Source organism: Nocardia heshunensis (assembly GCF_054782115.1).
The window spans coordinates 1-57,671 of sequence record NZ_BAAGTC010000008.1; the positions used below are offsets into that span (position 1 = coordinate 1).

General features: G+C 67.9%; 36 protein-coding genes (1 of these 36 running past the window's edge). 15 read left to right on the forward strand and 21 right to left on the reverse strand.

All coding sequences use genetic code 11. The annotated features are described in order from the left end of the window. The 5 genes from ACYVN4_RS26305 to ACYVN4_RS26325 form a co-directional block, all read right to left on the reverse strand. On the reverse strand, positions 1-13,870 hold a 13,870-nt coding region (locus ACYVN4_RS26305; RefSeq protein WP_460724689.1), incomplete at its 3' end, for an amino acid adenylation domain-containing protein. 299 nt (positions 13,871-14,169) lie between these two features. Then, on the reverse strand, positions 14,170-14,928 hold the full coding sequence (gene cobM, locus ACYVN4_RS26310; RefSeq protein WP_460724690.1) for a precorrin-4 C(11)-methyltransferase: 759 nt from the start codon (positions 14,926-14,928) through the stop codon (positions 14,170-14,172). A gap of 19 nt (positions 14,929-14,947) precedes the next feature. After that, positions 14,948-15,373 carry a PPOX class F420-dependent oxidoreductase gene (locus ACYVN4_RS26315; protein WP_460724691.1) on the reverse strand — a complete coding sequence of 142 codons (426 nt, stop codon included), beginning with the start codon at positions 15,371-15,373 and terminating at the stop codon, positions 14,948-14,950. A gap of 18 nt (positions 15,374-15,391) precedes the next feature. Beyond that, complete coding sequence (locus tag ACYVN4_RS26320) at positions 15,392-16,027, reverse strand: LuxR C-terminal-related transcriptional regulator (protein WP_460724692.1); 636 nt, start codon at positions 16,025-16,027, stop codon at positions 15,392-15,394. Beyond that, positions 16,024-17,178 carry a sensor histidine kinase gene (locus ACYVN4_RS26325; protein ID WP_460724693.1) on the reverse strand — a complete coding sequence of 385 codons (1,155 nt, stop codon included), beginning with the start codon at positions 17,176-17,178 and terminating at the stop codon, positions 16,024-16,026. Before ACYVN4_RS26325 ends, ACYVN4_RS26320 begins: the two co-directional genes overlap by 4 nt. A 130-nt stretch (positions 17,179-17,308) precedes the next feature. Here ACYVN4_RS26325 and ACYVN4_RS26330 point away from each other — a divergent pair, with 130 nt between their 5' ends. Both ACYVN4_RS26330 and ACYVN4_RS26335 read left to right on the forward strand, forming a co-directional pair. Next, positions 17,309-18,358, forward strand: a complete 1,050-nt coding sequence (locus ACYVN4_RS26330) for an ABC transporter permease (protein ID WP_460724694.1) — start codon at positions 17,309-17,311, stop codon at positions 18,356-18,358. Between the two features lie 35 nt (positions 18,359-18,393). Next, the gene (locus ACYVN4_RS26335; RefSeq protein WP_460724695.1) at positions 18,394-19,119 is read left to right on the forward strand and encodes an ABC transporter ATP-binding protein; all 726 of its coding nucleotides are present in this window, start codon (positions 18,394-18,396) and stop codon (positions 19,117-19,119) included. Here the strand turns inward: ACYVN4_RS26335 and ACYVN4_RS26340 are convergent. Then, entirely contained in the window at positions 19,088-20,071 is a 984-nt protein-coding gene (locus ACYVN4_RS26340) for a helix-turn-helix transcriptional regulator (RefSeq protein ID WP_460724696.1), read from the reverse strand. The two genes, ACYVN4_RS26335 and ACYVN4_RS26340, sit on opposite strands and share 32 nt — an antisense overlap. Positions 20,072-20,133: 62 nt before the next feature. Between ACYVN4_RS26340 and ACYVN4_RS26345 the strand changes: the two genes are divergently transcribed. From ACYVN4_RS26345 to ACYVN4_RS26360, 4 genes are all read left to right on the forward strand, one after another. After that, positions 20,134-21,243 (forward strand): epoxide hydrolase family protein, encoded by a 1,110-nt coding sequence (locus tag ACYVN4_RS26345; RefSeq protein ID WP_460724697.1) that lies wholly within the window; start codon positions 20,134-20,136, stop codon positions 21,241-21,243. A 43-nt stretch (positions 21,244-21,286) separates the two neighbouring features. Further along, positions 21,287-21,868 (forward strand): TetR/AcrR family transcriptional regulator, encoded by a 582-nt coding sequence (locus ACYVN4_RS26350; RefSeq protein ID WP_460724698.1) that lies wholly within the window; start codon positions 21,287-21,289, stop codon positions 21,866-21,868. A gap of 102 nt (positions 21,869-21,970) precedes the next feature. Next, entirely contained in the window at positions 21,971-22,732 is a 762-nt protein-coding gene (locus ACYVN4_RS26355; RefSeq protein WP_460724699.1) for an SDR family NAD(P)-dependent oxidoreductase, read from the forward strand. Positions 22,733-22,873: 141 nt separating this feature from the next. Continuing rightward, a complete protein-coding gene (locus ACYVN4_RS26360; protein WP_460724700.1) occupies positions 22,874-23,299 on the forward strand; it encodes a DUF4254 domain-containing protein in 426 nt (141 codons plus the stop codon). On the opposite strand, the gene ACYVN4_RS26365 is transcribed toward ACYVN4_RS26360, so the two are convergent. Further along, positions 23,282-24,337, reverse strand: coding sequence for an isopenicillin N synthase family dioxygenase (locus tag ACYVN4_RS26365; protein WP_460724701.1), 1,056 nt, complete (start codon positions 24,335-24,337; stop codon positions 23,282-23,284). The genes ACYVN4_RS26360 and ACYVN4_RS26365 overlap by 18 nt on opposite strands. A 75-nt stretch (positions 24,338-24,412) precedes the next feature. On the opposite strand from ACYVN4_RS26365, the gene ACYVN4_RS26370 reads away from it, so the two are divergent. Beyond that, a complete protein-coding gene (locus ACYVN4_RS26370) occupies positions 24,413-24,982 on the forward strand; it encodes a helix-turn-helix domain-containing protein (RefSeq protein ID WP_460724702.1) in 570 nt (189 codons plus the stop codon). A gap of 1 nt (position 24,983) precedes the next feature. Here ACYVN4_RS26370 and ACYVN4_RS26375 read toward each other — a convergent pair whose 3' ends face one another. From ACYVN4_RS26375 to ACYVN4_RS26400, 6 genes are read right to left on the reverse strand one after another with little or no spacing between them, the layout of a single operon-like run. Beyond that, entirely contained in the window at positions 24,984-26,915 is a 1,932-nt protein-coding gene (locus tag ACYVN4_RS26375) for an acetoacetate--CoA ligase (protein WP_460724703.1), read from the reverse strand. A gap of 12 nt (positions 26,916-26,927) precedes the next feature. After that, on the reverse strand, positions 26,928-27,761 hold the full coding sequence (locus tag ACYVN4_RS26380; RefSeq protein ID WP_460724704.1) for an HpcH/HpaI aldolase/citrate lyase family protein: 834 nt from the start codon (positions 27,759-27,761) through the stop codon (positions 26,928-26,930). After that, positions 27,758-28,240 (reverse strand): MaoC family dehydratase, encoded by a 483-nt coding sequence (locus ACYVN4_RS26385; RefSeq protein WP_379360124.1) that lies wholly within the window; start codon positions 28,238-28,240, stop codon positions 27,758-27,760. Before ACYVN4_RS26385 ends, ACYVN4_RS26380 begins: the two co-directional genes overlap by 4 nt. Continuing rightward, on the reverse strand, positions 28,237-29,397 hold the full coding sequence (locus tag ACYVN4_RS26390; protein ID WP_460724705.1) for an acyl-CoA dehydrogenase family protein: 1,161 nt from the start codon (positions 29,395-29,397) through the stop codon (positions 28,237-28,239). Before ACYVN4_RS26390 ends, ACYVN4_RS26385 begins: the two co-directional genes overlap by 4 nt. Continuing rightward, on the reverse strand, positions 29,394-31,400 hold the full coding sequence (locus ACYVN4_RS26395; RefSeq protein WP_460724706.1) for an acetyl/propionyl/methylcrotonyl-CoA carboxylase subunit alpha: 2,007 nt from the start codon (positions 31,398-31,400) through the stop codon (positions 29,394-29,396). Before ACYVN4_RS26395 ends, ACYVN4_RS26390 begins: the two co-directional genes overlap by 4 nt. Before the next feature lie 5 nt (positions 31,401-31,405). Further along, the gene (locus tag ACYVN4_RS26400; RefSeq protein WP_460724707.1) at positions 31,406-32,968 is read right to left on the reverse strand and encodes a carboxyl transferase domain-containing protein; all 1,563 of its coding nucleotides are present in this window, start codon (positions 32,966-32,968) and stop codon (positions 31,406-31,408) included. A 108-nt stretch (positions 32,969-33,076) separates the two neighbouring features. Between ACYVN4_RS26400 and ACYVN4_RS26405 the strand changes: the two genes are divergently transcribed. The 3 genes from ACYVN4_RS26405 to ACYVN4_RS26415 all read left to right on the forward strand — a co-directional run bounded on the left by ACYVN4_RS26405 (position 33,077) and on the right by ACYVN4_RS26415 (position 35,112). Continuing rightward, positions 33,077-33,670: an SACE_7040 family transcriptional regulator gene (locus tag ACYVN4_RS26405; RefSeq protein WP_460724708.1), complete on the forward strand. Its 594-nt coding sequence runs from the start codon at positions 33,077-33,079 to the stop codon at positions 33,668-33,670. A gap of 123 nt (positions 33,671-33,793) precedes the next feature. Beyond that, positions 33,794-34,519, forward strand: a complete 726-nt coding sequence (locus ACYVN4_RS26410; protein ID WP_460724709.1) for a hypothetical protein — start codon at positions 33,794-33,796, stop codon at positions 34,517-34,519. Further along, complete coding sequence (locus tag ACYVN4_RS26415) at positions 34,516-35,112, forward strand: hypothetical protein (RefSeq protein ID WP_460724710.1); 597 nt, start codon at positions 34,516-34,518, stop codon at positions 35,110-35,112. Before ACYVN4_RS26410 ends, ACYVN4_RS26415 begins: the two co-directional genes overlap by 4 nt. On the opposite strand, the gene ACYVN4_RS26420 is transcribed toward ACYVN4_RS26415, so the two are convergent. Both ACYVN4_RS26420 and ACYVN4_RS26425 read right to left on the reverse strand, forming a co-directional pair. After that, positions 35,109-35,870 carry an enoyl-CoA hydratase gene (locus ACYVN4_RS26420; RefSeq protein WP_460724711.1) on the reverse strand — a complete coding sequence of 254 codons (762 nt, stop codon included), beginning with the start codon at positions 35,868-35,870 and terminating at the stop codon, positions 35,109-35,111. The two genes, ACYVN4_RS26415 and ACYVN4_RS26420, sit on opposite strands and share 4 nt — an antisense overlap. A 21-nt stretch (positions 35,871-35,891) precedes the next feature. Further along, positions 35,892-36,335, reverse strand: coding sequence for an SRPBCC family protein (locus ACYVN4_RS26425; protein WP_460724712.1), 444 nt, complete (start codon positions 36,333-36,335; stop codon positions 35,892-35,894). A 102-nt stretch (positions 36,336-36,437) separates the two neighbouring features. On the opposite strand from ACYVN4_RS26425, the gene ACYVN4_RS26430 reads away from it, so the two are divergent. After that, positions 36,438-37,655: a TetR/AcrR family transcriptional regulator gene (locus tag ACYVN4_RS26430; RefSeq protein WP_460724713.1), complete on the forward strand. Its 1,218-nt coding sequence runs from the start codon at positions 36,438-36,440 to the stop codon at positions 37,653-37,655. Here ACYVN4_RS26430 and ACYVN4_RS26435 read toward each other — a convergent pair. Then, positions 37,624-37,938: a hypothetical protein gene (locus ACYVN4_RS26435; protein WP_460724714.1), complete on the reverse strand. Its 315-nt coding sequence runs from the start codon at positions 37,936-37,938 to the stop codon at positions 37,624-37,626. The genes ACYVN4_RS26430 and ACYVN4_RS26435 overlap by 32 nt on opposite strands. A gap of 290 nt (positions 37,939-38,228) precedes the next feature. Here ACYVN4_RS26435 and ACYVN4_RS26440 point away from each other — a divergent pair, with 290 nt between their 5' ends. From ACYVN4_RS26440 to ACYVN4_RS26450, 3 genes are all read left to right on the forward strand, one after another. Further along, positions 38,229-41,471, forward strand: coding sequence for a BTAD domain-containing putative transcriptional regulator (locus ACYVN4_RS26440; protein ID WP_460724715.1), 3,243 nt, complete (start codon positions 38,229-38,231; stop codon positions 41,469-41,471). 106 nt (positions 41,472-41,577) lie between these two features. Further along, positions 41,578-42,447, forward strand: coding sequence for an esterase/lipase family protein (locus tag ACYVN4_RS26445; RefSeq protein ID WP_460724716.1), 870 nt, complete (start codon positions 41,578-41,580; stop codon positions 42,445-42,447). 117 nt (positions 42,448-42,564) lie between these two features. Next, positions 42,565-44,337, forward strand: a complete 1,773-nt coding sequence (locus ACYVN4_RS26450; RefSeq protein ID WP_460724717.1) for a hydroxysqualene dehydroxylase — start codon at positions 42,565-42,567, stop codon at positions 44,335-44,337. Between the two features lie 221 nt (positions 44,338-44,558). Here the strand turns inward: ACYVN4_RS26450 and ACYVN4_RS26455 are convergent, their stop codons facing one another. Together ACYVN4_RS26455 and ACYVN4_RS26460 are read right to left on the reverse strand one after the other, a co-directional pair. Then, positions 44,559-45,974 (reverse strand): HNH endonuclease signature motif containing protein, encoded by a 1,416-nt coding sequence (locus tag ACYVN4_RS26455; protein WP_460724718.1) that lies wholly within the window; start codon positions 45,972-45,974, stop codon positions 44,559-44,561. 92 nt (positions 45,975-46,066) lie between these two features. Continuing rightward, positions 46,067-46,708 carry a TetR/AcrR family transcriptional regulator C-terminal domain-containing protein gene (locus ACYVN4_RS26460; RefSeq protein ID WP_460724719.1) on the reverse strand — a complete coding sequence of 214 codons (642 nt, stop codon included), beginning with the start codon at positions 46,706-46,708 and terminating at the stop codon, positions 46,067-46,069. Positions 46,709-46,810: 102 nt separating this feature from the next. On the opposite strand from ACYVN4_RS26460, the gene ACYVN4_RS26465 reads away from it, so the two are divergent. Further along, on the forward strand, positions 46,811-47,269 hold the full coding sequence (locus tag ACYVN4_RS26465; RefSeq protein WP_460724720.1) for an ester cyclase: 459 nt from the start codon (positions 46,811-46,813) through the stop codon (positions 47,267-47,269). A 307-nt stretch (positions 47,270-47,576) separates the two neighbouring features. Here the strand turns inward: ACYVN4_RS26465 and ACYVN4_RS26470 are convergent, their stop codons facing one another. The 3 genes from ACYVN4_RS26470 to ACYVN4_RS26480 all read right to left on the reverse strand — a co-directional run. Next, positions 47,577-47,723 carry a hypothetical protein gene (locus ACYVN4_RS26470; protein ID WP_460724721.1) on the reverse strand — a complete coding sequence of 49 codons (147 nt, stop codon included), beginning with the start codon at positions 47,721-47,723 and terminating at the stop codon, positions 47,577-47,579. Between the two features lie 120 nt (positions 47,724-47,843). Beyond that, the gene (locus ACYVN4_RS26475; protein ID WP_460724722.1) at positions 47,844-48,062 is read right to left on the reverse strand and encodes an MbtH family protein; all 219 of its coding nucleotides are present in this window, start codon (positions 48,060-48,062) and stop codon (positions 47,844-47,846) included. Between the two features lie 17 nt (positions 48,063-48,079). Then, a protein-coding gene (locus ACYVN4_RS26480; RefSeq protein ID WP_460724723.1) for a non-ribosomal peptide synthase/polyketide synthase crosses the window boundary here: on the reverse strand, positions 48,080-57,671 show its 3' portion. 9,308 nt of this gene lie beyond the right edge of the window; only the last 9,592 of its 18,900 coding nucleotides appear in the window; its start codon lies off the right edge, out of view; the stop codon is at positions 48,080-48,082.

The following is a 57,671-nucleotide window of genomic DNA, read 5'->3' on the forward strand; positions in this document are numbered from 1 at the left end:
GCACATCCACGAGCCGCTCGAACGGCACGTCGGCGTGCGCGAAAGCGGCCAGGTCGGTGCGCCGCACCTGCGCGAGCAGGTCGCGGAATGCGGTGTCCGGCATGACCTCGCTGCGCAGCACCAGGGTGTTGACGAACATGCCGACCAGGTCGTCCACCGCACGCTCGCCACGACCCGCGATCGGGGTGCCGATGGCGATATCGGTGGCACGCGACAGACGCGAAGCCCAGGTCGCCAGTGCCGCGTGCACCAGCATGAACAGGGTGACGTCGTGCTCGCGGGCCACGCCGGTCAGGGCGCGGTGCAGCTCGGCATCGATCGAGAAGTCATGCGTGCCACCGGCATTGGTGGCGATCTCCGGACGCGTCCGATCGGCGGGCAGCTCGATCTGCTCGGGCAGATCCGCCAGCTGGGTGCTCCAGTAGGCGATCTGCTCGGCGGCGATCGACTCGGAATCGGTTTCCGCACCGAGGATCTCGCGCTGCCACAGCGTGTAGTCGGCGTACTGCACCGGCAGCGGCGACCAGGCCGGAGCCTCGCCCTCGGCGCGGGACAGGTAGGCGGCCACCACATCCCGCAGCAGCGGGCGCAGCGATGCACCGTCGGCGGAGATGTGGTGCAGCACCAGCACGACCACGTGCTCGGTGTCGCTCAGGCTGAGGACCGTCGCACGGAAGGGCAGTTCGCGGGTGACGTCGAAGTGGACGCTCGCGAGCTGCACGATGCGGGCGGTGAGCCCGCCCGCGGTGACCGGCTCGGCACCGACCTCGAAGTCCACCTCGGACACCGGCAGAATCCGCTGGTAGCCGTCGCCCTCGACCTCGGGGTAGACCGTCCGCAGCGACTCGTGCCGCGCCAGCACATCGCCGATGGCGGCGCGGAAGGCGTCGAGATCGACGGTGCCGGTGAGCTTCAAAGCCACCGGAATGTTGTTGACCGCGGTGCGGCTGTCGAAGCGGTTGAGGAACCACATCCGCTGCTGCGCCAGCGACAGCGGCACCAGCTCCGGCCGCTCCTGCGCGACCAGCGCCGCACGCGCACCGGTACCGACACGCGACTCCAGCTGCGCGGCAAGCGAAACCACCGTGGTCGCTTCGAACAGCGTGCGCAGCGGAATGTCGGCGTCGAGCGCGGCCGACAGGCGCGCGATCACCTGGGTGGCGATCAGCGAGTTGCCGCCGAGCTCGAAGAAGTCGTCGTCCAGGCCGACCAGCTCCAGGCCGAGGACGTCGGCGATGGTGCCCGCGACCGTCTGCTGCACCGGCGTTTCCGGGGCACGGTACGTGCGAGCCGCGAAGGTCGGCGCGGGCAGCTGCTTACGATCCAGCTTGCCCGAGGCATTGAGCGGGAAGGCGTCCAGCACCATGAACGCGGCCGGAACCATGTAGGCCGGAAGCTGTTCGGAGACAGTCTCCTTCACGGCATCGACATCGATCTGGCCGTCGGCGGCGACGAGGTAGGCGACCAGCTGATCGCCGGTGCGCTCGTCGTGACGGACCACGACCACCGACTGCGCGACCGACGGCAGCGCGGTCAGCGCCGACTCGATCTCACCCAGCTCGATGCGCAGACCACGCAGCTTCACCTGGAAGTCGGTGCGGCCCAGGTACTCCAGCTCGCCATGACCGGTCCAGGTGACGAGGTCACCGGTGCGGTACATGCGCGCACCGTCGCCGAACGGGTTGGCCACGAAGCGATCCGCGGTCAGATCCGGACGCGCCACGTACCCGGTGGCGAGCTGATCGCCCGCCAGGTACAGCTCACCCGCGACACCCACCGGAACCGGCTTCAACCGCGAATCCAGCGCGTACACCTGGGTGTTGAAGACCGGCGCACCGATCGGCACCGACGCCAGGTCGGCATCGGTGACCTCGTGATAGGTCACGTCGACGGCGGCCTCGGTCGGGCCGTACAGGTTGTGCAGGCGCGCACCGGTCAGCTGCCGCAGCTTCTGCGCGGTCGGCGCGGGCAGACCCTCACCGGAGGCGAAGACATTGGTCAGGCTGACGCATTCGGCCGCGGCGGGTTCGGCCACGAAGACCGCCAGCATGGACGGCACGAAGTGGGTGACCGTCACGCCCTCGCGGACGATGATCTCGGCCAGGTAGGCGGGATCGCGGTGGCCGTCCGGCTTCGCGACCACCAGGCGGGCACCGACCTGCAAGGGCCAGAAGAACTCCCACACCGACACGTCGAACGTCGACGGGGTCTTCTGCAGCACCACGTCGTAGGCGGCCAGCCCGTACTGGGCGTGCATCCAGACGAGACGGTTCACGATCGCGGCGTGCGAGACCGCGACACCCTTCGGGCGACCGGTGGAACCGGACGTGAAGATCACGTACGCGGTATTGCCCGGCCGCAACGGCGACAGCCGCTCGGCATCGGTGACCGGGACATCGTCGAAGCCGGACAGATCCAGCTCGTCGATCCGAACCTGGCGTGCGTCGACACCTTCCAGGTCATCACCGGAAGTCAGCACGCAGACCGGCTGCGCGGTCTCGAGGATGTACTGGGTGCGCTCGGCCGGGTGATCCGGATCCAGCGGCACGTACGCGCCACCGGCGACGGTGACCGCGTACATGCCCGCGACGAGGTCGATGGAGCGGCGCATACCCAGCGCCACAAACGATTCCGGTCCGACGCCCTCGGCGATCAGCCAGCGCGCGAGCTTGCGGACCCGCGCCGCGAACTCGGCATAGGACAGACTCGTCCCCTCGTACGTGACCGCGGTCGCGTCGGGAGTGAGTGCCACCTGCGCCTCGAACAGCGAAACCAGTGTTGCCGCAGCGCCTTCGGTGACCTCGGGCAGCGCGGCGTCCAGCTCGAAGGCCGTCTCGTTCCAGCCGACCAGCAGCTTGCGCCGCTCGCAGTCGCTGAGCAGCTCGACCTCGCCGACCAGCTGGGTCGGGTCGGCGGCCACCGCGGTGAGCATGCCGACGAAGCGCTGTGCGAAGACATCCGCGTACTGCGCGTCGAAAAGATCCGTCGCGTAGACGAGTTCGGCGTCCATGGTCGAGTCGCCGTCGACAACCTCGCTCAGCGTGAGCTGCAGGTCGAACTTGGCCGACTGCTGATCCACCGCCAGCTCGGACACGCTCAGCCCCGGAAGTTCCAGCGAAGTACGGCCGAGGTTCTGGAACGACAGCATGACCTGGAACAACGGGTGACGCGCCTGCGAGCGGGCCGGGTTGAGCACCTCGACGAGTCGCTCGAAGGGCACGTCGGCGTGCGCGAACGCCTGCAGATCGCGCTCGCGCACGGTCTTCAGCAGTTCGGTGAGGCTCGCGCCGGTGTCCACCGGCGAACGCAGCACCAGGGTGTTGACGAACATGCCGACGAGATCGTCGAGCGCCTGCTCGCCACGACCCGCCACCGGAATACCGACGGCGATGTCATCGGTGCCGCTCAACCGCGCCAGCAGGGCGGCGAAGGCGCTGTGCACCACCATGAACAGGGTGGTGGCATTGCTCTGCGCGACCCGGTTCAGTCCGGCGATGAGCTCGCCCGGCACCTGGAAGCGGTGGGTGCCCGCGTCGTAGGAGGCGACGGCCGGGCGCGGCTTGGCCGACAGGCGCAGCTCGTCCGGCAGGCCCGCCAGCGTCGAGGACCAGTAGTCCAGCTGCTCGGTGATGAGCGACCGCGGATCCTCTTCCGAGCCCAGCGTTTCGCGCTGCCACAGCGCGTAATCCGCGTACTGCACCGGCAATTCGGTCCAGCCGGGGGTCTCGCCCTGGCTGCGCGCGATGTAGGCGGTCATGAGGTCGCGCACCAGCGGGTTCATCGAGAAACCGTCGGCGGCGATGTGGTGGGCCACCAAGACCAGGACGTGATCGTCGGCCGAGAGCCGGTAGGCCCGCAGGCGAACCGCGGTCTCGGTGGTGACGTCGAAGCCCTGGGCGGCGAAAGCGTAGACGGCGGCGAACAATTCGCCGTCGGTGACGTCGAGGACCTCGAGCTCCGGCACGGCACGGCCGGTCGGCAGCACCTTCTGGTAGGCGACGCCCTCGTGCGACGGGTAGATCGTGCGCAGCGATTCGTGACGGGCGATCACGTCCGTGATCGCGCCGCGCATGGCGTCGAGATCCAGTGCGCCCGTGAGCCTCACGGCGGCCGGGATGTTGTTCGCGGCCGACTCCGGATCGAACCGGTTGAGGAACCACATGCGCTGCTGGGCCAGCGACAGCGGCGGGTACTCCGGCCGCGTCTGCACGGTGAGCGCCTGGCGCACACCGGTTCCCGCGTGCGACTCCACCCGCGCGGCCAGCGAGGCCACGGTCGGCGCCTCGAACAGCGCACGCACGCCGATCTCGGCGCTCAACGCGGCCGAGAGCCGCGCCACGACCTGGGTGGCGACCAGCGAGTTGCCGCCCAGCTCGAAGAAGTCGTCGTCCACGCCGACCCGCTCGACGCCGAGCAGATCGGCGAAGATCTGCGCGATGATCTCCTCGATCGGGGTCGCGGGGGCGCGGAAGCGCTTGGCCTCGAACACCGGAGCGGGCAGCGCCTTGCGATCCAGCTTGCCGGAGGCGTTCACCGGGAACGCGTCCAGCACCACGATCGCGGCCGGCACCATGTAGCCCGGCAGCGACGAGCCCACGGCGATCTTGACGGCGTCGAGGTCGACGACCGACTCCGGCTCGCGGACCACGTAACCGACGAGCTGGTCACCGGCGTGCGCGTCGGTGCGGACCACCACGACGGACTGCGCGATGTTCGGCTGCGCCAGCAGCGCCGCCTCGATCTCGCCCAGCTCGATGCGCAGACCGCGCAGCTTGACCTGGAAGTCGGTGCGGCCCAGGTAGTTCAGTTCACCCTCGGCGGTCCAGGTGACCAGGTCACCCGTGCGGTACATGCGGTCGCCGCCGACGAACGGGTTGGCGACGAACCGGTCCGCGGACAGGTCCGGGCGGCCGAGGTAGCCGCGGGCCAGCTGGTCGCCCGCGAGATAGAGCTCACCCGCGACACCCGGCGCGACCGGGTGCAAGCGCGCGTCGAGCACGTAGGTCTCGGTGTTCCAGACCGGGCGGCCGATCGGCACGAACACGGTGTCGGTGTCGACTACCTCGTGGTAGGTGACATCGACCGCGGCCTCGGTAGGGCCGTACAGGTTGTGCAGCCGGGCCCCGGTCAGCTCGCGCAGCTTCTGCGCGGTCGGCGCGGGCAGCGCCTCACCGGAGGCGAAGACCTGCCGCAAACGCGGTGCGGGCAGCGAGGAGTCGCCGTTCTCGTTACCGAGGGTGGCGACGAAGACCGACAGCATCGACGGCACGAAGTGCGCGGTGGTGATGCCGGTCTCCGCGATGACCTGCGCCAGGTACACCGGGTCGCGGTGGCCGTCCGGCTTGGCGACGACCAGGCGCGCACCGGTCTGCAAGGGCCAGAAGAACTCCCACACCGACACGTCGAAGGTGGCCGGGGTCTTCTGCAGCACAGCGTCGTTCGCGTCGATCGGGTACTCGTGCTGCATCCACAGCAGACGGTTCACGATCGCCGCGTGCTCGACGGCCACACCCTTGGGGCGGCCGGTCGAACCGGAGGTGAAGATGACGTAGGCGGTGTGCTCGGGCCGGATCGCCGCGCCCCGTTCGGCATCCGTGATCGGCGCGTCGGAGTAGGCGTCCAGGTTGAGCGAATCCACCTCGAGCACCGGCACATTGCGGCCGGTGACGAAGTCGTCGCGGCCCGTGGTCAGGATCGCGACCGGGCGCGCGGTGTCGAGCACGTAGTCGATGCGCTCACCCGGCTGATCCGGATCCAGCGGCACGTACGCGCCACCGGCCTCCAGCACGGCATACATGGCCACGACCAGATCCAGCGAACGCCGGATGGCCAGCGCCACATGCGATTCCGCGCCCACACCCTGCGCGATGAGCTTGCGGGCCAGCTTGTGCACCCGCGCCGAGAACTCGGCGTAGGACAGACTTGTCCCCTCGAATTCGACGGCAGGCGCATCAGGGCTGGTCAGCGCCTGTGCCTCGAAGAGCGAAACCAGGGTCGCGGCTTCGCCTTCCGGCAGCGCGGGCAGCACCGAGGCGAGGTTGAACGAGGTGTCGTTCCACTCGTCGAGGACCTGCTCGCGCTCGTCGGCGACCAGCAGATCGATATCGCCGAGCGGCAGCTCCGGGTTCTCGACCACGGCGGCCAGGATCAGATCCAGCCGGTGCGCGAAGGCGGCGACGGTCGACTCGTCGAAAAGGTCCAGCGCGTAGGAGATCTCGGCGGACATGCCCGCGTTCTCCCCGCGGTCGTCCTGCGCCTCCTGCAACGTCAGCTGCAGGTCGAACTTCGCCAGTCGCGCGTCGTAGTCGATGCCGTTGACCGACAGCCCGGGCAGTTCCAGGCTGGCCTGGCGGGTGTTCTGGAAGGTCAGCATGACCTGGAACAGCGGGTGTCGCGACTGCGAACGCGACGGGTTGAGCACCTCGACGAGCCGCTCGAACGGCACGTCCGCGTGCGCGAAGGCATGCAGGTCGGCGTCGCGGGAGCGGGCCAGCAGATCGGCGAAGGTCTCGGAACCGTCCACCTCGGTGCGCAGCACCAGGGTGTTGACGAACATGCCGATCAGGTCGTCGAGCGCGGCCTCACCACGACCGTGCACCGGGGTGCCGATCGCGATATCGGAGGTACCCGAGAGCCGCGCCAGCAGCACCGCCAAAGCGGAGTGCATGACCATGAACAGCGAGGCGTTGTGGCGACGGCCCAAATCCACCAGCGCCTGCTGGGTTTCGGCCGAGATGGCGAACGGGTAGGTGCCACCCTGGTAGCTGGCCACCGCCGGACGGGGCCGGTCGGCGGGCAACACCAGCTCGTCGGGCAGATCGGCCAGGGCGTCGGCCCAGTAACGGATCTGCTTGGCGATCAACGACTCCGGATCTTCCTCGGAGCCGAGCACCTCGCGCTGCCACAGCGCATAGTCGGCGTACTGCACCGGCAGTTCCGCCCACGCCGGAGCCTCCCACGAGGTGCGCGCGGCGTAGGCGACCATGACATCGCGGGCCAGCGGGCCCATCGACCAGCCGTCGGCGCTGATGTGGTGGACCACCATGCCCAGGATGTACTCGGTCTCGCTGAGCTCGAAAAGCGCCGCGTGCAAGGGCACTTCGTCGGTTACGTCGAAGGCCATGGTGGCGAGCTCGACCAGGTGATCGATGAGGTTGGCGTCGGTGACCGGCACCGGCGTCAGGTCCGGCACGATCTGCGCGGCGTCCAACACCCGCTGTACCGGGCCGTGCACGGTCTCCGGGAAGACGGTGCGCAGCGACTCGTGCCGGTCGATGACGTCGATGACCGCGACCTGCAGGGCCGCGATATCCAGCTCACCCGACAGGCGGATGGCCACCGGGATGTTGTTGACGGCCGAGGCGGTGTCGAAGCGGTTGAGGAACCACATGCGCTGCTGCGCAAGGGAAAGCGGTACCTCGCTGGGCCGCTCGCGGGCGACCAGGGCCTTGCGGCCACCGTCGCCGACATGCGATTCCACGCGCGCCGCAAGCGCTTCCACGGTCGCGGCCTCGAACAGCATGCGCACCGGGACACGGGTATCGAGCGCGGTACCCAGTCGCGTCGCCACCTGGGTGGCGATCAGCGAGTTGCCACCCAGCTCGAAGAAGTCGTCGTCCACGCCGACCCGCGCGATGCCGAGCACCTCGCCGAAGATCTGGGCGACGATCTCCTCGATCGGCGTTGTCGGAGCACGGAATTCGCGCACCTCGAAGCGCGGCGCGGGCAGCGCGCGGCGATCCAGCTTGCCCGACGCGTTCACCGGGAACGCGTCCAGCACCATGATCGAACCCGGCACCATGTACGCGGGCAGAGTGCGCTGCAGCGAGGTCTTGACCCCGTCCAGGTCCACCGGGCCGCGGGTCACGATGTAGGCGACCAGCTGATCACCGGCGACCGTGTCGATGACCAGCACCACGGCCTGCTGCACCTTGGGGTGATCCAGCAGCGCGGTCTCGATCTCACCGAGCTCGATGCGCTGACCGCGGAACTTCACCTGGAAGTCGGTGCGGCCGATGTAGTCGATGACGCCGGGGTTGTTGTGGTTCCAGCGCACCAGGTCACCGGTGCGGTAGAGCCGGGTACCCGGCTCGCCGTACGGGTTGGCGACGAACCGCTCGGCGGTCAGGTCCGGGCGGCCGAAGTAGCCGCGCGCCACCTGGGCACCACCGAGGTACAGCTCACCGGGGACGCCGGCGGGCACCGGGCGCAGACCCTCGTCCAGCACGTAGGTCTGCGCGTTCCACACCGGGCGGCCGATGGGCACCGAGGTGACCACGGGCGCGTCGATGGGCGCGTAGGTGGCGTGCACGGTGAACTCGGTCGGGCCGTACAGGTTGTGCACGGCCGCGGTGGAGAAGCGGCGGAAGGCCGTCACGGTGGCGGGCGGCAGCGCCTCACCGGCGACGAGAACCGCACGCAGGGACAGGCATTCGGCGGCCGAGGCGCTGGAGGCGAAGACGCTCAGCATGGACGGCACGAACGAGGTCATGGTGACCCGGTGCCGTCCGATGACCTCCGAGAGGTACATCGGATCGCGGTGACCGTCCGGCGCGGCGATGACCTGCTGCGCGCCCACGGCCAGCGAACCGAACAGCTCCCACACCGAGACGTCGAAGGTGACCGGCGTCTTCTGCAGGATCACATCGGTGTCGTCGATGTCGTATTCGCCGGTGATCCAGGCGATCTGGTTGAGCACCGCGGCGTGCGGCACGGCCACACCCTTGGGGCGGCCGGTCGAGCCGGAGGTGAACAGCACATAGGCGGCATTGGTCGGCCGCAGCGGGGCCAGCCGGTCCGCATCGGTGACCGGGGCGTCGCTGTACTCACCGAGATCCAGCGAATCCAGGTGCAGCACCGGGCAATCCGAGGTCTCCACCGCATCCAGCGCGGTGGTCAGCAGCACCACCGGCTCGGCGGTGCGCAGCACGTAGTCGGTGCGCTCGGCCGGGTGATCCGGGTCGATCGGCACGTACCCGCCACCGGCGGTGAGCGTCGCGTAGATGGCGACCAGCATGTCGATCGAGCGGCGGATACCGACCGCCACCAGCGACTCCGGGCCGACACCCTCGTCGATGAGCTTGCGGGCCAGGCGATTCACGCGACCCGAGAACTCGGCGTAGGACAGCTCTTCGGCCGGGCCGAACATGCTGCCGCTGCGCTCGCCCGGATCGAAGATCAGGGCGGTGGCCTGCGGGCGGATCCGGACCTGCTGCTCGAACAGGTCGAGAACCGTTGCCGCGGCGGGTAGCTCACGCTCGGTGTGATTCCAGGCGTGCAGCACGGTCTCACGCTCACCGGCCCCGAGCACATCGATATCGCGCACCACGGTCTGCGGTGCGGCGACGGCGGTCTCCAGCACGCGCAGGTAGCGCTGCCCGAACTCGGTGACGGTGCTGGCATCGAACAGATCGGTGGCATACGACAACACCACCGACAGCCCGGCGGGCGCACCCACCAGATCGCGCTGTTCGGTCAACGTCCACTGCAGGTCGAACTTGGCGATGTCGACCTCGAGCTCGTCCGCGGAGACGGTGAGGCCGGGCAGCTCCATGGAGCCGTGCGACATCTCCTGGAACGACAGCATGACCTGGAACAACGGATGCCGGGCCTGCGAACGGGTCGGGTTGATGACCTCGACCAGCCGCTCGAACGGGACATCGGTGTTGGCGAAGGCCGCGAGGTCGGTCTCCCGGGTGCGGGCCAGGAAATCGGTGAAGCGTTCCGCCCCATCCACTTCCGACCGCAGCACCAGGGTGTTGACGAACATGCCGATCAGGTCGTCGAGCGCCTGCTCGCCACGACCGGCGACCGGGGTGCCGATGGCGATATCGGAGGTGCCCGAGAGCCGGGCCAGCAGCACCGCGAGCGCGGAGTGCATGACCATGAACAGCGAAACACCCTGGGCGCGAGCCAGACCCGCGAGCCGGGTGTGCAGTTCCGCCGGGATCTCGAAGGTGACGCGCGAACCGTGGAAGCTCTGCACCGGCGGGCGCGGGCGATCGGCGGGCAGGTCCAGCTGATCCGGCAGACCGGCCAAACTCTCACGCCAGTGCGTGATCTGGCGCGCGGCCATGGACTCGGCGTCGGCTTCCGCGCCGAGCACCTCGCGCTGCCAGATGCTGAAGTCCTGGTACTGCACCGGCAGCGGAGCCCACGCGGGCTCCTGACCGGCCACGCGCGCCAGGTAGGCGGCGGTCATGTCGCGCGAGAGCGGACCGAACGAGAAGCCGTCCGCCGCAATGTGATGCACGACGAAGGCGACCGCGAGATCTACATCGCCCGGCTCGTTCGCGAGTCGAAAGACCCGCACCCGAATCGGCAGCTCGGTCGACACGTCGAACCCGGTGGAGGCGAATTCCGCCAGCGCGGCGGGCAATTCGGCCTCGGCGAGATCGGCGACCTCGATACCCAGTTCCACCTCGGACATGGGCAGTACGCGCTGGAAACCGCCGTCCCCGGACTCGGGGAAGATGGTGCGCAGCGATTCCTGGCGCGCGACCACATCGCTCAACGCCAGCTGCAACGCGTCGACATCGACCTCGCCGCGCAACCGGACCACGAACGGCAGGTTGTAGGTCGGCACGTTCGGGTCGAACTGGTTGAGGAACCACATGCGCTGCTGCGCGAGCGAGAGCGGCACCCGCTCCGGACGCTGCTGCGCGACCAGCGGCGGCCGCGCCGAAACATCCGACGGCCCTTCGGCTTCCACCCGCGCGGCCAGACCGGCGACGGTCGGGCTCTCGAACAGCGCGCGCACACCCAGCCGGGTGCTGAACGCGGCCGAAATACGGGCCACCACCTGGGTCGCGACCAGCGAGTTACCACCCAGATCGAAGAAGTTGTCGTCGACACCGACCCGCTCGTGGCCGAGAACATCGGCGAACACACCCGCCACGATCTCCTCGGCGGCGGTGCGCGGGGCCCGGTAACCGGCGGCATCGGCGCTGAACACCGGGTCCGGCAGGGCCTTGCGGTCCAGCTTGCCGGAAGTGTTGAGCGGGAACGCGTCCAGCACCATGATCGATGCTGGGACCATGTAGGTCGGCAGCTTCTCGGCGACGAAACGGGTCAGCTCGACCGGCTCCACCGACTGGCCGGGCTTGGGCACCACATAGGCGACCAACTGCTGACCGGTGGCGGTATCCATCACCAGCACGGCGGCCTGGCTGACGGCCGGATGCGCGAGCAGATCGGTCTCGATCTCGCCCAGCTCGATGCGCTGGCCACGGAACTTGACCTGGAAGTCGGTGCGGCCGATGTACTCCAGCGCGCCGGACTCATTCCAGCGCACCAGGTCACCGGTGCGGTACATACGCTCGCCGGACCCGAACGGGTTGGCCACGAACCGATCCGAGGTCAGATCCGGACGCCCCTTGTATCCGCGCGCCAGCTGACGGCCCGCAAGATAGAGCTCACCCGAGGCACCGACGGCGGCGGGCCGCAGGCGCGAATCCAGTACGTAGACTTCGACATTCCACTCGGGCAGACCGATCGGCACCGTGACGGTGTCGGCGGCCGTGTTCTCCCAGTAGGTCACCGAAACCGCGGCCTCGGTCGGCCCGTACAGGTTGTGCAGCCCCGCGTCGGTGATCTGGCGGAAGCCCGCGCCGGTCTCCGGCGGCAGCGCCTCACCGATCACGAAAACGTAGCGCAGCGAGGCACATTGGGCCCGCGTCGCGTGCGAGACGAACACCGTAAGCATGGACGGCACGAAGTCGGTGACCGTGACGCCGTGGCGCTCGATCATCTCGGCCACATACAACGGATCGCGGTGCCCGTCCGGGGTGGCCACAATCAGCTTCGCGCCCACCAGCAGGGGCATGAAGTAGCCCCACAGCGACACGTCGAAGGTGGTGGCCGTCTTCTGCAGGTACACATCGTCGGCGGTCATCGGATACTCGTCGAGCATCCAGAGTTCCTGGTTGACGATGGCGTGGTGGGTGACCGCGACGCCCTTGGGGCGACCGGTCGAACCCGAGGTGTAGATGACGTAGGCGGTGTTGTCCGGGCGCAGCGGGGCGACGCGATCCGCATCGGTCACCGGCTCGTCGGAGAACGCCGACACATCCAGCGCGTCGATCTCCAAGCGCCGCACCGACTCCGGCAGCTCCAGCTCGTCGCGCGCGGTGGTCAGCACACAGACCGGTCCCGCGGACTCCAGGATGTAGGCGGTGCGATCGGCCGGATGATCCGGGTCGATCGGCACGTACGCGCCACCGGCGCGCAGCACCGCGTGCATGCCCACGACCAGGTCCAGCGAACGCCGCATGCCCAGGGCCACCAGCGATTCCGGCCCGACACCGTCGGCGATCAGGAACCGGGCCAAGCGATTCACGCGCGCACCGAACTCGGCGTAGGTGAGCTGCTCACCCTCGAACTCGACGGCGACCCGGTCCGGCGTCAGCGGAATCTGCTTGTCCAGCAACGCCGGAAGCGTCGTGACCGGCACCTCGTGGCCCGACTCGTTCCACTCCAGCAGCGTCTGGACGCGCTCGTCCTCGGTGGTGATCGGCAGACCCCACACGGTCTGCTCGGCCCCCGCCGCCAGGAAGCGATCGAAGAACTCCAGGAACCGCGCGTGATGGCTGCGCGTCTCGCCCTCGGAGTACAGGTTGGGGTTGGTCTCGAAGTCGATGTGGTTCCGGGTGCCCTTCACCGACTGGTAGAAGTTGACGCCCAGATCCTCGATGGAACCGGTGGAAAGCACGCTGTATTCACCGGTGAGGTCGCCCAGCACGACCTCGTTGTGGAACAACATGATGTTGACCCACGGACCGAAGAACTGCGAGCCGATCTCGCCGCCGGCGAAGTCGCCCGCGCTGTCGCGGCGAATGTCCTCGGCACGGTAGCGCTGGTGGCGCAGGGCGCCGGACACCGAGACCGTCACCTGCTGCAGCAGCTCGGCCACGGTGGTGCCGTGTCCGACGTGCAAGCGCAGCGGCACGATGTTCGAGGTGGCACCGCCGGAGCGACGCATGATCGCGGTCGTACGCGCGGTCACCGGCAGGCTGAGGATGACGTCCTCGCTACCGGTCCACTGCGCGAGGTAGGAGGCGAAACCCGCGATCAGCAGTCCGGCAGGCGAGTTTTCGTGGCGGGCCACGGCCGCGTCCAGCAGCGAGGCCTGATCCTCGTCGAGCGCACCGGTGGCGATCCGGTTGACGGCAGCCGGGGGCGCGGAGCGACCGGCCAGGCTGGTCCCGTCCTCGAGCCCGGCGACCCGCTCGGCCCAGTACTCCTTGTCGGCCTTGAAGCGGCTCGACTCGCGGTAGGCGAATTCCTGCTCGACCAAGGTCGGCAGATCGGTCAGCTTGTGCGGCGCGGGCTCTTCGCCGCGGACGTAGGCGGTGTACAGCTCCGCGGTCCGGGTCAGATAGGTCACAGCGCCGAAGCCGTCCAGCACGATGTGGTGGATTCGGGCGTACCAGTAGTAATGGCCCTCGGCCAGTTTCACCATGGCCGTCTTGATCAGACGGTCCCGGGTCAGATCCAGCGGCGCACTGTAGTCCGCGCGCATCCACTCCTGGGCGGCCGCGGCCGGATCGGCCTCACCGCTCAGATCGACGTGGTAGATGGTGCGATCCAGCGAGTGGTCGACCATCTGCATGGGCTCACCGTCGCGTTCGACGATGCGCAGGAAGCCCGACCCGAACTCCTCGGAGCCCTTCACCATGGCGCGCTCGAGCAACTCGATGTCGAGTTCGCCGCGCAGCTCGATGTACTGAGCGATATTGATCGGTACCTGCGGGTCCAGGTGCTGGGAGTACCAGATACCGAGCTGCGCCGGCGACAGCGGGAAGAGATCGCCCGACCCCGGTGCGATTTCGCTTCCAGCTTCGCCGTTGCTGCCGAAATCCAGCCGGTTCAACCCAAACCTCGCTTCCGAACGCCACTACGCGCAGCGTTCCCCGCCGAAAACCCGAACAGGACGCCACAGCCGCTTCAGCGTGGCGTCCAGTGTTCGGGGCTCACTTCACCGTAAATTGAGACTCCCTGGGGTATCCCCCCAGCTGGCCGATCTTGTTACATGGGCACGACCACACCCACCGGCGGTTGCCGGGTCACAGTCGCGATTCTGGTGACGGACACTCGGTCCAATCTACCGTCAGCGCGCAACCCGTTACCAGAAAGGGCCATAGCCCTTAGCTATCATCGCATTTCGGCCATTCAGCCAGTGATCTGCGACCTATCGCGTGCAGGATCGTACAGGTGCGACTGCGCGCAGTTCACCGATTCCGCCAGGGCGCTTCCGACCAGGATCACGGCGGCTTGCCGCAGGTCGGCCGCCTCTACCCGGTCCGCGATGTCGGCCAGCGTGCCCCGCAGGACCTGCTGCTCGGGCTGCGTCGCGCGATAGACGACCGCAACCGGGCAGTCCGCGCCGTAGTCCGGAATCAGCTCCTGTGCGAGGGTGCGAATCCGGGTGATAGCCAGATGCAATGCCAGGGTCGCCCGGGTGCGGGCGAAGTTGGCCAGCGACTCCGATTCGGGCATAACGGTCGAACGCGCGTGTGTGCGAGTCAACACAACCGACTGCACCTGCTCGGGCACCGTCAGCTCCGCGCCCAACAGGGCGGCGGCCGCGGCGTAAGCCGGAACCCCGGGCGTCACGTCCCACGCAATCCCGAGCGCGTCCAGCCGTCGCTTCTGCTCGGTGAGTGCCGAATATAGGGACGGATCTCCCGAGCACAGCCGCGCGACATCCTTGCCCTCGGCGTGCGCCCGCGCGCAGTGCCCGATGATCTCGTCGAGATCCAGCTTCTGGGTATCGACGAGCTCGGCCTCGGGCGCGCAGTAGGCCAGCACCTCGGGGTCCAGGTAGGTCCCGGCGTACAGGCAGACCGGCGATCGCCGCAGCAACTCCACGGCCCGCACGGTCAGCAGATCAGCCGCCCCCGGCCCGGCCCCGATGAAGTGCACAGTCACCGGCCGAGTCTCGCACAGCTCAATCGCTGACCTTGAAGTTGGTGATCACCTTGGTGGGCTTCAGCCGCACGACCAGTTCGCCCGGCACCCCGTTGCGCTTGCCGAACTCCTCGGCACGATCGGCTCCCATATAGCGGGCCCCGATGGTGGTGGCGGTCCGCACGAGTTCGTCGAGATCCTCCGACACCGAGGCCTCGCCCTGCACCTGGACGAAGGAGTACGGCGGCTCGGCCACGTCCACGCAGAGGGTGACCCGGGGGTCGCGGGCGAGCGCCTTGCCCTTGCCCGAGGTGGAGGCGGTATTGAAGACGATCTCGTCACCCTCGAGCACGAACCAGATCGGGGTGACCAGGGGGCGGCCGTCGGCCCCGATGAACGCCAGCTTCCCGGTCCGGGTGCCTTCGCTCAGGAAATCGCGCACGCGCTGATCGGACAGTGAGGTCATGCCCGTCACGCTACGACCTCAGATGGCCCCGCGCTCGCGAGCCCGGGCCACGGCGGAGGTTCGCGACTTCACTCCGAGCTTCGAATAGATGTGGACCAGATGGGATTTGACGGTGGTCTCGGACAGGAACAGGCGCTTGCCGATCTCCCGGTTGGAGTGGCCGTCGGCGACCAGGCGCAGCACCTCGATCTCGCGGGGGCTCAGCGTGGTGTCGGGCTTGCGGACCCGGGTCATCAGGCGCGAGGCCACTGACGGCGACAGCACACTCTCACCCTCGGCGGCGGACCGGACGGCGGCCAGCAGTTCCGCGGGCGGGGTGTCCTTGAGGATGTAGCCGACCGCGCCCGCCTCGATCGCGCCGAGGATGTCGGCGTCGGTGTCATAGTTGGTGACCACCAAGACATTCGGCGGGTCGGGCAGTTCGCGCAGGGCCGCGGTGGCCTCCGCACCGGACTTGCCGGGACCGAAGCGCAGATCCATCAGAACCAGGTCGACGGGGGTCGTCGCACAGAACGCCACGGATTCTTCGGCGGTCGCGACCTCGCCCACGACTTCGATGTCGTCGGAATCGGTTTCGGCGACGCTGGAATCCAGCAGGGCATGCAGGCCAGCGCGCACGATGGCGTGATCGTCGGCGAGGAGGATTCTGATCATTGGTCCTCCAAGGGGAACAAGACGGTGACGGCGGTGTGTCCGGGTTCGGATTCGACGTCCATGGTGCCGCCCTGTTGCTCGACGCGACTGCGCATGGCATTGAGACCGAAGCTGCCGGAAGGCGATTCGGCCAGCACCGCCGGTTCGATGCCGACGCCATCGTCCACCACGTCCAGGTGCACGGCGTCGTCGGCGTAGGTGAGGGTGATGCGCATGCGCTGAGCGTGCGCGTGCCGCACCACATTCGAGACGGCACCCTGCGTGATGCGCACCAGCGCGGCCTCGATCGGCATGGGCAGCCGCTGCGGGTCGCCCTCGACGAGCACCTGGGCGTCGAGATCGGGGGCTGCGGCCCGCTCGGCGATGCGGTTCAGAGCGCCTGCGAGAGACTGCCCATCCAGCGGCGCGGGCGTGAGTTCGGCGATGAGCTGGCGGGTTTCGACCAGGCTGTCCGCCGCGGTCTCGCGAGCCAACCGAATCTTCTCCAGCGCCGGATGTTCCGGGGCGGCGCGTTCGACGGCGTGCAGCAGCAACTGAATGCTGCTGAGCCCCTGAGCGACCGTGTCGTGGATCTCCTGCGCGAGCCGCTCCCGCTCGGCCATCTTGCCCGCGGTGCGTTCCTGCTCGGCGAGAGTGTTTCTGGTGGCGAGCAATTCGTCGATGAGCCGCTGCCGCTCGGCGGCCTCCGCGAACAGCGCCTGGTAGCCGAGCCCGATGGCCACCGCCACCAGTGCGCCCAGCAGCGGGCCGATCACGCCCGCCACCGTCCAGCCGCGATGCGCGGCGAACCCGACCACCGACACCACCGTGGTCACCAGCACCGCGAGCAGGCCCCAATTGCGCGGCAGCAGATGCAGATACAGGAAGAAGAGGCCGAAGACGAGATAGACGGCCAGCGGCGCGACGATCACCAGCCCCAGCCACAACAGCGTCAGCAGGCCCAGCCAGATGCGGGCCGCGAGCAGGTTGCGGCGGAAGCGCCCGCCGGTGAAGTAGACGCCGAGGAAGACGCCCGCGAGCACGATGACCAGCGCCGGATGCGAACCGGTGAGGACCTCCTGCACGGCGACCACGACGGTGAGCGCCACCACCATGACATGCAGGCCCACCTGTAGGGCGGAGAAGACAGGGGTCAGCGGCGAGCGGTGCACGCGACCAGCTTATGCCCGGCTATTGCCACGGCATCCATCGAAAGTAGGAAACGCCGACCCTCCCTTGGCTGGGGGCACAACCGTCCTGCTCGACGATGGTTTCGGGCCGCCGCGCGGACAGAGTGGAGTCATGTTCGTTGCACTCCGAGATCTGCGGGCCGCCCGCGGCCGCTTCCTCCTCATTTCCCTGGTGGTTACGCTGGTCGCGCTGCTGGTGAGCTTTCTCAGCGGCCTGACCGCCGGACTGGCGCACCAGAACATTTCCGCCGTCCAGGCTTTGAACACCGACACCGTGGTGTTCTCCGACACCGGCTCGTCCCCGTCCTTCGACGCCTCCACCCTGAGCACCGAGCAGGTGCAGTCCTGGCAGCAGGCGGGCGGCACCGTCGACCCGATCGGCATCAGCCGCACCCGCGCCACGCTCAACGGCGCGTCGCCCACCCAGGTGGCGCTGTTCGGCGTCCAGGGCACCCCTTTCGGCAAGCGTGTGGCAACCGATCCCGGTTCGGTGATCCTGTCCAAGGCCGCCGCCAAGGACCTGAAGGCCGCGACCGGTGACACCGTCGAGCTGGGGTCCGCGTCCTACACCGTGCAGGGCGTCACCGACGACGACTGGTACGCGCACACCCCGGTGGTGTGGATGACCTTGGCGGACTGGCAGTCCCTCAATCCGCATGCGGGCGCCGCCACCATCCTCGCGGTCTCGGGCGTGAGCGATCAGAGCGCGCTGAACGCGACCGCGCACACCACCACGACCAGCACCAAGGATTCGCTGAATGCCATGGCCTCCTACAAGGCCGAGAACGGCTCGCTGACCCTCATGACGGTCATGCTGTTCGCCATCTCGGCACTGGTGATCGGCGCGTTCTTCACGGTGTGGACCGTGCAGCGCGCACCCGATATCGCCACCCTGAAAGCACTGGGCGCGACCACCGGTTCGCTGGTCCGCGATGCCCTCAGCCAGGCACTGATCGTGTTGCTGCTCGGCGTCGGCGTGGGAGTCGGAATCACCGTACTGGCAGGCGCATTCATGGGTGGCGCGGTGCCCTTCGTGCTCAGCGTGAGCACCACCCTGTTCCCCGCCCTCGCCCTGATCGTCCTCGGCCTGCTCGGCGCGACCTTCGCCCTGCGCTTCCTCGTCACCACCGATCCCCTCACCGCCCTGAACCAGGCCCGCTGATGACCACGGTTCCCTTGTCCCCCAGGAGCATCGCGATGACCAACACCCTCACCGTCTCCGATCTGACCCTCACCTTTCCCGACGGCGCGGAGCGCATCACCGCGCTGAACCACGTGAACCTGCGGGTGGCGGGCGGCGAGATCGCGGCCATCACCGGACCTTCCGGCTCGGGCAAGTCGACCCTGCTGGCCACCGTCTCCACCCTGCTGCGCCCGGAATCGGGCCGGGTGGAACTCGAAACCCCCTCGGGCACGCTGGATCTCGCGGGTCTGAGCCGCCGTGACGCGGCGACGCTGCGCCGCGATTCCATCGGCATCGTCTTCCAGCAGCCGAACCTGGTGCCCGCGCTGACGGCCCTCGAACAGCTCGAGGCCATGGTGCACCTGGGCCAGACCTGGTTCGTCTCCCCGGCCCGTCGGCGCGAAACCCGTTCCCGTGCACGTGATCTGCTGGGCGCGGTGGGACTCTCCGGCCACGAGAACAAGCGGCCCGCGCAGCTCTCCGGCGGTCAGCGGCAGCGCGTGAACATCGCCCGGGCCCTGATGAACGACCCGTCGCTGCTGGTCATCGACGAGCCGACCAGCGCTTTGGATCAGGAACGCGGCGCGGCCATCATCGAATTGATCGTCAATATCGTGCGGTCGCACGGAGCGTCGACCTTGCTGGTCACCCATGACCTTTCCCATCTGGATCAGATGGACAGCGTCTACCGCATGGTCGACGGCGTACTCACTCCGCAGCAGGCCGCGCTCGCGGCGTAACCGCCCGAGCGGCCCGGTCCCGAATCCGAAGAATTTCCCGGACCAATTCTTCGGGTTCGTGGACCGTGAACTCGACGTCCAACTCCAACAGGCGATGCGCGATCCACAGCGGCAGATCCTCCCGCCGCATATCCAGCACGCAGGCCGAATCACCGCGGGCCACAATCTCTCCCGGTCCCTCCCCCAGGCGACCGATCACCTTGTCCGCGGGCGCCTCGATATCGACCAGGAAGCGCTGCGTCGACAACCCCCAGTCGGTGCGCTGACCGACCACGTAGGCGGCGGGATCCGAGGCGGGTAGCTCACGCGCCACGAACCGCGCCCCGGTCGCCTGCACCCGCTCGATCCGATCGACGCGAAAAACTCGCCAATCGTCGCGATCCAGATCGAATCCCACGAGATACCAGCGGTGTTTGTGCGGCACCAATCCCACCGGCTCGATATTGCGGCGGGATTCGGCGCCCGTCGCCGATAGATAGGCGAAACGCACCCTCTCCCTATTGGTTATCGCGGCGGCGAGAGCGGTGAGCAACTCGGGATCGATGGGATTCGCGCCCGCGCCGGGGGTGACGGTGGCGACCCCCAGCACGCGCACGCGCCGCCGCAGTTTCGCGGGCAGCACCTGCTCCAGCTTGGCGAGCGCCCGCACCGACGCCTCCTCGATCCCGGCAATAGACGCCCCCGCTGCCGCCCGCAGCCCGACCGCGATGGCCACCGCTTCCTCGTCATCCACCAGCAGTGGCGGCATGGCAGCCCCCGCAACCAGCCGATACCCACCGGCCGCCCCCATGCTCGCCTCGACCGGATACCCCAACTCCCGCAGCCGATCGATATCGCGGCGCACAGTGCGGTCGGTAACCCCGAGCCGTTCTGCCAGCTCACTTCCGGGCCATTCACGCGGTGTCTGTAGCAGGGACAGCAGGCGCAGCAGCCGTGCCGGGGTATCGCTCATGAACTCCACCCTCCGCTTCGACTAGGACCAGATCAGTCCTAGATAGTACTTACCGTGGCCCTATGAACAACACCGCACTTCGCCCCTTCCGGATCACCGTCCCACAGTCCGATCTGGACGATCTCGAGGATCGCCTGATGCGCGCTCGCTGGTCGGCACAGTTGCCCGGCACGGAGTGGGAGCGCGGGGTGCCGGTGGCGTATCTGCGGGCCCTGGCCGAGTACTGGCGCAACGATTTCGACTGGCGCGCACAGGAAGCCGCGCTCAATGAATTCCCGCAGTTCTTGACCGAGATCGACGGCTTGGACGTGCATTTCCTGCACATCCGCTCGACGGATCCCGACGCGCTCCCGCTGATCCTCACCCACGGTTGGCCCAACAGCTTTGTCGAATTCACCAAAACCATTCCGCTGCTGCGGCAGTCGTTCCATCTGGTGATCCCGTCAGTACCCGGCTTCGGATTCTCGCAGGCACCGAAGGAAGTGGGAATGAAGCCGAAGCGAGTGGCCCGCATGTGGGTGGAGTTGATGGCCCGGCTCGGCTACGACCGCTACGGCGTGCAGGGTGGGGACCTGGGCGCCTATGTGGTGCAGGAGATGGCGATCGCCGATCCCGAGCACATTGTCGGGGTCCATATCGACGGTGGCATCGGATTGCCCACAGCGGCAGATGTTCCCAGCATGACCGCCGAGGAACGCGCCGAATGGGACCTCATGCAGAAATGGCAGTCCGGCGTGAATCATCACGTCCTGCTGCGCCAGGCCCCGCAAACCTTCGCGCACGCCTGGACCGACTCCCCCGTCGGCCTGCTGGCCTGGCTGGTCCACAAGTTCAACGAATTCTCGCCGCTGGCCGACCAGCTCGAGGATGCCGTGGACCGTGACCACCTGCTGACCACTGCGAGCATCTACTGGTTCACCAACACCGCCGCCACCTCGTCCTGGCCCATGTACGACGGTCTCAGCGACGACGGATTCGCCTGGCCCGCAGGCCAGAAGCTGGTCCCGGTGGGTGTCTACGCGGGCGGTTCCGCGCTCATGCGCCGCCTGGCCGACCGCGACAACACCATCGCGCACTGGCCCGAGGGCAATACCGGCAACCACTTCCTGGCTATGGACGTCCCCGAGGCCCACGCCGCCGATATCCGGTCGTTCTTCGACAAGGTCCACTGATCCGTTCTTGACCGATCGGTCTCGAAAGCGGTAGGTTGCCGGCATGGCAAGGAGCAAGGAGTTCGATCCCGACATCGTCTTGCGCCGCGCTCTCGAATTGTTCTGGGAGCGCGGGTACGACGCGACGTCGATGGCGGATCTGGTTGAGCACCTGGGGATTGCCAAGGCGAGCATCTACGGGACCTTCGGGGGCAAGCGGGACCTGTTTTTGAAGGCGCTGCAGCGGTATCTGGAGAGCACCGATCCGGTGATCATGACGGAGTTGTCGCAGCCGGGTCCGGTGTTGCCTGCCGTGCGGGCGCTGGTGGAGCGGTTCATTCACGAAGCCTCAAGTCCGGACTCCTATTTGGGCTGCATGGTGGTCAACAGCGCCGTGGAGCTCGCCCGCCGCGACGAGGCGGTGGCGCGGCTGGTCGAGTCCAGTTGGGCACACCTCGAGACGACCCTCACGGCGGCCCTGCTGCGGGCCCGCGCGCAGGGGGAATTGTCCGCGGATTCCGATCCCCGCGCGCTTGCCCGATTCCTCCTGGTCTTCTTCCAGGGCATCCGAGTTCTGGAGCGGGCACCGGATTCGGCTGCGCGCCTGACGGATGCGGCGAAGATCGCCGTATCCGCGCTCGGCTGAACGGCTTTCCGATTTATCCACAGCCGTCCCACCTGTCCACATTCAAGACCATTCGTTCCACAATCCGTTGAGATTCGCAAAAAGAAGGGGAGTGTGTCTCTCATGACCACACGTTTCGACGACAAGGTCGTGCTGATCACCGGCGGAGCCGGAGCCATCGCGGGCGCGACCGCACAGGCCTTTGCCGATCGCGGCGCCACCGTGGTGCTGGCCGGGCGCAATGCCGAGCAGCTCGAGCGCGCGGCCGCGCAGCTCCGCACCAATGGCGGCAAGGCCGACTGGGTGCAGGCCGATGTCACCGATGCCTTCCAGGTCGAGGAAATGGTGGCCGAGGTGGTGCGGCGGCACGGCGGGCTGCACGTGGCATTCAACAATGCCGGAATCCTGGGTACCCCCGGTCCGGTCGGCGAGCTGGACGACATCGACTGGCATCGGGTCATCGATGTCAATCTGACCGGCGTCTTCCTGTCCATGAAGCACCAGATCGCCCATATGCGTGGCAATGGCGGGGGCGCCATTGTGAATATGGCATCGAATATCGGTGCGCACGGCCGCCGCCCGGGACTGGCCGCCTATGCCGCTTCCAAGGCCGCCGTCAGTGCCTTGACGCAGACCGCCGCGCGCGACCATATCGGCGACGGCATTCGCATCAATGCGGTGAGCCCCGGCGCGACCGATACGCCGATGTCTTTCCGCCCCGGTGAAACTCGCGCCGATCGCGACGCCCGAGTGGCCGGCGCAATTCCGGTCGGTCGGGTCGGCGATCCGGCGGAGATCGCGGCGGCCGTGGTGTGGCTGGCGTCGGAGGAATCGAGTTTCGTCATCGGGCACGATCTGGTCATCGACGGCGGCGCCACCGCCTGAACCCTCACCGCCGAGTACCCGGCGCTGCGAATTCTCGATAGCAGAATGGAAGTGGGCTGTTGAACCGGCAGACATCCAACTGTCATCTGCGCTGACTAATGTGCTGGGAATTCGCAGGTCGCGGTATTAGGAGCAGTCTCGATGAGGGACACACTGCCATCCAAGAACCAAGTCCTTCAGGCGTGTCGAGGGACCGGTCAGCCCGGACATCCACTGCTGCGCGCGGCGCACGATCTGACCTCTTTACACGAGCGTCTACTGTGCGCGGAGCCGGATGAACTGGCCCAACTCGACACCGTGAGAACGCATTTGGTGGACGATATCGACCGCTGGGTGACCGGGCAATTGCCGCCCTCACACGGGGCGGCCCGGGTGCACACCGAAACCCTGGGCGCGGTCATCGACCGGCTGGCCCGGCTCACCGCCGCCGCTTATGCCGCGCTGGCCCGCGAATCCGGTCAGGAGCTCACCATCGCCTGGGAGCATCTGGCCGAATTGGCGGTCGGCTATGAGGATTTGGCGTCGGAAGTGACCACCGGACGCCGCCGCCTACCCGGCACCCATTGACGACTGCTCGGTGGCCGCCAATACCCGGGCGGCTTCCCGCGGCGCGTTCGTATTCGGTTGCAGGTAGCGCGATCCCGCCAATTTGACGCGCAAATGCTCGGCCACGGTGACGGGTTCGTACTTGCTGCCGTCGCCGAGGCACGACGGCAGCGTCTCGATGAGCGCGTCGGCATTGCCGTCACAAAAGTAGGCCGCGCTGCGCCGCCGCCGAATGGTGCCGTCCACGACCGGCGGTTTCACCCGATGCAGGGTCGACAGCCAGCGTTCATTGGTCCAACGGGCCATGAGATCACCGAGATTCACCAGCAGCGCGCCGTCCGCGGGCGCGACGTCGTGCCAGACCCCGTCGGAGCCCAGCACCTGCAATCCCGCGACCTGATCGGCCCACAGCACGGTGAGAATGCCGTAATCGGTGTGCTCGCCCATGCCGGTGAGGTCGCCGTCCAGGTCGACGGTGCCCGGCGGCAGCGCATAGTTGTTCATGCGCAGGACATCCTGCGAATGATCGATGAACGGCTCGAAGTATCCGGCAGGCAACGCGAGCGCCTGCGCGAAGGCACCCGCCAGCGTGCGGGCCACTCGTCCGGCCTCGGCGAAGTAGGCCCACACCGGCGCACGGAAGTCGGGAACCTCGGCAGGCCAGACATTTTCGGCATACTCGACCGCCGGCAGACCCAACCCCGGGTGATCCGACGCCGCGACCCCGACATTGAACGCCTCGAAGAAGTCGTTCATCCGCGACGCCTGCTCTACCCCCAGGCTCAAGCTCAGACTCTCGCTTTTGGGCGGCGAGTAGCCCCGGTTGATCGGCGGCGGCACCTGGTATTGCTTCTTCACCGCCAACTCCAGCCCGAAGAACCCGTCCAGCGCGCCCGCGAAGTCGTCCAGAACTTCCTGCGGCACACCGTGTCCCACGATCTGCATGAATCCGACAGTGCTGCAGGCCGCGTCGATCGCCTGTGCCACCGCCGCCCGGTCCGCCGCGCTACCTTCGCCGACGAACGCGCTGATATCGATGATCGGTACCTGGAAAGTCACAGCCCCGCCTTTCTCTCGCTTCGAGTAAAACACGGGTGATAAGTCACAGCAATCGGATCGGGCATACTGGATGACGTGAACGAGGAATCTGCCCTGGCCGCACTCATCGGCGGCGTCGTCCGCGAACTGCGTGAGAAGTCAGGGCTGTCGATGCGGGAGTTGGCCCGCCGCGCGGGCATCAGCCAGCCGTTCCTGAGTCAGATCGAGCGCGGGGTGAGCGCGCCCTCGATGGTCACCACCTATCGCCTGGCCACCGCGCTCGGTGTGACCCCCGGCGATCTGCTCCCGGCCCCCGATACCGACCGGGTGACCGTGGTGCGCGCGGGCGAGGGCCTGCGGCTGCCGGTCGGCGATCGTCCGGACGCCGCGGTGGGCCGCGCGCTGCACCTGCGCCCGAACAGCCCGCTCGAGGTCATCGAATACCTCGTCGAGCCGGGCCAGTTCATCGGCGGCTGGTTCGAATCCACCGGCGTGACAGGCGTTTACATCGTGTCGGGCAGCCTCGACGTGGAGTTGATCGGCGTCGGCCTAATCCGACTGGGCCCCCGCGATTTCGTGGACTTCCCCTCGACGGTCCGCGACCGCTGGCACCTGGTCGACGACCAACCGGCACATGTCCTGCTGGTCGTCGCCCGGCCCAGTTGAATCACGGCTTTTGGGTCGCGTACCAGGCCAGCAGTTCCGGAGCATCCACGGCGGTCGGCGCGACCACGGTCGACACCTCCGCTCCCTGGAACAGCTTCTTGATCGGCACTTCCAGCTTCTTGCCGGTCCGAGTGTGCGGAATGCCCGGGGCCTCGATGATGACGTCGGGTACATGCCGCGGCGACACCTCGGCCCGAATGGTCGCATTGACGCGCTGCTTCAGTTCGTCGGTGAGTTCGACGCCCGGGGCCAGCGTCACGAAAAGCGGCATCCAGTACGCACCTTTGGGCATTTCGACCCCGATGACCAGCGCCTCCGCGATCTCCGGCAATGCCTCGACGGCCTGGTAGATGTCGGCGCTACCCATCCGGATGCCCTGCCGGTTCAGGGTCGAATCCGACCGCCCGTGCACGATGATGCTCCCGTGCTCGGTAATGGTGATCCAGTCACCGTGCCGCCAGACACCCGGGAACATCTCGAAGTAGGCGTCCCGGTACCGGGCCCCGTCCGGATCGTTCCAGAAGGCCACCGGCATGGACGGCATCGGCTTGGTGATGACCAGTTCGCCGACCTCGTCGCGCACCGGATTGCCCTGCTCGTCCCAGGAGTCCAGGGCCACACCGAGATACGGTGCCGAGAGCTCACCGGGCCAGACCGGCACGGTGCGCACGCCGCCGATGAACGCCGAGACCACATCGGTGCCGCCGCTGATGGAGGCGACCGGTACCCGCTCACCGACATTGTCGCGCAACCACAGTGACGACGACGGCGGCAGCGACGACCCGGTGATCCCGATCAGCCGCAGCGCGGACAGGTCGTGGTCGGTGCGCGGCACGGACCCGGCCTTGATGCAGGCCAGCACGTACCCCGGGCTGGAACCCAGCACGGTCGCGCCGGTACGAGAGGCCAACTCCCACAGGGCATCCGGCCGCGGTGCGGCCGGGCTGCCGTCGTAGCAGACGATGGTCGCACCGACAAGCAGTCCGGCGACCTGGAAGTTCCACATCATCCAGCTGGGGCTGGTGTACCAGAAGAAGGTGTCGTCTTCCCCGATATCCGATTGCAGGGCAACGGCTTTCAAATGTTCCAGCAGCACGCCGCCGTGCCCGTGCACGATGCCCTTGGGCTTGCCGGTGGTGCCGGAGGAGTACAGCACCCAGAGCGGATGACTGAAATCGACCGGCTCGACGGGCCAGTCCACGTCCTCGTCACCGGGATCGATGCTCTGCCAGGCCAGCGAATCCGGCACGGTCACGCCGATCCGCGAAACGACGACGGTCGCGTTCACCGACGGCAACCCCGCCCGCAGGGCTGCGATATCCGCGGTCTTGTCGTGCACCTTGCCACCGAACCGGTATCCGTCGGCGGTGACCAGCACCTTCGGTTCCAGCTGCCCCAGTCGATCCAGCGCCGCCTGCGCCGAATAGTCCTGGCCGCAAGCACTCCACACGGCCCCGATCGAGGCGGTGGCGAGGAAGGCGATCACGGCTTCGGCGATATTCGGCAGGTACCCGGCAACCCGGTCTCCCGGTCCCACACCCAGCTCACGCAAGGTGTGAGCAAGGCTCGCAGCCGTGGCAATCATTGCGGCCCAAGAGATCTCGGTGACCTCCCCGGTCTCGTCCACCGACAGAATGGCGGGCCGATCATCACGAGCGTGCCGCACCACCTGATCGACATAGTTCAGCGTCGTCCCCGGAAACCACTGCGCCCCCGGCATTTCGGCCGATCCGAGTACCTCGCCGGACCGCTCACCGAGATCGAAATAGTCCCAGAGCGCACCCCAGAACCCGGGCAGATCGTCCACCGACCACTGCCACAGCGCCCGATAGTCCGGCAGGGACTCCCCGGTGCGCTTCTCGGCGAACAGCCCGAAGCTGGTCACCTGCGCCTCGGCGATATCCGTCTCGCTCGGCACCCACTGTGGTTCCACCGCACTACCTCTCTACGACGCGAATCCAGCGCTGCCGGCGGTGGCCGCCCGCTGCACGATCCGCTCGGCATGCCGGATGACCGGCATGTCCACCATGCGCCCCTCGAAGGTGAAGACACCACGATGATTCGGGGCTTCCGCCAATACCCGGCTCGCCCAGTCCACTTCCGCGGCCGCAGGCGCGTAGGCGGTGCGGATGACGGGCACCTGGCTCGGGTGAATGGCCACCTTGGCGTCGAAGCCGATGGCCACCGCATCGAGTGACTCGGTGGCCAGACCGTCCAGGTCCTTGATGTCCAGATACACCGAATCCAGCGCGAACTTCCCGTAAGCCTTGGCCGCCAGAAGGGATTGGGACCGCACATGCCGTGCCACGTCCCGATACCCGCCGTCCGCGTGCCGCGAGGAATTCCCGCCCAGCGCCGCGACCAGATCCTCCGCGCCCCACATCACGCCGATGGCATTGCGCACCATGACCGCCCGGCCCACCGCCAGCGCGCCCAGCGGCGATTCGATGAGCGCGATCACCTCGTAGTCGGCCAGCCGCGTGATCTGTTCGGCCGATTCGCATTTGGGCAGCATGATCCGCCGATACTCGGTGCGGATCAGCGCGTCCAGATCGAGCATGTGCTCGAGCGTGCCCGCGGCGTTCACCCGGATCACGGTGCGTTCGGGATCCAGCGGGGTGGCGATCAGCGCCTCGCGGGCTGCCGCCTTGTCGGCCTCGGCGACTCCGTCCTCGAGATCGATGATGACCACATCGGCCGCTGCTAGCGCCTTGCCATAGCGCTCCGGCCGGTCGGCGGGGCAGAAAAGCCAAGCGGGACCGGGCATTTCCCAGCTCATACCGGTTTCTTTCTCACTAGGGTCTTCCGGTTGGCGGTCGCCACGACGTCCCCGTGCTGATTGCGTCCGGTGTGCGCGAAGGTCACGATTCCCTCGCCCGGCCGGCTCTTGGATTCCCGCAGCTCGGTGATCACGGTCTCCGCGTACAGGGTGTCGCCGTGGAAAAGCGGTTTGGGGAAAGCGATTTCGGAGAAGCCCAGATTCGCGACGATGGTGCCCTGGGTCAACTGCGCGACCGACAGGCCGACCAGCGTGGAGAGCGTGAACATGGAGTTGACCAGCCGCTGGTTGAAGGGCGGCAACGCTTCGGAGAACGCCGCATCCAGATGCAGCGCCTGCGTATTCATTGTCAGCGTCGTGAACAGCACATTGTCGGCCTCGGTCACGGTGCGGCCGGGCCGGTGCTCGTACACCACACCGATCTCGAACTCGTCGAACCACAAGCCGCGCTGGACGACCCGCTTAGCTGTCTCGGTCACAGGCCGAGCTCCCGCCCGATCAGCATCAACTGCACCTCCGTGGTGCCCTCACCGATTTCCAGGATCTTGCTGTCGCGATAGTGCCGCGCCACAGCATATTCGTTCATGAACCCGTAGCCACCGAAGATCTGCGTGGCGTCGCGGGCATTGTCCATGGCGGCCTCGCTGGCGACCAGCTTGGCGATGGACGCCTGCTTCTTGAACGGCTTGCCCGACAGCATGAGTGCGGCCGCGTCGTAGTAGGCGGTGCGAGCCATGTGGGCGCGCGCCTCCATCCGGGCGATCTTGAACGCGATGGCCTGGTAGCTGCCGATATTCTGCCCGAACGCCTGCCGCTCCTTGGCGTAGCGCACGCTCTCGTCCACGCAACCCTGGGCCGCGCCCACCGACAGCGCGGCGATGGCGATGCGGCCCTCGTCGAGAATCCGCAGGAAGTTGGCGTAGCCGCGACCGCGCTCACCGAGCAGGTTCTCCGTCGGCACCCGGACATCGTCGAACGACAGCGGATGGGTGTCCGAGGCGTTCCAGCCCACCTTGTTGTAGGCCGGATGCGCGATGAATCCGGGAGTGCCGGTCGGCACGATGATCGTGGAGATCTCCTTCTTGCCGTCCACCCCACCGGTCACCGCGGTGACCGTCACCAGCCGGGTGATATCGGTGCCCGAGTTGGTGATGAACTGCTTGGAGCCGTTGATGATCCAGCTGTCGCCGTCCTGCACGGCGGTGGTGCGGGTGCCACCCGCGTCACTGCCCGCGCCCGGCTCGGTCAGCCCGAACGCGCCCAGCGCGCGACCGCTCGCCAGCAGCGGCAGCCATTCGGCCTTCTGCTTGTCGTTGCCGAAGCGGTAGATCGGCATGGCGCCCAGCGAAACTCCGGCCTCCAGCGTGATGGCCACGCTCTGGTCGACCTTGCCGAGCTCCTCGAGCGCCAGGCACAGCGCGAAGTAGTCGCCGCCCATGCCGCCGAACTCCTCCGGGAACGGCAGGCCGAAGAGGCCCATATCCGCCATGCCCGCCACGACTTCGTAGGGGAAACTGTGCTCGGCATCGTGCTTCGCGGCGACCGGGGCCACCACCTGATTCGCGAAATCGCGGACCGTGAGCGCGAGTTCGCGGTACTCGTCCGGCAGGGTTCCGGTGGACAGGAAATCGGTCATGACGGGGTGTTCTCCTCGGCGATGATGCGGGCCAGCGGCTGATCGAGTTTTACTTGGCTGCCCGGTACTACCAGCAGTTCGACACGACCGCCCACGGGGGCGGTGAGCGAATGTTCCATCTTCATGGCCTCCACGACCACGATCGATGTTCCGGCGGCGACGATGTCGCCCTCGGCAACGGGAATCGCGATGACGGAACCCGGCATGGGGCTCTTGATTTCGGCGTCGCCGACATGCGCGTCACCCGCCCGCGCATCGGCCTCGGCGACCTCGCGCAGCAGTACGGTGCCGGACCGATCGGCCACCCAGATCTGGTCGTCCCCGGTGGCGACCCGGAACCGGGTGCGCAGCCCGTCGAGCGCCAGGACCAGGGTGTCACCGTCGGAATCGGCGGTCAGCGTGCGCATTTCGCCGTCCTCGAGCCAGGCCGTGGCCTGCGCCGGAGTACCGGACAGATACACGTGCGCGGTCCGCTCGCCGCCGACGAGCCGAATGCCGATCGGCGCGTGCGCACCCGCCCGCCAGCCGGTGGGCTGCTGCCACGGATCCGCCGACGCGCTCTGCCACCGATCCAGCCACAGACGCGCCGCGGCCGCGATGAACTGCTCATCGGTGACCGGGGCGGCCGTGAAGTCCACCGCCCGGCGATCCAGCAGCCCCGTATCCAGCCGTCCGGCAACCACATCCGGATCCGCCAGCAGGAACCGCGCGAAGTCGGTATTGGTCCGCACCCCGAGAATCTGGGTATCGCGCAGCGCCGCATCGAGTTTGGCGATGGCGGCCGCCCGATTCTCACCGTAGGCGATCACCTTCGACAGCATCGGATCGTAATCGGACCCGACCACCGTCCCGGCCCGCAGCCCCGAATCCACCCGCACGCCCGGCCCGTCCGGCTCCGACAGCGCCAGCACGGTGCCGCCGGTGGGCAGGAAATCCCGGCTTGGATCCTCGGCGTACACCCGCGCCTCGATGGCGTGCCCGGTGAGCTTGATATCCTCCTGCGCGGCCGCCAGCTTCTGCCCGGCCGCGACGCGCACCTGGCATTCCACCAGGTCGATGCCGGTGACCAGCTCGGTCACCGGATGTTCCACCTGCAGCCGGGTATTCATCTCCATGAAGAAGAACTCGTCGGGCGAGTCGGCGGAGACGATGAACTCGACCGTGCCTGCACCCACATAGTCGACACTGCGCGCGGTATTGCACGCCGCCGCGCCGATCCGGGCCCGCGTCCGCGCGTCCAGCAGCGGCGACGGTGCTTCCTCGATCACCTTCTGATGGCGGCGCTGCAGGCTGCATTCCCGCTCGCCCAGATGCAGCACATGACCGAACTGATCGGCCACGATCTGCACCTCGATGTGCCGGGGCCGGGTGACGAACCGTTCCAGGAACAGGGTGTCGTCGCCGAACGCGGCACCCGCCTCGCGACGCGCACTGACCAGCGCCGCGGGCAGATCGGCCGGATCCTCGACCCGCCGCATGCCCTTGCCACCACCACCGGCGGAGGGCTTGACCAGCACGGGGTACCCGATTTCGACTGCGGCGGAGATCAATTCGGCATCGGTGAGCCCGAGTCGCGCAATGCCGGGAACCACCGGCACCCCGTACTCCGCCACCGCGTTCTTGGCGGTGATCTTGTCGCCCATGATCTCGATGGCCCGCGCGGACGGCCCCAGGAACGCGATCCCCGCCGCCTCGAGCGCGGCCGCGAAGGCCGAATTCTCCGACAGGAAGCCGTATCCCGGGTGCACGGCCTGCGCACCCGAGCGCACGGCGGCGGCGACCACCCTGTCGATATTCAGATACGACTCGCGCGCGGCAGCCGGACCCAGCCGGACCGCCGTATCGGCCTCCCGCACGTGGCGGGCGTCGGAATCGGCATCGCTGTACACCGCGACCGATCGAATTCCCATGTCCCGCAGCGTGCGAATCACCCGCACCGCGATCTCGCCGCGATTGGCGACCAGCACGGTATCGAACGACACGGGTTGTGCCTTGCTCATCATTGTCATCACATCCGGAAGACGCCGTAGGAAACGGGCTCGAGCGGGGCCTGCGCGCAGACCGAAAGGGCCAGGCCGACAACCGTTCTGGTGTCGGCAGGATCGATGACGCCATCGTCCCAGAGCCGGGCCGTCGAGTAGTACGGATTGCCCTGCGCCTCGTACTGCGCGCGGATCGGGGCCTTGAAGGCCTCCAGATCCGCCTCGCTCTGATCGCCGCGCACGGTCGCCAGCACCGACGCCGCCTGCTCACCGCCCATCACCGAGATGCGCGCGTTCGGCCACATCCACAGGAAGCGCGGCGAATACGCGCGCCCACACATGGAGTAGTTGCCCGCTCCATAGGAGCCGCCGATGACGACGGTCAGCTTCGGCACCCGGGCGCAGGCCACCGCGGTGACCATCTTCGCACCGTGCTTGGCGATGCCGCCCGCCTCGTAGTCGCGCCCGACCATGAAGCCGGTGATGTTCTGCAGGAACAGCAGCGGGATCTTGCGCTTGTCGCACAGCTCGATGAAATGCGCGCCCTTCATGGCGGATTCAGCAAAAAGGACACCGTTGTTGGCGACAATCCCGACGGGATGGCCGTGGATCCGCGCGAACCCCGTCACCAGCGTCTTGCCGTATTCGGCCTTGAACTCCTGGAACTCACCACCGTCGACCATGCGGGTGATGACTTCCCTGACGTCATACGGCGTCCGCAGATCCACCGGCACCACGTCGTACAGCTCGTCCTGCGGCGCGATGGGATCCACCGTCGGCGCGACATCCCACGGCGTCGGCGTCTTCGGCCCCAGCGTCGCAATGATATTGCGCACGATGCGCAGTGCGTCCTGATCGCTCTCGGCCAGATGATCGGTGACACCCGAAGTGCGCGAATGCAGGTCGCCGCCGCCCAGTTCCTCGGCGGTCACCACCTCACCGGTGGCCGCCTTCACCAGCGGCGGGCCACCCAGGAAGATGGTGCCCTGATTGCGCACGATGACGGTCTCGTCACTCATGGCGGGTACGTACGCGCCACCGGCGGTGCAGGATCCGAGCACCGCGGAGATCTGCGCGATCCCCTTGGCGCTCATGTTCGCCTGGTTGTAGAAGATGCGACCGAAGTGCTCGCGGTCGGGGAAGACCTCGTCCTGCCGCGGCAGGTAGGCGCCGCCGGAGTCGACCAGGTAGATGCACGGCAGATTGTTCTGCAGCGCCACTTCCTGTGCGCGCAGATGCTTCTTGACCGTCATCGGGTAGTAGGTGCCGCCCTTGACCGTCGCGTCGTTGGCGATGATCACGCACTCGCGCCCCGACACCCGGCCGATGCCGCCGATGACGCCCGCGCCCGGGCATTCGTCGTCGTACATGCCGTTGGCCGCCAGCGGTGACAGCTCGAGGAACGGGCTGCCGGTGTCGAGCAGCTGGTCCACCCGCTGCCGGGGCAGCAGCTTGCCGCGGGCCAGGTGCCGTTCCCGGCTCTTCTCCGATCCGCCCAGTGCGCTGACGGCCAGCCGCGCCCGCAGCTCACCGACCAACGCCTGGTGCGCGGCCCGGTGGCCGGTCCGCGTCTCCTCGCTCAGCGTCATGCGCTCCGCCTCCCCGCCCGGGCGGACCCGTTCGGTTAGTCACCAATAACTGGAAAATAAGATAATCTTCACTAACTGAGTTGTCCAGCACCGACGAGAGGAGCCCCGGTGAACAGTGCGGAAACCGTGACGCTCACGCGTCGAGAGCAGCTCAAGGCGCAGCGTCGACAGCAACTGCTGGACGCGGGCGCACGGCTCATCGCCGACCGCGGATTCCTCGGCATGCGGCTCGACGACCTCGGCGCGGCGGCGGGTATCAGCGGCCCGGCGGTGTACCGGCACTTCCCGAACAAGGAAGCGCTGCTGGTCGAGTTGCTGGTCGGAATCAGTCAGCGGCTACTCGACGGCGGCCGGGCAGTGGCCGAGGCCGCCGACTCCCCCGAGCAGGCGCTGGACGGACTGGTCGACTTCCACCTCGACTTCGCCTTCGGCGAGCCGGAACTCATCCGCATCCAGGACCGCGACCTGGACAACCTGCCCGATGCGGCCCGCCGCCAGGTGCGCCGCACCCAGCGCCAATACGTCGAGGTCTGGGTCCAGGTACTGCGCGAACTACACCCGGATCTCCCCGAACCGGCCGCCCGCGTCCAGGCCCACGCCACCTTCGGCCTGATCAACTCCACGCCGCACAGCGCCCCGGCCACCCTGGCCACCCGCGCCCGCCCGATCTTGCGACAGATGGCCCTGACCGCTCTGTCCTGAACTTGACACACGCCTGTCAACCCCGATGTACTGCGATTGAATTGCCCTACCACAAAACCGGATTTCGCAACGCGGAATTGAAAAATGCGGCAGGGCACGAAATCGAAGGTCGGGGAACAGTACGTGGCGAAACATCGCAGACAGACAAACACGCAGCGCCTGGCAGCACGCGCGGTCCTGGGCATAGTCCCGATCACCGCCATCGCCACCGGTAGCACGGTCGCGCACGCGGACCCGGTGCAATTCATCGCCCCGCAGCCGGGCGTCACCAACCCGAACCCGGCCCCCAAGCCGGACGCGACCGGCCCCCAGCCCGGCACCGCCGCACCCGCGAAGCCGGTGGAGCCGACCCAGTACGTCTCCCCCGAGGACGACGCCAAGGGCGTCGCCCCGCAGTCCGACTACGCGCCGTACCGCGAAGTGCCGCAACGCGATTACACCGCGCCGCTGGCACCGGAGAAGTTGCACGCGCCCGAGCCCACGCCGCCGGTGGCCGAAATCGTGCCGCCCGCCAGGGTTTTGCGCGCCGGTGATGTGAGCGTGGACGCTCCCGACTTCCTCAGCGCCGATCAGATCGACCAGATCAACGCCGTTCCCGCGGCCCAGGAAGCGCAGATCTCCCAGTTCGCGCGCTCGCTCGGGGTGGCCCCGAGCCGCGCCGACGTGGTTGCCTCCAGCGCGGTCGGCGGGGCGGTGACCGGCGCGCTGATCGGCTGCGCCATCGGCAGCACATTGCAGATCGTGACGGTCATCGCGTTCCCGCTCACCCCGCTCACCTGCCTGACCTGGGGTGCCACCGGCGGCATCGCAGGCGCTTTCATCGGCGCGGGCCAGGGCGGTCTGCGATGAAGCGGGCAGGACTGCGCGCGGCGCTGGTGGCCGCGCTCTCGATCGGCGTCGCCTGTGCGGCGGCTACCGCACCGGCCCAGGCGGATTCGGCGCTCCCCGCCACCCTCGTGACCTCGACACACGGAAGCCAAAGCGGCGTCGGCTATTCCGCGAGCATCACCCCGAATCGGGACGCCGTGGTCACCACCCTGGACGCCGGAACCTTCACCATGGCCGAGGACAGCCGCGCGGTCATCGTCACCGACGCGGCCGGAACTCCGGTCGGCGCGATCCCGCTCGGCTTCGCCGCCGCGGGCCGGGAGATCACGCTGACCTCCACGATCGACCGGCGCGGCACCGAGCTCACGCTGCACCCGACCGCCACGCCATTGCACGACATCGACGCGCAGGAACGCTGGAACGAGCAGGTGCAGCGCGGCGTCTTCGGCGCACTCATCGGCGGTGCGATCGGCGGGCTGATCACCCTCCCGTTCTGGATCTTCGTGCTCCCGCCGCTCCTGGGCGTCGCCATCGGCGCGGGTATCGGTTTCCTCGCCGCGGGCGGGCAGCCGATGCTCGATGCCGGGATCGCCTACTTCACCGGCCAGCCCTAGGCCGGACCGGCGATCCGGGCTTGCATCGCCGCCAGACGCGCTGCGAATTCGGGTGATTCGAGCGAGGCCAGCTGCGGCACCACCTCGGTGCTCACGGCCTCGGCGTGCGCGTCCAGCGCCCGGGTGGCGCGCATGGTGCGCTTGGTGGTGATGAGCAGCTCGCGCGGGACATCGGTGGTGGCAGAGGCGAATTCGACGGCGGCGGCCACCAGCGCGTCGTGGTCGCCGTCGACGACGCGGTGCACGAGCCCCGCCTTCGCGGCGGCGTCCGCGCCGAGCACCTCGCCGAACAGCGTCATGGCCGCGGCCTGCTGCGGTCCCACCGCGCGCTGCAGCATCCAGGTCATCCCGCCGCCCGGGTGGATGCCGAGCCGCAGGAACCGAGCGTCGAAGCGCGCCTTGGGATTCGCGAACCGCACGTCGGCCGCCAGCGCCAGGTTCAGCCCCGCGCCGACGGCCTGTCCGCCGACCGCCGCGACGGTCGGCAGCTTGCACCGCGCGACCGCGAGGAAGCCTTCGTAGATGGACCGCAGCCCGGCCTCATTGGCCTCGCCCAGTTCGGCCAGGTTGGCCCCCGCGCAGAACGCGGGCGGCGTCCCGGTGACCACCACTGCATGGACCGACTGGTCGGCTTCCGCATCGGCGACCGCGTCCGCGAGATCCGCGGACAGGTCCAGCGTCAACGCATTTCGCTTGTCCGGATCGTGCACCGTCACCAGCGCCACCGCGCCGCGGCGCTCCACCTTGATCTCCGCCATGGCCCCAGATGGTAACCCTCGTCACCCGCCGCGCAGTTCCCGCGCCGCGGTTTGCAACACCATGACGAAACCACCCCGCACCACCGGCAGGAACAGGCGCGTCCACAGCGGCGCGAACAGGGGCGCGGCGATCTCGAAGGTCGACGACCACCGCACCCGGGTGCCCGAGGCGCACGGGTCGCATCGGATGGAACCCTCCTGATGTCGTAGCGGCGGAACGGAATTCAGCAGCCGGTAGCGCATCAGCCGCGGCGGATCGTATTCGACGATCTCCTCGGTGAGCCGCAGCAACGGCGTCACCACCAGCCGTACCGCGCCCTCGCCATTGCCGTTGGTATGTCCCGGCCGCACCAGCGTGACGCGCCGAACCAGTGGAACCCGTTGGTAATTGGTGACATCGGTGAGCCAGTCGAAGACATCGGACTGCGGTGCCGCGATGGTGCGCTCAACATCAACCGTGCGCATGCCGGCTCCGTTCTGATCGACTCGGATCCTGCGGGCAGCCTAGGTGATCGCCGACGCGGCGTCGATCATCCGCGATTTTGCCTGGTGACTACCATTGCCGATATGACCGTCGAGGAGCAGCCGCAGCGCGTGATCCGCCGCCGCCCGAAGAACCGGCGCGCCCAGATCGCCGCCACCTCGGCCGCCGCGTTCGGTTCGCTCGGCTATCACGGCGTGAGCATGGAGGACATCGCGACCCGGCTCGGAATCTCCTCGGCCGCACTGTATCGGCACTATCCGAGCAAGTACGCGCTCTTCCGCGAGGAACTGTTGCGCCTGGCCAACCTGACCGCGCAGGCCGCCACCCCGCCCGACGAGTCCGAGGACCTGGACCCGCGCGAACGCCTGGGCCGGGTGCTCGACCGGATGATCGCCGACACCATCGCCAACCGGTCCACGGTCACGCTGGTGCGCTGGGAGCGCCGCTACCTCGACGACGCCGACCGGCAGACCCTCGAGGACCAGTTCACGGTCGCGCTGACGACGCTGCGCGCGCTGATCGGCGACGTCCGTCCCGAACTCGACGGTCACGATCGCGCAGTGCGGGCGGTCAGCCTGCTGAGCGTGATCTCCAGCATCGGCGACCACCATGCCGCCCTGCCGGCGAAATCGCTGACCGCACTGCTGCATTCGGCCTGCGACGCCATCATCGCGACCGACCTGCCGCCGGAGGGCACCGAAACGATCGCGGCACGCGCCGTCGAGATCCCGCAGTCCTTCAAGCACGAGCTGCTGCTCAAGAAGGCCGTCGAACTGTTCCACGCGCGCGGCTACCCGAACGTCAGCGTCGAGGACATCGCCGCCGCGGCCGACCTGTCGGCCGCCTCGGCCGTCTACCGCTACTACCGCAGCAAGGGCGATCTGCTGGCCGCGGCCTTCCGCCGGGCGGCGGATCGGGTCTCGGGCGCGATCGGTCCCGCGGTGGCGTCGTCGTCGAGTTCGGCCGAGGCACTGAGCAAACTGGTCGATCTGTACGTCGCGGGTTCCTTCGCCGAACGCGAACTGACCTTCGTCTACTACGCCGAATTCGGCCACGTCTCGGCCGACGAGCGCACCATGCTGCGCAATGTGCAGCGGCTCATCGTGGCCGAATGGGTGCGGCTACTGGTGGCCGTGCGCCCGGAACTCTCCGAGGGTGAGGCGCGCATTCTGGTGCAGGCCGCCTTCGGCCTGGTCGTGGACCTGGGCCGGGAGTTCGGCGAGCATCCGTCGATCTGCCCGCAGCCCAGGGTGATCCGGCTGATGGAAACTACGTTGTTCGGAGCGACTGCACGGGGGTGAACGGCGCGTAGTCCCGCACGCATCCGTTGTCCCATTCCCAGAGCGAGATCGGATCGACGGCGACGCCGCTCTGCAGAATGAGCCGCCAGCCCCCGTCCTCCCGCTGCCAGATATCACCGTCGCGGTCCCAGTAGAGGCCCTCGGTATGCGGCTCGACCGTGTCAGTCCGGCTCATGGCATTCCTCTCATAGCTACCCGACAGCGATTGCGCGACTTCCGGCGGCCAAGCTCCGGCGCGCATGATCTGTGCGAGCACGGCCGCGTAGTCGTCGCTCTTGCTCATTACTGTCACCATTGGCAATCCCTGAGTAGCGGTCATACCGAAAAGTATTCGCCGGGCCGCTTCCGGGACTCTTTCGTGGTGATTGGGCCTTGTCTTCTGGACAAATATATTTGCCAAACATTCGCCCGTGCAGGAAGCGGAGTGCGCGAGTCGAATTCGCTCTCCGGTTTCCCCTGAGTCCGGCCCGCGCGCGGTGGAATAATTGCTGCCTTATGGTCGAACCGCGGATTCAGGTACTCGGCCCGATCCAACTCAGCATCGAAGACCAAGCAGTTGGCTTGGGAGCCACCATGTTGCGGGCGGTCCTGGCTCGCCTGGTCGCCGCGGGCGGCCACGCCACCAGCGCCGACCGCCTCATCGACGACCTGTGGGAAGGCAATCCGCCGCCCACCGCGGTCTCGGTGCTGCAGGTGCACATTCACAATCTGCGCCGCCTGGTCGAACCGGACCGCCCGCGCCGCGCGCCCTCCCGATTCCTGGTCTCGAAATCCTCCGGCTACGCACTCGAACTCGCCCCCGAATCCGTGGACGCCTGGCATTTCGAGGCGCTGCTGCACGATTACGAACAGCGCCTGCGCGCCCCCGGCACCCCCGATCCGCTCGAACGCCGCCGCCTGCTCGATGCCGCCCTGGCGTGCTGGAACGGCACCGCCTACGAGGGACTGACCGGATTCGGCTGGGCCGCACAGGAGGCGGCCCGGCTCACCGATCTGCGGCTCACCACCGCCGAAATGCGCGCCGCGGTGGAACTCGAACTCAATCGGCCCACCGAGGTGGCCATCGAACTGCGGACGCTGTTCGACGAACATCCCGAACGCGAGGAAATCGCGCGGCTACTCGCCACCGCGCAATACCGCGCCGGACAACAGGCGCAGGCCCTGGCCACGCTGCGGCACTCGCGCGAATATCTGGGCGCCGAATACGGCATCGACCCCAGCCCCGCACTGCGCGAACTGGAAGTGGCGATCCTCAGCCACGCCGAAACCCTCGCCGGTGCGGGCGGACCGGTGGCAAGCGTTCCCGGCGTTCGGGTTCCACCCGCGCCCGGCCAGCTCGGCTACAACCGCGAACAGTCCGCCCTGCGCGAGACCGCCGCGCGAGCGAGCGGCGGCCGAAAACTGCATATCGCCTGGATCGCCGGTGAGGCCGGCGCGGGCAAGACCACGCTCGTCGAGACGGCACTGCACGATCTCGCCGCCGGTTCCTGGACCACGCTGCGCGGCGGCTGCCCCGAGGTCGACGGCGCTCCACCGGCGTGGGCCTGGGTCGAGATGCTCGCCGGGCTGGATCCCGCCATGGCCGAAAATCTCGCCACCGCGGACGCTTTCGCCATCGCGCGCACCGCGGTCACGCTCTGCACCAAACGCACCACAGACGGACCGGTCGTCTTGTTGATCGAGGACGCCCACCGCGCCGACACCGCCACGCTGCAAGTACTCCGCCAAGCGGTGAACTGGATGCGCGATCAGCCGGTACTGCTGATCATCACGCTCCGCACCTCCGAGGCCACGCCCGGCCTGCACGCCACCGCCGCCGCACTGGCCCCCCACACCGCGCAATGGCTGGAACTGACCGGACTCGATCTGGAGGCCACCCGGCAGGCTGTGCTGGACGCCGGATTGCCCGAGATCTCCCCCGAGACACTGCAATCCCTGCACCGCCGCACCGGCGGCAACCCGCTGTTCGTCCGCGAGACCGCCAAACTCATGGCGGCCCAGCGCCTCGGCGGCGACAGCGCCGAGGTCCCCGACACCATCCGAGAACTCATCCGCACCCGACTGCAGCGCCTGTCACCCGCTGTGGCCACCGTGCTCGGTCAGCTCGCCATCTGGGGTGACGGCGTCGACCTGCGAATTCTGGCCCTGTCCACCGCGATCGGCGAGGACGAGCTGATCGACCTGCTGGCCGAGGCCGAGGTGGCCGCGCTGGTGCGCAGCGACCGCACCGGCCGCATCACCTTCGACCACGCGCTCATCCACGATTCGGTGTATCAGAGCATCCCCCAGCTGCGGCGCGGCCGCATGCACTGGGCCGCACTGGAACTGCTACTCACCCATGCCGAGGACTTCCCCGGCCTGGCCCGCGACCCGGAGATGCTCGCCCACCACGCCGTCCTGGGCGCCCGGCCCGAAACCGCCGCGCGCGCCATCGAATTCGCGCGGGAGGCAACCCGCCGCAGTACCGATCGCGGCATGGCGGCCGATACCGTGCAACTGTGGCAGTCGGTCATCGACCTGCACGAGCTGGCCGGGCACCGCGGCGCCCACGCCACGCGCGCGGATCGGGTGGCGCTGCTGGAGGCACACTGCGCGCTGGTGTCCGCCATGGCCTTTCAAGCCCGCTGGATCGAAGCACGGCAGGTCCGCGACCGCGCGGTGGCGCAGGCCAGGGAGCTGGACGACCCGGCACTGCTGGTGCGTGCGCTCACCAGTTGGCGCGCACCCATGCTGTATCCCGGCATGCATCTCCCCCAGCGCGATCAACCGCTGGTCCAGGCCATCACCGCCTGCCTGGCCGCAAACCCGTCCGACGCGGATCGGGTGCGGCTGCTGGCCACCGCCGCCTACGAAACCTTCGCCGACTACCACGATCCGGGATGCAGCAACCGCTACGCGCAGGAGGCGTTGACGCTGGCACGCCGGACCGGGGACCCGGAGTCGCTGTGCACCGCGATCGCCGCGGTGGTCATCAGCCGTTTCAACAGCGCCGCCGACACCACCCTGGCGCGCGAACTGCTCGAAACCGCGGAACGCGCACAGCTGGGCCGCTTCCGAACCCAGGCGCACTACGCACTGTTCCGCTGCGCGCTGGCCGCGGTGGACCTGCGCGAGGCTTTCCGACAGGCCGAACTCGCACTCACTGGCACCACCGACGCCGAACTCCCACAACTGCTGCTGGCGATGAGCGGCTTCTCGGCGGCCCTCGCCGTGCTGGCAGGTGACCTTTCCGCCGCCGCCGAGCGCTACGCCGAACTCGACGCGAATCTGGCGCGGGTGGGCTTCGCCGAGGGTGGAGTGATTCGCACCGGCCACGTCCTGTGCCTGAGCTGGGTCCAAGGCGACCTGGCTCCGGCAATACCCCGGCTGCGCGCACTGTATTCGGCCGCACCCGAATTCGCGGGCCCCATGCTGGCGCTGGCGCTACTCGCCACCGACGACGTGGACCATGCCCGCACCCTGTACCTGGAATCGCGGGGTATCCGCCCGGAGTTCTACCCTTCCGCGGAACTGACCTGCCGCGCCTACGTCGCCCTCGGTCTCGGCTACCTCGAGGACCTACCTGATCTCTACCGCGACTTACTCCCCTACGCGGGCACCGTGGTCGGCCTGGAAACGACCGGCTTGGTCTTCGAGCCGATGGACATCCTGCTGAGCAGGGTCTGTGAAGCCCTCGGCGATACCGAACGCGCACAAGCGCACCGCACCGCCGCCGACGCCCTCACCGCCCGCCTGCACGCCGAACTGGCCCAGCTGGAATCCCTCGGCCTCAACCCGACTCGACCGCGGCCCCGCACCGCAGTCGACGCGCACTGATCGATATCCGTCCACCGTCGCGAACGCCGGTATCGTGCTGTGCGCGTGCGGTTTCACGCACGGTCGGGGCGGGTTTGATCAATAGGACCGAAAGGCGTTGTCATCCATGGGCATTACCGCAAGAATCACCGTCGCAGTGCTGGGCGCGACACTACTGTCGACCACCACCGCGCAAGCGTCTCCGGACGCGGGCGCCAATTCGCTACCCGCAGGCACCACCATCGAACCTTCGATCGATTGCGCACCGACCGCTGCGCATCCGTACCCGGTGGTCGTCCTGCCCGGCGGCGACGGCAGCCCCGAACAGACCGAAACCCAGTGGGCCACAATGACCGCCACGCTGCGCGAGGCCGGCTACTGCACGCTGGTGTTCCAGGGCGGAATCGCCAATGACAAGCGCTGGGACGGCGATATGCCCGGCGAGGCAAAGCAAGTCGGCGACTTCATCGCGAAGGTGCGCCAGACCACCGGTGCCGATCGCGTCGAGATAGTGGCGCATTCCGCCGGAACCATCGTGTCGAACTACTACCTCAAGCTCCTCGGCGGCGCCCCCACGGTGAGCCACGCCGTCTTCATCACCCCCGAAGTCCGAGGCTGTGACGGCGCAGGCGTTCTCGGCGTGAAGAACCCGCCGGTCACACCGGTGCAGTTACTCACCGCGATGCCCTTCCTCGAACCGATCCTGGCCGCGAGCTCCCCCGACCTGGCGGTAGCCATGCAGATGACGCCGACCGCCCCCGTCTACAAGTCCATCTTCGACACCCAGGTCACCCAGCCCGGCGTCACCTACTCGGTGATCGCGACCCGCAACGACCAGTTGGCCACCCCCGCTCCCGCCTGCTCCACCCTCGACGAACCGGGCGTCGTCAACGCGGTCTACGAAGACCTGTTCCCAGGCGCGGACCCGGTCGACCACTCCCTCATCCGCTCCACCACGAACACCGCAGGCTGGGTACTGCAGCAGCTGCAGCGCTGACATGTCATGAAGAATCCCCATCGACTTACAGCCGAAAGATACTGAGAAACCACGTATCCAGCGCGAGAATTGTTATTAACATAGCCGCCAGTTGCAGACCGACAGGCGGAGGCCAGCATGCGCCGGACCCGACGACAGTTCATCAAGACGACAGCACAGGCGGGCGGGCTGGCGGCAGCGCTGACCCTCGCCCCCACCGGCGGCCGGGCCTTCGCGGACCCCGGCCGCACGGTGGCGGTGTTCGGAGCCGGACCCGCAGGACTCACCGCGGCCCACGAGCTAGCCGAAAGAGGCTTCTCGGTAACAGTTTTCGAGAAGCTGGCCGATTTCGGCGGCAAGACCCGCAGCATCTACACCCCCGACGGCCTCCCCGGCGAACACGGCTTCCGCAGCTTCTTCGGCTTCTACCACAATCTCCCGGATACGTTGCGCCGCATACCTTTCCCCGGCAATCAGCACGGAGTATGGGACAACCTCACCCGCCTGAACGCGGCCATGATCGCGGGCACCGGTAGACACAACCTGACCATCCCCCTGCCGTTCCCGCTCCCGTTCAGCCAGCTTCCCGAGACCCCCAGACAGTTCGTGGATTCCATTGTGGCCGTTTTCGAGTCACTGTTCCGGCTACCGCCGCAGGAGGCCATCTTCGCCGGCGAACGCCTGGCCGTGTACGTCTCCAGCTGCGACGAACGCAAACTAGGCCAGTGGGAGAAAATGACCTGGACCGACTTCGCCAGGCTGGACAACTCCTCCCCCGAGTACAACCGCTTCCTCGGCGACGGCTTCATCCGCGAGCTGGTAGCCACCAAATCCCGCAACTGCAGCGCACATTCGATCGGCCTGGTAGGCGAGGAATACGTCTGGTCCCTGCTCAACCTGAACAATGACAGCGACGGCAAGGGCAACGACCGGGTCATGAACGGCCCCACCAGCGAAACCTGGATCAACCCCTGGATCGACTACCTCCGGTCCCTAGGAGTCACCTTCAACCAGGGCTACAAACTCACCGCCCTGGCCAACGACGGCACCCACATCACCGGCGCCACCGTCACCGACGCCACCGGCGCAAAACACAACGTCGACGCCGACTATTACGTGGCCGCAATCCCTTTGGACAAATTCCCCGACGTCCTCACCGACGACCTGACCACCGCCGACCCCACCCTGGACCGCATCCGCAACCTCCAGTCCGCCTGGATGGTCGGCATCCAATTCTTCCTCACCCGCCCCGCACCCCTGGCCAACGGCCACGTCGGCTACAACGACGCCCCCTGGGGCCTGACCTCCATCAGCGAGGCCCAATTCTGGCGCCGCCCCGTCACCAGCTACGGCAACGGCGCAGCGCAGGAAGTCCTCTCGGCCATCATCTCCGAATGGGACGAGCCCGGAACGTTCAACGGAAAACCAGCAAGACAATGCAGCCTTGACGAACTAGCCGCCGAAACCTGGTCCCAAATCAAAGCCCACGTAGACCACGACGGCGACAACCCCCTCACCGACGACATGCTCCACTCCTGGCAAATAGACCCCGCCCTCACCAACGCCGGAACCCCCGAAATCGCCTACGACGACGCCATCTTCATCCAAAACCCCGGCTCCTGGGACGACCGCCCCAACGCCTGGACAAACATCGACAACCTCTTCCTCGCAGGCGACTGGATCAAAACCCAAATGAACGTAGCCTGCATGGAAGCCGCCAACGAAGGCGGCCGCCTAGCCGCCAACGCGGTAATACACGCCTCCGGCTCCCCAAACCCCGAAGCCCCAATAACCCCCCGCTACCGAATGCCGTTATGGGAACCCCTAAAGGCAGTAGACCAGCAACTCTACAGAGCAGGCCAACCCAACGCCTTCGACGTAATAGACCGCCGCTACCCCACAATCAGGTAGCACAACCAACCCGATCTTTTGTCGTGTTTTGTCTCTGAAAGGTGATCCGTGCAGTCCGTGGGCCGGAAGGTGGGTGGCGGCTCCCAAGTCGCGTCAGCGAAAGTCCGGTAGGGCAGGCGACGTAACCACACTTCCGGTACATCCCACCGAGATGCAATCCCGTTGCAGCACAGTCACGCAAGTAGTCTTCCCCCCGAGTTACCTGGCCTCGAGCCAGCGAATCACATGTTGACCCGGGTCCGTGCGTGCTCACGGCGCTGTGCCGGTGTGGTGTAGACCTGCATCAGCTCGGTCATGATGTTGACCGCGACCCCCGGATCGAAGATCGACCCGGTCGGCTCCGCATCCGGCACCCCGGCCGCGGTGACCGGCGGGACGACGGTGGTCGGGAACAGGTATTGGCTGCCTTCGGGTTCGGTGGTGACCGATTCCCCGGTGGGCGTGCGCCATTCGACGACCCGGCCCGGGTGGTGTCGGACGGTCCATCCGTTGGCGTGGTTGTCGGCGAGTGTCTTGAGTCGGTGATGGCGACGGCAGCGTGCGCCGAGGTTGTCCTCGGTGGTGTGGCCCCCGGCCTGGGGGTTGGTGTGGTCGAAGCGGTCCTGATGGTCGAGATCGCTGGCCGCGGCAGGGATGTGGCAGCCCGGCGCACGGCAGATCCCGTCAATTGCACGTGCTTGGCGTGCAGTGCGGGCACCTGGCCGGTAACGCAATTCACTGTTGTCGCTGTTGGTTTGGGCTGCGACTGGGGTGGTGTCGGTAATGACCTCAAAACGGGCGTGGCGGGCGACCTGACGCGCCAGATCCGGGTCGATGGCACCCAGCCCCGCCAGCAAAGCCGGGTTGTCCTGCAAACCAGCCAGGGTCTCAGCCGAGACACCCACCTGAACGAGGGCCTTACGGGCGAGCGGCGTCTCACCGACGACCGCACGGGGGCAATCATCGAGACCGCATTGGCACACCAGGCGACCGGTGCCGTCAGCGAGGGCCACCAGCGCGTCGGCACGACGCTGAGCGACAGTGCGCGGATCCTTCCCGCAGCACTGCCCCGACGCCATCTCACGCAGACGCTCGTACACAGCCTGACCACCGGCTGCAGGCAGCACGGCGTCGAGCATGGCGGTGCCATCATCGTGCGCGGTGATCGACACGTAGCGATCAGCCTCGGCAGCCTTGCGGCGCGCCGCCTGACCCGCAGGATCGGCTTCGAGCAGGCGGCGACGAGCGGTGCGGCGGATGCGCTGCGGCTCCGCCTTTTCCGCGTACGCAGCAAGGCCCGGCTCCAGCTCGGTGAGCAGCTCATCGGAAGCATTGGTCAGCGACTTGGTGATCGCACGGGTCTGGGCGAGATCGATGCGGCCCGCGGCGAAGGCTTCACGGGTGGCCGTGCAACGGTTCTCCAAATCCAAGCCCAACCCGATGAGCCCATCGGCGGTGCCTTGCGAAACCTTCAGCGCGATACCGATTTCGGTCGCAGTGTCCTCACCTGCGTTGAGGTTGCTGACACCAAGGTCGAGCTGCTGTTCACGACGCAGGTGGTAGAGCGCAGTCATCAACGCGATCTCTTCGGCCTGCAAAGCAGCAATCTGCTGGTGCACGTCACGCAGCTGAGCGACGACCGCGTGCGCGGTAGCCATCTCATCTGCGATATCAGTCATACATTCGATCATAGTTTCGAATCATGCGACACAACAGCATGATTCGAGCAACACGCTCTGTAAATATTTAGCTAACAACCGAATCCACGAATCAATGCAGCAATCGCGTACTCGAACCGAGCCTCATCATCAGTTCCAGCACCAGATTTCGCCGCCTGAATGATCAGCGGAAACTCGTGCTCATCAAGCGTTTTCAAGAAGTCGACAGACCCTGGTTCACCCGCCTCGTTGACCGGCATGATGCGAACCTCCGAATTAGCGTGCGCCACCACGAAAAGAGTGAGGGAGTTCAGGGCGTCCAGAGCGGGCCCCAGCTCGAATCCAGCCCGCACCAACATGGCCAAACCGCGTTCCGCGGTATACAGAGTTTTAGGGGTGACAGCAGGACGGGTCGCAACAAGCGGCAGCACCCCCGGATGCCCCAACAGGGCTTTGCGCAGCGCCCGCGCATAGTCGGTGAGCGCGGTCGCCCATGGCCCGTCGCCGAATCCAGCATCGGCCTGCGACATCACCCGCTCGACCATGCCGTCCAGGAGCGCGTCCTTGTTCGGCAGGTAGTGATAGAGGGTCATAGCCTCCACACCCAGCTCGGCCCCCAGTTTGCGCATCGACAGCGCGGCAAGCCCGTCACGATCGGCGAAAGCCAGCGCCGCATCAAGCACTTGCTCACGCGAAATGCCTGCCCGCTCGGCTCGAGTGCGCTTGGCGGCCATCGATCTTCCTCCCAGGGTTGACAACTCTTACGTCGTAAGTGAATCGTAGTCCACAGCAACGAACTCTTACAACGTAAGAGTAATCGAGATCGGGAGAACCTCATGACCATCACAGCTGTCGCCGACAACAAGACCGTCATCACCGCGTTCATCGACGCGCTCAACCACGGTCTGGAAGGCGGCACCGACTGGGTGCAGTACCTGTCGCCCCAGGTGATCGACCACAACAAGGTCATCTTCGGCGAGGAAGACGCGCCCGGCGCGGCCATCGAAGGCTTCCGTCAGCAGCTAGCCGCCTTCAGCGCCACCGACGACGACCAGAGCGGAATCCTGCTCCAGGAGTTGATCGGCGAGAACGATCGCATCGTCGCCCGCCTGCGGGTGATCGGCCGCCACACCGGCAGCCACGCCCGCATGCCCCGGCCCACCGGCCGCACCTGCGACGTAGAACAGATCTGGATCTTCACCCTGACCGACGCGCGCATCAGCGAGATCCGCGCCGTCAGCGACCGCCTCGGCATGTTCCTGCAGCTGGGCTGGGACTGGCCCACGATGGACTGACAGGGCCGCCAGGACCGGATTGTCCTGGCGGCCTTCATGCCTCGTGACCCGCTAGTTGAAGGGCGGGAGGGTGAAGGAGCTGCCAGTGCCCAGCGCCTTCGCCAACATTTCGATCCACTGGTTTACTGCACTGCCACTCAACATGGTGGTCTCCTAAGGGGTCGTCGTCGTGCCACCCGGCTGGGTGACCGAGGTCGAGGAACCCGAGCCGATCAGGTGAACGAACGCCTGCAGCAGATCATTCATCCCACTGCCACTCAACATATTTCGATCCTTTCGAGAGATAAATCTGTAGTGCTCGTGCGAATTACTTCGCGGTGTCGCTCTTGAGCTTCGGGCCCTTGGGGTTGTAGCTGGTGGTGGAGCCGCTACCGAGGAACTTCAGCACCTGCGAGATGATGGCGCCGATGTCGACGGTGGTACCGCCACCGCTGGCGGGAGGTGTGGTGGTCATGGTGATTCCCTTTCTTTCACGACGCGGACAGACCCCCTCGATTTCTGGTTTCTTCTCGGGACCGCCGCACGGGGTCGGAGCGACCCCGGGTCTTGGATGCGGAACTGTTGTGCCGCAGGTCTATTCGGGATCGACCGCCATGGCCTGAACCAGGGAGGCCGGCCGCATATCGGTCCAGTGCGCTTCGACGTAGTCCAGGCAGCTCTGCCGGAGGGCGGGTCCGTGCGCGACGGTCCAGCCACCCGGGATGGCGGCGAACACCGGCCACAGCGAATGCTGGGCCTCCTCGTTGACGAGCACGTAGAACTGCGCCTTTTCGTCATCGAAGGGATTGCTCATGGTGGATGTACCCTTTCTCACCTGGGGTTTGTGTCCCACATCGCGTTCAGCACCTGCGCGATCCGCGCGAGGGCCGGGGGCGAAGTCAGCTGCCAATGCGTTTCCTGCACCGGGTATTCGGCGATCGCGCCGTCCACGGCCGCGGTCCAGCCCGCGACGCCGGTGGCGGCAGGTTGTTCGAGCGCGGCGGTGAAGTACACGATGTCGCCGTGGAAGAGCCGCGGCCGGTAGTCCTGCGCCAGTTCCATCGACCGAGCACTCGAATCCAGCACCCGAGTGATCCAGTCGACGCCGAAGGACGCGAGACTCCCACCGCCGGTGGCGGTTTCGGACAGTGTGACCAACCGCGCCGCCAGCTCGGACGACTGCGTGACGCCGTCGAGGTCCAGTCCCGCGGCCTGGTCGCCGAGCAGCCCGCCCAGCAATTCCGCGACCTCGGTCCGGGCATCGCCGGCCCGCCAGCCGCCCTCGGGGGCGAGGTGGCTGTCCATCATGCCCAGCAAGGCGACTTCCTCGCCCTGCTGCTGCAGGAGAGTCGCCACGGCGTGCGCCAGCACACCACCCAGCGACCAGCCGAGCAGGTGATACGGCCCCGACGGCTGCACCGACCGCATGGCCGAGACATAGACCGCGGCCCAGTCCTCGATCGAATCCGGCAGAACCCCACCGGTTTTCAGCGCGGGCGACTGCAGACCGTAGATCGGCCGATCCGAGTCCAGGTAGGCTCCGAGCCCCGCGAACGACCACGAGATGCCGCCGACCGGGTGGATGCAGAACAGCGGCTCCGCGCTGCCTTCCCGCCGCAGCGGCAGCAGCACATCGAGCGCGGCGTCGGTGTCGGCTCCGGCCGATCCCAGCTCTCGCGCCAGCTCACCGGGCGTGAACGCGGTGAACAGCAACAGCAGCGGAACCGGTTCGCCCAGCTTCTCCCCCAGCAGCGAGACCAGCCGGGTCGCCAGCAGCGAGGTACCGCCGAGCTCGAAGAAGTTGTCGTCCAGCCCGACCCGCTCCACCCCGAGGATCTCGGCGTAGGCCGCGCACACGGCGATCTCCAATTCCGTCACCGGAGCACGGAATTCACGAGCCGCGAAGCTCGGGGCGGGCAGTGCCCGCCGGTCGAGCTTGCCGGAGGGGTTGAGCGGCAGGGCATCCAGCACGACGAACGCGGACGGCACCATGTAGGACGGCAGTCGCTGGGCCAGCGCCCGACGCACCGAGTCGGAGTCCGGCTCGATGCCCGCGGCGGGCACCAGGTAGGCGACGAGATGCTCACCCGCACTGTCGATTCCGGTCCACACCACGGCCACCGCCTGCGCGATGTCCGCCAGCGCGGTCAGCGCCGTCTCGATCTCACCGAGCTCGATACGCTGGCCACGGAGCTTGACCTGGAAGTCGGTGCGCCCCAGGTACTCCAGCTCGCCGTCACCGATCCACTTGACGAGGTCACCGGTCCGGTACATCCGCGCCGAGTGCCCGAAGGGGTTGGCCACGAACCGATCCGAGGTCAGATCGGGTCGCGCCACGTACCCGGTGGCCAGCTGCTCACCGGCCAGGTACAGCTCACCCGCGACACCGGCGGGAACCGGCCGCAGTCGCGAATCCAGCACGTAGACCTGGGTATTGAACACCGGACGCCCGATCGGCACGGTGTCGATGTCGGCATCGACGACCTCGTGATAGGTCACGTCGACCGCGGCTTCGGTCGGGCCGTACAGGTTGTGCAGCCGGGCACCGGTCAGCTCGCGCAGACGTTGGGCGATGCCGCCGGGCAGCGCCTCGCCGGAAGCGAAAACCCGGCTCAGGCCGATGCATTCGCGTGCGGCAGGCTCGGCGACGAATGCCGCCAGCATGCTCGGCACGAAGTGGGCGACCGTCACGTCCTCGCGGACGATGAGTCCCGCCAGGTAGGCCGGATCCCGATGCCCCTCGGGCGCGGCGACCACCAGTCGCGCACCGGCCTGCAAGGGCCAGAAGAACTCCCACACCGACACGTCGAAGGTGGCCGGAGTCTTCTGCAACACCACATCGCCGACCGTGAGCCGGTACTCGGACTGCATCCACACCAGCCGGTTCACGATGGCCCGATGCGAGACCGCCACACCCTTGGGGCGGCCGGTCGAGCCCGAGGTGAAGATGACGTAGGCGGTATTGCCCGCGACCAGCCCGTCCAGCCGCTCGGAAGCGGAGATCGGATCGGCCGCATAGCCGTCGAGCGCGAGGGTGTCGATCCGCACCACCGGAACCAGCTCGGCCGCAGCCAGATCCGCGGCGGTCAGCACCAAAGCCGGATGCGCGGTATCGAGGATGTGGGCGATGCGCTCCTCGGGCTGAGCGGGATCGATCGGCACATACGCCGCTCCGGTCTTGATCACGGCATACATCGCCACGACCAGTTCGGCCGAGCGCGGCAGCGCCAGCGCGACCGTGTCCCGCGCTCCGACGCCACGCTCGATCAGGAAGCGCGCCAGGCGATTCACCCGGGCGTCGAGCTCGGCGTAGGTCAGGACCTGACGCTGGGCACCGTCCACGACCAGCGCGGTGGCTCCACCGTGGCGAGCCACGGCCGCGTCGAACAGCGAGACCAAGGTCGGCTCCGGCTCGACCGCGAACACGGCGGCCGTGTCGTTCCACCGTTCCAGGATCTCCGCCCGCTCGTCGGCGGCCAGGATCTCGATCTCGCCCATCCGCACCGAACTGTCGGCCACCACCGCGTCGATGACCCGCTCGAAGCGGTTCACGAAGCCCTGCACCGTGCCCGCGTCGAACAGCGAGGTGGCGTAGGTCATGGTGGCGGTCAGCCCCGCCGGTGTGCCATCGGCGTCGTAACTGTCGATGACCACCAGGTGCAGGTCGAACTGCGTGACGTCGGTGTCGAATTCGACGGCCGCGACCGTCAGCCCGTCCAGCTCGAACGCCGCCGGCTGCTGATTGTTGAACGAGAACCCGACCTGGACCAGCGGATTGCGGTCGGTGGAGCGCTCCGGCTCGAGCACCTCGACCAGCCGCTCGAAGGGCAGATCCGCATTGTCGAAGGCCGCGACATCGTGCGACCGCACCCGCCGCAGCAGATCGGTGAACCGCTCCGCCGGATCGACGGCTGTGCGCAGCACCAGGGTGTTGACGAACATGCCGACCAGGTCGTCCAGCGCCGGATCATCACGTCCGGCGACCGGGGTGCCGACGGCGATATCGGCCGAGCCGGTCAGCCGCGCCAGCAGGGCGGCGAAGACGGCGTGCACCGTCATGAACAGGGTCGCGCCCTGCCCCCGGCCCAATTCGGCCAGCGCCGCATGGGTTTCGGCGTCGATGTGGAAGTCGACCCGGCGGCCCGCCGCGTCCAGCACCTGCGGGCGGGGCCGGTCGGCGGGCAGTGCGAGCAGCGGCGGCAGTCCGGCGAGGCTCTCGCTCCAGAATCGCAGCTGACGCGAGACCAGCGAGGCCGGATCGGCTTCCGCGTCCAGCATGGTGCGCTGCCAGATCGCATAGTCGGAGTACTGCACCGGCAGCGGCATCCACTCCGGTGCGACACCGGCTTTGCGTGCGGCGTAGGCCATCATGACGTCGCGGGCCAGCGGGGCCAGCGAGGTGCCGTCACCGGCGATGTGGTGCATGACCACCACCAGGACATGGTCGTCCGGGCCCAGTTCGAACAGCTCGGCCCGCAACGGGACCGTGGTGGCCACGTCGAAGCCCTTGCTGATCACCTCGAACACCGCCACCGCGACGGTTTCCTCGGTGACCGGAATCGCCTTGAGGGCAGGCAGATCCGCGACCGTGGCGGCGGGCAGCACCTGCTGCGCCGGGCCCGCGGCGGTCTCCGGATAGACGGTGCGCAGCACCTCGTGCCGGACCACTACATCGGCGATGGCGGCCTGCAGCGCGGCCACATCCAGCGGTCCGGTCAGGCGGATGGGCAACGGAATGTTGTAGGCCGTGGATTCGGGATCCAGCCGGTTGAGGAACCACATGCGCTGCTGGGCGGGAGAGAGCGGCGCGGGGCCGTCCTCCAGACGGGGCAGCAGCGGCGGGCGGACGGGAGCCTGCTCGGCGAGCAGCACTGCGGCGGCGAGGGATTCGATGCTCGAGTACTCGAAGATCGTCCGCACGGGGACGTGCGCCCCGAAGGCCGCGGTCAACCGGGCCGCCAATTGGGTTGCCGTGAGCGAGTTACCGCCGAGGGCGAAGAAGTCGTCGGCGAGGCCGATCGGGTCGACCGTGCCCAGCACCCCGGCCACCACCTCGGCGACCGTGCGTTCGGCATCTGTGCGCGGGGCCTTGAACTCGGCCGTACGGAAGACGGGCTCCGGCAAGGCGCTTCGGTCCAGCTTGCCGACGGGGGTGAGCGGGAGGTGGTCGAGGACCATGATGGCGGCGGGCACCATGTACGGGGTCAGCGAGCGGGCGGCGTGGGCCGTCAGTTCGTCGACATCGATGGTGTGGCCGGGTGCCGCAACGACATACGACACGAGTGCGGTGGATCCGGCGGCTGTCGCACGGCCCAGCGTGACCGCGAACTCCACGGCCGCGTGGGCCGCCAGCGCCGCGTCGATCTCACCCAGCTCGATGCGCAGGCCGCGCACCTTGACCTGATGGTCGGCACGACCGACGTATTCGAGCGCGCGACGCCCGTCCGGCCGGGCCGTCCAGCGCACCAGGTCACCGGTGCGGTAGAGGCGGTCACCGGGCTCGCCGTACGGGTCGGCGATGAAGCGCTCGGCCGAAAGTCCCGGCCGCGCATGATATCCGCGGGCCACACCCGGACCGTTCACGTACAGCTCACCGGTCACACCGACCGGCACCGGCCGCAGCCGGGCATCGAGCACGACCGCGGTCATCCCGGCGGTCATCGAGCCGAGTTCGACCGGCTGGCCCGGCAGCAGCGGGGCACTGATATTGCAGGTGATGGTGGTCTCGGTCGGGCCGTAGCCGTTGTGCACGGCACGCGTGCCGCTGGTCCAGCGGGCCACGGTGTCGGGTCCGAAACCCTCACCGCCGACGGACAGTTCGCGGAACTCCGGCAGGGCTTCCGGGTCGAGGGTCTGCAGCACCGACGGGGTGATGAAGGCGTGGGTCGCACCCTCGGCGGCCATCAACGCGGTCAGTTCGGACCCGCCGAAGACCTGCGCCGGGGTGATCACCAGGCGCGCACCGACCGGCGTGGCCATGAGGATTTCCAGCGGGTAGGCGTCGAAGCTGGGCGAAGAAACCTGCAGGACCCGGGCATCGGCGGTGAGGCGGTAGCGGTCACGCTGGGTGACCGCGATACCGGCGACGCCGCCGTGCGAGACGACCACACCCTTGGGCAGGCCGGTCGAGCCGGAGGTGTAGATCATCCAGGCGGGGTTGGCGATGCGGACGGGGCGAACCAGTTCGGCTGCCGCAATGGGTGCGGTGTCGAGTCCGGCAGTGGCAGCGGCGAATTCGACATCGTCGATGACCAGCCAGGTGGCCGCGCCGGGCAGCCGGTCCCGGCTGTCGGCGACCGTCAGACCGAATGTCGCGCCCGAGTCCGTGAGCATGTGATCGATGCGGTCGGCCGGATAGTTCGGGTCGACCGGCACGAAGGCGGCGCCGGTCTTGGCGATCGCCCAGACGGCCAGCAGGGTCAGGTCCGAGCGCGGGATCGCCAACGCGACATAGTCTTCCGCGCCGACGCCGCGTTCGATGAGGACCCGGGCCAGGCGCGAGGATTCGGCGTCGAGCTCGCGGTAGGTGAGTTCGCGGTCCAGGTAGCGCAGGGCGACGTTGTCGGGGTGGTTCGCGGCGGCCTCGGCGAAGTAGTCGCCCAGGGTGCGCTGCGGAACCCGCTGTGCCGCTGCGCGATCCAGCAGAGCGGCCCGTTCGGCCGCGGCCAGCAGCTCGATCTCGCCGATCCGCACGCTCGTGTCGGCGGTGACCGCACCCAGCACCCGGCCCAACCGGCGCAGCAGCCCGGCGGCCGTGGCCTCGTCGAAAAGGTCGGTGGCGTAGTTCAACTCGATGGCCAGATGACCGTCGACATCGAGCTCGTCCGAGACGGTGAACTGCAGATCGAAGCGGGCCACCCGGTGCTCGAAGTCGACCGGTTCCAGCATCAGTCCGGGCACCGCATAGGTCTGCGAGCCCAGGTTCACGTAGCTCAGGACCACGGTGAACAGCGGGTTGCGGGCCTGGGTGCGGGGCACGCCGAGGGCGTCGACCACCTGGTCGAAGGGCACGGTCGCGTGATCGAAGGCGGCCAAGTCGGCGTCGCGGGTCTGCGCGAGCAGTTCGTCGAAACCCAGTTCGGGTTCCGGCCGGGTCCGCAGGGCCAGGGTGTTGACGAACATGCCGACCAGGTCATCCAGGGCGGCATTGCCGCGGCCCTCGAGCGGGGTGCCGATGGTGATGTCGGCCGAGCCGGAGAGCCGGGCCAGCAGCACCGACAGCGCGGCATGCCACACCATGAACGGGGTGACGTTGTGCGCCTCCGCGGTTCGCTTGACCGCGGCGGCCAGGCCACCGTCCAACCGCGCCTGCACCCGCGCGCCGCGCCCGGAGGCGACGGCCGGGCGGGGCCGGTCGGTGGGCAGCGGCAGGTCCTCGGGCTGGTCGGCCAGCGTCGCGGTCCAGTAGTCGAGTTCGCGTTGACCGGACTGCTCGACGACGGCCCGCTGCCACAGCGCGTAGTCGGCGTACTGCACCGGCAGTTCCTGCCAGACCGGGGCCTGGCCCGCGACCCGCGACAGGTAGGCGGTGATGGTGTCGCGCAGCAGCGGATCCTGCGACTGCCCGTCACCGGCAATGTGGTGCAGCACCACGACCAGCACGTGGCTGTGCGCGGATTCGCGAATCAGGGCCGCCCGCAACGGCACCGTGCCGGTGACGTCGAAACCGCGGCCGACGAAGTCCTCGATCCAGGTCAGGTCGGAGGCATCGCGGATTTCCAGCGGCAGCGGCGCTTCCGCGGCGGGCAGGATCAGCTGGTAACCAACGCCGTCGGCGTCGGCCGGGTACATGGTGCGCAGCGATTCGTGCCGGGCGACCACGTCGGCGAAGGCGGCCATGAGCACGCCGGTGTCGATCTCGCCGGTGACGCGGACGGCCGCGGGCACGTTGTAGGCCGCGGATTCCGGGTCCAGCCGGTTGAGCAGCCACATGCGGGTCTGGGCCAGCGACAGCGGGATTCGCTCCGGGCGCGGCATGGGTCGCAGCGGAATGCCGTGCGCGCCGGCGGTGATGCGGGTCGCCAGTTCGGCCACGGTCGGGGCCTCGAACAGCTGGCGCACGCTCAGTTCCGCACCGAAGGCGGCATTGGCGCGGGCGACCAGTCGCATGGCCAGCAGCGAATTGCCGCCGCGCGCGAAGAAGTCGTCGTCGGCGCCGATGGTGATGCCGCCGAGCAGGTCCCCGATCAGGGTGGCCAGCGTGGCCTCGGTGCCGGGGCGGGGTTCGCGGTAGGCGACCGTGGCAGCGGTGAATTCGACCGGGGGCAGGGCATTGCGGTCGAGCTTGCCGACCGTGGTGAGCGGCATCTCCGCGAGCACCGCCAGGTGGGCGGGCAGCATGTAGGAGGGCAGCTGGGTGCGGGCGTGTTCCAGCACGGATTCGACGGTGAGGTCGGTGCCGGAGACGTAGCCGATCAGGCAGTCGGTTCCGGCGGTGTCCTTGGCGAGCAGGACGACCGCATTGGCCACGCCGGGTGCGGACAGCAGCGCCGCCTCGATCTCCCCGAGTTCGATGCGCTGGCCGCGCAGCTTCACCTGGAAGTCGTTGCGGCCCATGTACACCAGGTCACCGGTGCGGTTCCAGCGCACCAGGTCGCCGGTGCGGTACATGCGCGCGCCGGGCACCCCGAACGGGTCGGCCACGAACCGGTCGGCGGTGAGCCCGCCGCGGCCCTGATAGCCGCGCGCCAGCTGCGCGCCCGCCAGGTAGAGCTCACCGATGACGCCGGTCGGGACCGGGCGCATGCGGGCGTCGAGCACGTAGGCGCGGGTGTTCCAGTTGGGGCGGCCGATGGCGACCTCGAAATCCGGGTCGGCGTCGGAGAATTCGTGATAAATGGTCGAGATCGCGGCCTCGGTCGGGCCGTAGGCATTGTGCACCGACCCGCCGACCAGCTCGCGCAGCCGGCCGAGCAGTTCCACCGGCAGTGCCTCGCCGCCGGTGTGCAGGTGGCGGAAGGAGGCGAGCGCATCGCCGTGGCCCTCGGCGATCAGGGCCGCCAGCACCGACGGCACGTGTTCGGCGATGGTGACGCCGAATTCGCGCATGAGCCCGGCCAGGTAGTCGAGGTCCTGGTGGCCGCCGGGGCGCGGAATCACCAGGGGCGCACCGACCATGGCGGGCAGGAAGCATTCCCACACCGAGACGTCGAAGGCCAGCGGGGCGCGCTGCATGACGCGATCGGCGCGGGTGACGCCGTAGCGGTTCTCGAGCCAGCGCAGCTGGTTCATGATGGCGCGGTGGCTGGTGGCCACGCCCTTGGGCAGGCCGGTGGAGCCGGAGGTGTAGAGGACGTAGGCGAGGTTGTCGGGGCGCAGCAGACCGAGACGATCGGCGTCGGTGACGGGTTCGGCCGAGAAGCCTTCCAGGCCGGTGAATTCCGCGACATCGAGGACGCGGACGGCATCCAGCTCGGGCAGCTCGGCACCGCCGACGGTCAGGACCAGACCGACGTTCGAGGTGTTCAGCACATGCGCGATGCGGTCGGCGGGGTGGGCCGGATCGATCGGGACGTAGGCGGCACCGGCGGCGACCACGGCATACAGCGCCACCACCATGTCGATGGAGCGTTGCGAGGTGACGCCGACGATGTGGTCCGGGCCGATGCCCTCCGAGATCAGCAGGCGGGCCAGGCGATTCGCACGGGCGGCCAGGTCCGCGTAGGTGATGCGCTCACCCTCGTAGATCAGGGCGTCGGAGTCCGGATCCTGTTCCGCGCGGGCGTCGAGCAGCTCGGCCAGGGTCTCGGCGGGCAGTCCGCGGCCCGTGAAGTTGCGATTCACCAGCAGTTCGCCACGTTCGGCGCGCGACATGATCTCCACATCGCCGGTACCCGTGCGGGGATCGGCGAGCAGTGCGCGCAGCACGCGCTCGTAGGTGTCCTGGAACCCGGCGATGGTCTCCGGGTCGAACAGGTCGGTGGCGTAGGTGATGTAGACCTCGATGCCGCCGGGTTCGCCTGCGGCGTCGGTGGTTTCGGCCATGGTCCAGTCCAGGTCGAACTGGGTGGCGGTGGCCTCGACGGTGAGCGCCTCGATGGCCAGGCGGTTGAGCCGGACGCTGGGGCGCACGTGGTTCTGCAGGGTCAGGGTGACCTGGCACAGCGGCGCGTGCGACTGGGAGCGCACCGGATTGACGGCGTCGACCAGCATTTCGAAGGGGACCACGGCGTGGTCGAAGGCCGTCAGGTCGGTGTCGCGGACGTGCACGAGCAGTTCGCCCAGCGACACCTCGGGGCGCACCTCGGTGCGCAGCACCAGGGTGTTGACGAACATGCCGACCAGGTTGTCGAGGGCCTCGTCGCCGCGCCCGGCGACCGGGGTGCCGATGACGATGTCGGAGGTGCCGGACAGGCGGGCCAGGGTGACCGCCAGGGCGGTGTGCAGGACCATGAACGGGGTGAGGCGGCGGCTGCTCGCGAAA

Excerpts from the sequence above, each read along its gene's own strand:
- ACYVN4_RS26315 (WP_460724691.1), bottom strand. The coding sequence starts at position 15,373 with ATGACCTCACTGTCCGATCAGCGCGTGCGCGATTTCCTGAGCGAAGGC.
- ACYVN4_RS26320 (WP_460724692.1), bottom strand. The coding sequence starts at position 16,027 with ATGATCAGAATCCTCCTCGCCGACGATCACGCCATCGTGCGCGCTGGC.
- ACYVN4_RS26330 (WP_460724694.1), top strand. The coding sequence starts at position 17,309 with ATGTTCGTTGCACTCCGAGATCTGCGGGCCGCCCGCGGCCGCTTCCTC.
- ACYVN4_RS26335 (WP_460724695.1), top strand. The coding sequence starts at position 18,394 with ATGACCAACACCCTCACCGTCTCCGATCTGACCCTCACCTTTCCCGAC.
- ACYVN4_RS26340 (WP_460724696.1), bottom strand. The coding sequence starts at position 20,071 with ATGAGCGATACCCCGGCACGGCTGCTGCGCCTGCTGTCCCTGCTACAG.
- ACYVN4_RS26345 (WP_460724697.1), top strand. The coding sequence starts at position 20,134 with ATGAACAACACCGCACTTCGCCCCTTCCGGATCACCGTCCCACAGTCC.
- ACYVN4_RS26350 (WP_460724698.1), top strand. The coding sequence starts at position 21,287 with ATGGCAAGGAGCAAGGAGTTCGATCCCGACATCGTCTTGCGCCGCGCT.
- ACYVN4_RS26355 (WP_460724699.1), top strand. The coding sequence starts at position 21,971 with ATGACCACACGTTTCGACGACAAGGTCGTGCTGATCACCGGCGGAGCC.
- ACYVN4_RS26360 (WP_460724700.1), top strand. The coding sequence starts at position 22,874 with ATGAGGGACACACTGCCATCCAAGAACCAAGTCCTTCAGGCGTGTCGA.
- ACYVN4_RS26380 (WP_460724704.1), bottom strand. The coding sequence starts at position 27,761 with ATGAGCTGGGAAATGCCCGGTCCCGCTTGGCTTTTCTGCCCCGCCGAC.
- ACYVN4_RS26390 (WP_460724705.1), bottom strand. The coding sequence starts at position 29,397 with ATGACCGATTTCCTGTCCACCGGAACCCTGCCGGACGAGTACCGCGAA.
- ACYVN4_RS26395 (WP_460724706.1), bottom strand. The coding sequence starts at position 31,400 with ATGATGAGCAAGGCACAACCCGTGTCGTTCGATACCGTGCTGGTCGCC.
- ACYVN4_RS26400 (WP_460724707.1), bottom strand. The coding sequence starts at position 32,968 with ATGACGCTGAGCGAGGAGACGCGGACCGGCCACCGGGCCGCGCACCAG.
- ACYVN4_RS26415 (WP_460724710.1), top strand. The coding sequence starts at position 34,516 with ATGAAGCGGGCAGGACTGCGCGCGGCGCTGGTGGCCGCGCTCTCGATC.
- ACYVN4_RS26420 (WP_460724711.1), bottom strand. The coding sequence starts at position 35,870 with ATGGCGGAGATCAAGGTGGAGCGCCGCGGCGCGGTGGCGCTGGTGACG.
- ACYVN4_RS26425 (WP_460724712.1), bottom strand. The coding sequence starts at position 36,335 with ATGCGCACGGTTGATGTTGAGCGCACCATCGCGGCACCGCAGTCCGAT.
- ACYVN4_RS26430 (WP_460724713.1), top strand. The coding sequence starts at position 36,438 with ATGACCGTCGAGGAGCAGCCGCAGCGCGTGATCCGCCGCCGCCCGAAG.
- ACYVN4_RS26435 (WP_460724714.1), bottom strand. The coding sequence starts at position 37,938 with ATGAGCAAGAGCGACGACTACGCGGCCGTGCTCGCACAGATCATGCGC.
- ACYVN4_RS26440 (WP_460724715.1), top strand. The coding sequence starts at position 38,229 with ATGTTGCGGGCGGTCCTGGCTCGCCTGGTCGCCGCGGGCGGCCACGCC.
- ACYVN4_RS26445 (WP_460724716.1), top strand. The coding sequence starts at position 41,578 with ATGGGCATTACCGCAAGAATCACCGTCGCAGTGCTGGGCGCGACACTA.
- ACYVN4_RS26450 (WP_460724717.1), top strand. The coding sequence starts at position 42,565 with ATGCGCCGGACCCGACGACAGTTCATCAAGACGACAGCACAGGCGGGC.
- ACYVN4_RS26455 (WP_460724718.1), bottom strand. The coding sequence starts at position 45,974 with ATGGCTACCGCGCACGCGGTCGTCGCTCAGCTGCGTGACGTGCACCAG.
- ACYVN4_RS26460 (WP_460724719.1), bottom strand. The coding sequence starts at position 46,708 with ATGGCCGCCAAGCGCACTCGAGCCGAGCGGGCAGGCATTTCGCGTGAG.
- ACYVN4_RS26465 (WP_460724720.1), top strand. The coding sequence starts at position 46,811 with ATGACCATCACAGCTGTCGCCGACAACAAGACCGTCATCACCGCGTTC.
- ACYVN4_RS26470 (WP_460724721.1), bottom strand. The coding sequence starts at position 47,723 with ATGACCACCACACCTCCCGCCAGCGGTGGCGGTACCACCGTCGACATC.
- ACYVN4_RS26475 (WP_460724722.1), bottom strand. The coding sequence starts at position 48,062 with ATGAGCAATCCCTTCGATGACGAAAAGGCGCAGTTCTACGTGCTCGTC.